A 56,336-nucleotide genomic window follows, 5' to 3' on the forward strand; every position below is an offset into this window, starting at 1 on the left:
CTGCACACGCGCGCAGCACTTCTGCGGCCGTGGGATTATCCAGCAGGGCCAGCAGCAGGTGTTCGACCGTGATGAACTCATGCCGTGCCTGGCGTGCTTCCATGAACGCCATGTGCAGGCTGACTTCCAGTTCCTGGGCAATCATGCTTCCTCCATCACACACTGCAGCGGATGCCCGGCCTGCCGTGCGTGGGTAACTACTTGCTCAACTTTGGTCGACGCAATGTCCCGCGTATAGACCCCACATACCCCCCGACCCTCACGATGGACCTTGAGCATGATCTGCGTCGCGGTCTCGCGATCCTTATTGAAATACTCCTGCACGATCATCACGACAAATTCCATTGGCGTGTAGTCGTCATTCAGCAGCACCACCTTATACATGGAAGGCGGTTTCAGCTTTTGTTCCTGCCGCTCCAGTACGGTGCCGTCCTGCTTGTCCGGGATAATCGCCATACACCCATTCTAAACAACTCGGGCAGGCCCGCAATCCTGCCGAAACCCGACCGGCCGGCCGGCGACCGATGCGCACGCACCCGGCATGCCAGGCCTCGCGCGCACCCTGTGACCAGACCGGCTGCGGCACCGGTCGTTCCGGGATACTCCCGCCCCTTGCCGCGGCACATCACCGCGCCGGGAGAGGTTCGAATCGAGTATCGCACAACCCGCGCCAGGGCGTGGGCCACAAAAAATGCCGCTGCGGCAGCCACTGAGGCGGCCCGCGCGACATAGTTGCGCGCCCATGAACATACCCATGCCATATGCGAGGATTATGCGGTTTTTCAAGTCAGGCACCTTGCGCCACCGCACATAAGAAAAGCCGTGGAAACCCTGGAAACCGATTCTTTTACAACGCTGTGGGCCACCCCACAAAATGTGCTTGACACTTGAATAAAGAGCCTCAACAATCAAGCTGGCACTTTTTTCACTGCCTCATATTTTCGAAAAAATGCCGTTGGTGAGCTTGTGAGGAGGGGACGGCCGCATATGTGGCCGTCGAGCTTTTCGAGCGTGCTCGTGGTAGTGACATGAGTTACAGGGGAAGTTGGTATGGCAACTGGTACGGTCAAGTGGTTTAACGACGCGAAAGGTTTCGGATTCATTACGCCCGACGAAGGCGGCGAGGATCTGTTTGCTCATTTCTCGGCTATCCAGATGAACGGTTTCAAGACCCTCAAGGAAGGCCAGAAGGTAAGCTTCGAGGTCGTGCAAGGCCCGAAGGGCAAACAGGCATCGAACATCCAGGCAGCTGCCTGAGACGGTTCGATCCCGCTCCTCGAAACCCGGCTTTGGCCGGGTTTCTTTTTTTGTGCGCCTGATCGGTGCACAGTGCGAGTCAAACGCACCGCGAAGTCCTGGTCGGTAGGGAACACTTCTCGTATCGACGGATGCAAACTGGCAGGGTTCCCTTCGAAAACGTTTTCATACCGTTCGCCTTCGTCATCGTGGCGAGCGCGGAAATGAAACACCTGGCATGCGCGGAACGCAGGCAGGGTGTAAATGATGACGTCGCTACAGTGCGGCCGGACGAAACGAAGTCGTGGTATCCGAAGGCCGCGCGGGCGCCAGAACACACCAGCCGGTCCATAGACAAAGGCAGCACGCGCCGACAAGGCGCCCAGATGTCACGGCGCAACTCTTCGCTCCGTGCTTGAGGCGGGCTCGGATGCTCGACTGCGTCCCGAACGCCAAACTTCAAGGATCAATCGTCAAGGTCCGATCCCGACTGCACATCCGCGCCCTCACCCGTCAAAACTACGGAACAGCTTGATCTTCCGGGTGCTGCCCGCGTCTGATCGACCAGGCGCCCGCGTGGACCGCAGATGCTCCGGCATTCTCCCGAGCCCGCTATTCGATGGGCCGCGAGTTGCTCGTGTGCAGCCAGCATCGCGCGGTCACATCATCCGACAGCCCCCTCCATCGGATGGTGTTTTCCCCTAGCCGAAATCGGTTGCAGCCGAAAATTGGCTGCCCTAGGATTCGATCAAATAAACATTCAATGTGAAATTTTATTTGAAAGACCGCGATCAAGAACTCCAGAGTTAGCGCCGCCGATGGAACGTTGCGACCTCACGCGTGGCGGTTTCGTACACGCGCTCCATTTGTTCGAGGCAGGCCGTGGCAGCGGCAGCCGCGGACTGGATGCCCGAGGTCGACTGGGCCATCTTGAGCAGCACGCTGCGGCGTAACGCTGCGTAGTCTTCGCATACGCGCGCGCCTTCCGATGTCGTGGAGTAGTACACGCCGGTGCGTGCCGTGCCGTTCTTTTCGATCAGGCCGGACTTGATTAGCTTACGTAGTTCGTACTGCATATTAGCGACGTCTTGCCGATTGGTCATATGCAGTAAATCGCGAATGGTCTTGGGCCGTTCGTGCATGTGAATGACGTGCATCAGTGCGTTTTCCTGCCCGCTCAGCGCGACGCCCAGGACGGCGCCCATGCATTCGGACTGCCAGCGTGAAAACGACTGATTGAGCCGCATGACGGCGTATTCGAGATCGGTGATCTCGACGCTGAAATCGTCCATCGCGAGATGCCAGCGATGTTCGGCAGTAGCAGCGTTTTTCGGGGTTCTGCGTGATCTTTCGGTCATTGCGGAATCGCGCGGTTGCGGCCTGTGCCGTCGACTGGGTTGGGACGGTGGGACCGCCGCGGGGCACCCGCCGTGTGGATAAATTTTACTGCGACAGGATGGATATGAGACGAATTCTGAACACCAGGGATTTCATTCTCGGCACATTCGCGACGAACTGCTCGGGCGGGATGTCGGTGACGAAGATCGGCGAGCGCTGGGACAACTCCTGGGAGAATAACGAGAAACTCGCAGTGATGCTGGACGAAGCCGGCATCGACTTTATGCTGCCCATCGCGCGCTGGATCGGCTACGGCGGCGAGACCGACTTCCACGGCTCCGTGCTGGAAACGATGACGTGGGCTGCGGGCCTGCTCGCGAAGACGCGCAACCTCACGGTCTTCGCGACCATTCACACGGCAGCCAACCATCCCGTGGTCGTGGCCAAACAGATCGCGACGCTCGACCAGATCGGCGCGGGCCGCGCCGGACTCAACATCGTCGCGGGCTGGAACCGCCCCGAATACGAAGCGCTCGGTCTGCCGCTCGCGACGGGTCACGACAAGCGCTACGCGTACGCCCAGGAGTGGTTCGATATCGTGCAGAAGATCTGGACCCACGAAGGCCCGTTCAACTGGGAAGGCGCGAACTTCCAGTTGAAGAACGTCTACGGCCTGCCGCGCCCGTCGAACGGCGAACGTCCGCCTATCCTGAACGCAGCGGGTTCCGGCGAGGGGCGCGACTTCGCCATCGGCAACGCGAATTTCCTGTTCACGCCGGCAATCGACCTGGAGCGGTCCCGCGCGGAAGTGGCCGACCTCAAGCAGAAGGCTGCCGCAGCGAACAAGGCGGTGAACGTGTTGACGTTCTCGCACGTGGTCTGCCGCCCGACAGAAGAGGAGGCGCGCCAGTATCTCCAGTACTTCGCACAGGACAACGCAGACTGGGGCGCGGTCGACAACCTCGTCGCGCTCCAGTTCGCCAATGCGCACTCGTTCCCCCACGACCTGCTCGCGCTGATCCGCGACCGCATGGCGGCCGGACATGGCGGCTTTCCGCTCGTCGGGACCCCGCAGCAGGTCGCCGCGGGTCTGATTTCGCTTGCAGAAGCCGGCTTCAAAGGCACGACGCTGTCGTTCGTGGATTACGTCAAGGAGTTCCCGTACTTCCGCGACACGGTACTGCCCATCCTGGAGGCACACGGGCTGCGCAGCCCGCGTGAAACGCGCCGTGCAGCCTGACGCCTTGAACGACACACCGGCACTGAGCAAACGCTTCGTGCAAGCCATGCGTGGTTTTGCGGGGGCGGTTTGCGTCGTGACGGTCGCGGACGGCGACGAGCGCAGCGGCTTCACGGCGACCTCGGTGACTTCGTTTTCAGCGGAGCCGCCCATGGTGGTGGCGTCGCTGAAAGCCACCAGTTCCTCTGCGGGACTGCTGTCGCGCACGCGGCGCTTCGGCGTGAACCTGCTGCGCACCGAGCATCGCGCGATTGCCGAGCGCTTCACGGGCTTTCGCGGCGAGCAGGGCGCCGCGCGCTACGGCAACGACGAGTGGGTGCAGATGACGCCAGACGGCGCGCCGCTCCTTGCGGACAGCGTCGTCGCCATGGACTGCGAGGCGGAGGAGTTACTCGTGCGCCACGGCCACATTCTCGTCATCGGCCGCGTACGTGCGCTCGCACGCGACGAGTCGGCGCCAGGCCCGCTGGTCTACTGGCAAGGGCAATACACGACGCTTGCCAGAACATTGGCAGCGGCAAACTGACGCGTCGGCTTGCATGGTGGGGAACTGTTGCCGCGCTACTGCTACGGCCTGGGCAACAAAAAACCCAGCTAGGCCAAGGACCTAGCTGGGTTTTTCCAACCTTCCGGGACGTTGCCGAACGTCCCGGCACCAACGCTTACATGTTTTCGATCAACACCTGACCGAAGCCCGAGCAGGAAACCTGCGTCGCGCCTTCCATCAGACGCGCGAAGTCGTACGTCACGCGCTTCTGCAGAATCGACTTTTCCATCGCCGAAATGATGACGTCGGCCGCTTCGGTCCAGCCGATGTGGCGCAGCATCATTTCAGCCGAGAGAATTTCCGAGCCCGGGTTCACGTAGTCCTTGCCCGCGTACTTCGGCGCCGTGCCGTGCGTGGCTTCGAACATGGCGACGGAGTCCGACAGGTTCGCGCCCGGCGCGATACCGATGCCGCCCACCTGTGCCGCCAGCGCGTCCGAGACGTAGTCGCCGTTCAGGTTCAGCGTGGCGATCACGTCGTATTCGGCCGGACGCAGCAGGATCTGTTGCAGGAACGCGTCGGCGATCACGTCCTTCACGACGATCTCGTTGCCCGTCTTCGGGTTCTTGAACTTCATCCACGGGCCGCCGTCGATGAGCTCCGCGCCGAATTCCTTCTGCGCCAGCGCGTAGCCGTAGTCACGGAAAGCGCCTTCCGTGAACTTCATGATGTTGCCCTTGTGCACGAGCGTGACCGAGCGGCGGTCGTTGTCGATCGCATACTGGATCGCCTTGCGCACCAGACGCTCCGTGCCTTCGCGCGAAACCGGCTTGATGCCGATGCCCGACGTTTCCGGGAAGCGGATCTTCTTCACGCCCATTTCTTCGCGCAGGAACTTGATGATCTTCTTCGCCTGCTCGGATTCGGCGGCCCATTCGATGCCGGCGTAAATGTCTTCCGAGTTCTCGCGGAAGATGACCATGTTGGTCTTTTCCGGCTCGCGCACCGGCGACGGCACACCCTTGAAGTACTGCACGGGGCGCAGGCAAACGTACAGGTCGAGTTCCTGGCGCAGCGCGACGTTGAGCGAGCGGATGCCACCGCCCACCGGCGTGGTCAGCGGGCCCTTGATCGACACCACGTATTCCTTGAGCACTTCGAAGGTCTCTTCCGGCAGCCAGACGTCCGGGCCGTAGACCTTGGTTGCCTTCTCGCCGGCATAGATTTCCATCCAGTGGATCTTCTTCTTGCCCGCGTACGCCTTTTCGACCGCCGCGTCGACCACCTTGATCATCACCGGCGTGATGTCGACACCCGTACCATCGCCTTCGATGTACGGAATGATCGGCTGGTCGGAAACATTGAGCGAGTAATCCGCGTTGACAGTGATCTTGTCACCGCCGGTCGGAACCTTGATGTGCTGATACGGCATGATCGACTCCAGTGATGGCTGTGCTGGTGGAAGCGGTTTGGGCCTGCGGAACCGGGGCGCGGCCTGCCGGCAACGGGCCGGCGGCGCGGGACTGCTGGCGGCCGGCAGCCTGAGCGCAACAGCTGCCTCTCACGTGGAGAGCGCCGGTCTGCCTCACGCGGCCAGGCCGCTATTCTAGCCCACGCTGGAGCGAGAACGCGGCGCCGGCACGCATGCCGCCATGCCACAACGCGACGGGACCGCAACCCACGAACACGATGCGCCATGCCACACGTATTGCCCGGTTCAGTCTTGAGTCTTATATAAGACAAAAGAGTTGGCGTTTCATATTATGCATTAATATCTCGTCATTTGCCATAGAACCCGCCCGCCGGCGGCTCCATCCCGGCGACCCTCGGTCGCGCCTCATCGCATGCGTCTCATCGCCCTCAACAAGCCGTTCGGCACCATCTGCCAGTTCTCGCCTCACGAAACCCGCCCGTCGCTCGCTGACTGGGTGAAGGTGCCGGGCGTGTATCCCGCAGGCCGGCTCGATGCCGACAGCGAAGGCCTGTTGCTGCTCACGGACGACGGCGCGCTGCAGACCCGCATCGCAGAACCCCGCCACAAACTCGTGAAACGCTACTGGGCCCAGGTGGAGGGCGCACCGGACGACGCCGCGCTCAAAGCGCTCGCGCGCGGCGTCGACCTGGGCGATTACGTGACGCGGCCGTGTCGCGCCGAATTCGTCGAACCGCCCGGCACGCTCTGGCCGCGCACGCCGCCTATCCGCTATCGCGCGGCCATTCCGACCACCTGGATCGAGCTCGCGATCACAGAAGGCAAGAACCGTCAGGTGCGGCGGATGACCGCGGCCGTGGGGTTCCCTACCTTGCGGCTCGTGCGCGTGGGCATCGGCGCCCTCGACATCTTCTCGCTCGGGTTGCAGCCCGGCGAAAGCATGGACCTGGCGCCCCGTGCACCGTGGGATGGCGTCTGATCCCTCGGATAACGGTGTCATGACGAGCAAACATTCGTTACAACAGCACGCGTCAACCGGCTCGCAACACGATGCGTTATTGCTCGCAGATGCCCCCGAAGCTATCCGGCATTCAGCCTTCAGGTCCTTCCCGCCTGCCTCATAAGGCGCACGGGACGGTTCCGACCGCTGGCAGCAGCAAGGACAAATTTGCGCCGGCTACTGTCAACCGAAAGGTGGATGGCACGTTTACCGTCGTGACTCAATGACCGGGTCACTTGGTTAATTAACTCAAGCTGAGGATTCAAAACATGAACAAACTGATCGCCGCTCTGGTCGCTGGCCTGTTCGCAACGGCTGCTTTCGCACAAGCTTCGGCTCCGGAAGCTGCTTCGGCTGCTCCGGCTGCTGCTGCTTCGTCGGCTCACAAGGCGAAGAAGACCCACAAGGCAAAGAAGTCGCACAAGAAGGCAGCGAAGGCTGAAGCCGCTTCGGCCGCTTCGGAATAAGTTGCTGTAAAAACGCAGTCAAGAACACGCAGTTCTGCCGTTCTTACGGCGTTGAAAGGCAGATCACCTTCGAGGCGATCTGCCTTTTGTTTTTGGAGCGACGCTTTGGCCACCCGCTTTGGCCACCCATCGGGCCACGCGATATCCGGCCGCACCGTCCGTCTTTTGACCCATCTTGACGCGCTCGCGTAACATGCGCGGGTTACTCTTTCTCGCCCAAGGAGCCCTCTCGTGCGAATCTTCCTGCGCTCGCTGATTGCGCGCCTCGCATTGGCCGTCGTTTTGCCCGTTGCCGTCGTGTCGTTTGCCCTCGCAGGCGCGGGTAACGTCGAGGCACAGCAGATGCCGCCCGGCGCGAAACAACCCAGCGAGTTCCCACGCGTGAAGCTCACGGTGGGCATGTTTGTCGTCGATGCCGCGGTCGCGGCCAACGACGCCGATCGCGAACAGGGCCTCATGTATCGCACGCAGCTCGCGCCGAACGAAGGCATGCTGTTCGTGTTCAACGAAAACGCGGTGCATTGCTTCTGGATGAAGAACACGCTGATCCCGTTGTCGATCGCGTTCATTCGCGCCGACGGCACGATCACCGACGTCGATGAAATGCAGGCGGAAACCACGAATAACCATTGCCCGCGCAACAACGGTGTCTATGCACTCGAAATGAGCAAAGGCTGGTTTCAGTCGAAGGGCATCAAGCCCGGCATGAAGATTCAGGGGCTGCCCCAGCCGCAATAGCGCGATGTAACTCGATGGGAGGCGGAGCGCTCGATTTGCGCCCGTCTCGCATCGTTCGGACGAATGGGCGTCGTCGAGTGCCGGCTACAGCGGACCATGCCAGGCCCGCCCTGCCGACGACGCCATCCAACCTTCAGCCAGGACAAGGCCGGTGACGTGAATGGCACCGGCTTTTTTACGCCGGCGCGTTCTCTATCCCCGGGCGCCAGTCGCGCACTCGTCGCGCACCGCTCGCATCAACAGACCACGCGACCCCGGGCAAGCCGTTTGCGATCATTTGCGACCTGGTCTGGCCGGCGCTGTCCGCCCGAACCGCTGCCCCGCTCGAAGCGCGCTCGCAGCGGGCGCGCCGGCCTGGCAAGAACCCTGCAAAAGCCCGCACCGCGCGCTATGCTAGTAGTCTCGGTTCGCGAGCCTGATCGGCTCGCGGCCCGCCGTGCAGACCGCAGCCCGCGCCGCGGCCTGCCAGAGAGACTCCACCGGCGCGCCATTCCAAGGAGATAAACGTGCCCCGCAAGACTCCCATCGAGCGCTATCGCAACATCGGGATCAGCGCTCACATCGATGCCGGCAAAACGACCACGACCGAACGCATCCTGTTCTACACCGGCGTGAATCACAAGATCGGCGAAGTGCACGACGGCGCCGCGACCATGGACTGGATGGAGCAGGAGCAGGAGCGCGGCATCACGATCACCTCGGCGGCCACCACGGCGTTCTGGCGCGGTATGGCGAACAACTATCCCGAGCACCGCATCAACATCATCGACACCCCGGGCCACGTCGACTTCACGATCGAAGTGGAGCGTTCGATGCGCGTGCTCGATGGCGCGTGCATGGTCTACGACTCCGTGGGCGGCGTGCAGCCGCAGTCGGAAACCGTGTGGCGCCAGGCGAACAAGTACAAGGTTCCGCGCATCGCGTTCGTCAACAAGATGGACCGCGTGGGCGCGGACTTCTTCCGCGTGCAGCGGCAGATCGGCGAGCGCCTCAAAGGCGTGGCCGTGCCCATCCAGATTCCGATCGGCGCCGAAGACCACTTCCAGGGCGTGGTCGATCTCGTGAAGATGAAGGCCATCCTGTGGGACGAGGAAAGCCAGGGCGTGAAGTTCGAGTATCAGGACATTCCGGCCAACCTCACCGACCTCGCCCACGAGTGGCGCGAGAAGATGGTGGAAGCGGCGGCGGAAGCAGACGAGGAGTTGCTCGAAAAGTATCTGACCGACCACGAGAGCCTGACCGAGGACGAGATCAAGGGCGCCTTGCGCAAACGCACCATCCGCAACGAGATCGTGCCGATGCTCTGCGGCAGCGCGTTCAAGAACAAGGGCGTGCAGGCGATGCTCGACGCCGTGATCGACTACCTGCCCTCGCCCGTCGACATCCCCGCGATTCTCGGCCACGACGTCAACGACAAGGAAGCGGAGCGTCACCCGAGCGACGACGAGCCGTTCTCGGCGCTCGCCTTCAAGATCATGACCGACCCGTTCGTCGGCCAGTTGATCTTCTTCCGCGTCTACTCCGGCGTCGTCGAATCGGGCGACACCGTGCTCAACGCCACGAAGGACAAGAAGGAACGCCTCGGCCGCATCCTGCAGATGCACGCGAACGAGCGCAAGGAAATCAAGGAAGTGCGCGCGGGCGACATCGCAGCGGCCGTGGGGCTCAAGGAAGCGACCACGGGCGATACGCTCTGCGATCCGAACAACATCATCATTCTCGAGAAGATGGTGTTCCCGGAGCCGGTGATTTCCCAGGCCGTGGAGCCGAAGACGAAGGCCGACCAGGAAAAGATGGGCATTGCGCTCAACCGCCTCGCCCAGGAAGACCCGTCGTTCCGCGTGCAGACCGACGAGGAATCCGGCCAGACCATCATCTCGGGCATGGGCGAGTTGCACCTCGAAATCATCGTGGACCGCATGCGCCGCGAGTTCGGCGTGGAAGCCACTGTCGGCAAGCCGCAGGTGGCGTACCGCGAAACGGTGCGCACCACGGCGAAAGACGTGGAAGGCAAGTTCGTCAAGCAGTCGGGCGGCCGCGGCCAGTACGGTCACGCCGTCATCACGCTCGAACCGCAGCCGGCGGGCAAGGGCTACGAATTCGTCGATGCCATCAAGGGCGGCGTGATTCCACGCGAATTCATCCCGGCCGTCGACAAGGGCATTCAGGAATCGCTCAAGGCCGGCGTACTGGCGGGCTACCCGGTGGTGGACGTGAAGGTCACGCTGACGTTCGGCTCGTACCACGACGTGGACTCGAATGAAAACGCCTTCCGCATGGCCGGTTCCATGGCGTTCAAGGAAGGCATGCGCCGCGCGAAGCCCGTGCTGCTCGAACCCACGATGGCCGTGGAAGTGGAAACGCCCGAGGACTTCATGGGCAACGTGATGGGCGACCTCTCCAGCCGGCGCGGCATCGTGCAGGGCATGGAGGACATCGCGGGAGGCGGCGGCAAGATCGTGCGCGCCGAAGTGCCGCTCGCGGAGATGTTCGGCTACTCCACGACGCTGCGTTCGCTCACGCAGGGCCGCGCCACCTACACGATGGAGTTCAAGCATTACGCCGAAACGCCGCAAAACATCGCGGAAGCCGTGATGAGCGCGAAGCGCTGAGCCGCGCCCGGTTGTTCATGCGGTTGTTCATGCGGGCCTTCATCCAAGACCTTCATGTAACGCCTTCAGCAGCACCTCGAGCCGGACGACGCCCGCAACCGTTACACACTGCGCGGCGCCGTCCGGCGTCTCTCCCGCATCCCATCCCAGCGAGCACAGCATGAGCCATGACCATGACGATCATCGCGACGATCACGACCATCACGACCATCGCGACACCCCGGCGCCGGACTGGCGCGACAACGGCGTCAAGGTGATTCGCGGCGACCAGCTCGACGTCAACACGGCGCAGACGCCTGGCATGGACCGCGCGGTCGCCATCAACGCCGCCCGCGTGGGCGCGCAGAAGATCTGGGCCGGCACGGTGAGAATTCATCCCGACGCGAAGACCGGAGCGCACCACCACGGTCCGCTCGAAAGCGTGATCTACGTGGTCCGCGGGCGCGCCCGCATGCGCTGGGGCGAACATCTCGAATTCACGGCTGAAGCCGGTCCCGGCGACTTCATCTTCGTGCCGCCGTTCGTGCCGCACCAGGAGATCAACGCGAGCACCGACGAGCCGCTCGAATGCGTGCTAGTACGCAGCGACAACGAGACGGTCGTGGTGAACCTCGACATCGACGCGGTCGAGCAACCCGAAGCCGTCTATTGGGTCGATCCGATCCACAAGCATCCGCACGAGCACTGAGCGCCGCTGCGGCATCGGTTTTTCCAGCGCGACGCGGCCCGTTCCGCATCGCGGGCCAATCGCTTACACTGAACCCGCATTCGTCATCGCAATACCGCTCTTCTGCTGTCGTTTCCTGACACAGGCTGCGCCGCACCCGGCGCAAGACGTGTGGCAGGCACCCTGCGCCATCCGCGCACGCACTCCGGCAAAACACGGAACAGAACGGAACCCTTATCGATGAAGACTCCCGCGGATCCCAGCGTCGCCCTCGAACTGCTCCGGCGCCACGCCGACAGCTTCGGCAACCACGCAATCGACGAATTCCTCGCAGGCCGGCTCAGCCGGCGCGAATTGCTGAGGCACGCCAGCGTGATCGGCCTCGCCTTCGTGGGCGGCGGTCTGCTCGCCACACCGCGCGCACGCGCCCAGGGCACCGCAAGCAATCAGACGATTCGCGTGGCCCATCTGATGCCCGCAGGCGCCGTGGACCCGCTCACCGTCACGGACGCAGGCGGCCTGTGCCTGCTGAACCAGACCGGCGAATTCCTCGTCAACGACGACGAGCACAGCACGCTGCAACCCGCGCTCGCGCTCTCGTGGCAGCCGAACGCGAAGGGCGACGTGTGGACCTTCAAGCTGCGCCAGAACGTGAAGTTCCACGACGGCGCACCGTTCACCGCGAAAGACGTAGTCGCCACCTTCGACCGCCTCGCCGATCCCGCAGCCGGATCGGCGGCGCTCTCGGTGCTGAAGGGTGTGCTCTCGAAGGGCGGCGCGAAAGCCGTGGACGACCACACGGTCGCCTTCCATCTCGACGCGCCGAACGGCAACTTCCCGTACTACGTTTCTTCGGACAACTACAACGCCGTGATCCTGCCCGCGAGCTATACGGGCAACTACGAGAAGACCTTCATCGGCACCGGGCCGTTCAAGCTCGAAAAATACCAGCCGAAAGTGGGCGCCTCGTTCGTACGCAATCCCGACTATTGGGGCGACAAGGCATTGCCGCAGCGCGTGCAGTTCTCGTTCTATGCAGACCAGCAGTCGCAGATTCTGGCGCTGCAGGGCCGCCAGGCCGACGTAATGGGCACGTTCACCGTGCAGGGCGGCACGGGCATTCTCAACAACCCGGAATTCAAGGTGGACGGCGTGCGCTCCAGCGCCCATCGCCAGATCCACATGCGCACCGACAGCCCGCAGTTCAAGGACAAGCGCGTGCGCCAGGCGCTGGCGCTCTCCATCGACCGCGAGGTGATGGTGCGCGGGCTCTTCCGCGGTCGCGCCGTGGTGGGCAACGACAGTCCGTTCGCGCCGGTGTTTCCTTCGTCGAATACCTCCGTGCCACAGCGCAAGCTCGACGTCGCGAAGGCGAAGGCGCTGCTCGCGCAGGCGGGCGCGGGACACGGCTTCGAGGCGCCGCTGACCACCGAAAAGTTCATGGAGCTTCCCGACCTCGCCGTGGTCGTGCAGAACGCGGCGAAAGCGATCGGCGTGCAGCTCGCGCTGAAGGTGGAGAGCCAGAATCAGTATTACGGCGCAGGCACCTTCGGTAAATCGGACTGGCTCGACTCGCCGCTCGGCATCACCGACTACGGCCATCGCGGCGTGCCCAACGTGTTCCTCAACGCGCCGCTCACGAGCGGTGGCACGTGGAATGCTGCGCACTTCAAGAACCCGCAGTACGACCAGTTGGTGGCGCAGTTCGTCGCCGCGCTGGATGTTGCCTCGCAGAAGAAGATCGCCGGGCAAATCCAGACGCTGCTGCTCGACGAAACGCCCGTGATCATTCCGTACTTCTACGATCAGCTGATCGCACGCCGCGCTGCATTGAACGGCGTGCATTTCACGGCCATCGCGCAACTGTATTTCGACCGCGCGGTGCTGGCCGCCTGAAGTGCCGGGCGTACAGCGCATGAGGCGCGCACAGCCCACCGCCGTCGCGAAGACACGCCCGCGGCGGGTTGTGCGCGGTGAGCCGCAGCCCGCATGAACGTGCCTCGAGAACTTCGATGTCGACCTCGGTCTTCTCTCCTACTCCTCGCGCCCGGCGCGCAGCCAGCGGCAACGCCGCGCGCATCGCGCGTTTTCTGGCGACGCGCCTCGTGCTGTCGGCCATCACGTTGTGGCTGCTCTCCGTGATCGTATTCGCGGGCGGCCAGTTGCTGCCGGGCGACATCGGACGCGCGATTCTGGGCCCGCTCGCCGATGCACGCGCGGTGGCCGCACTCGATCATCAACTCGGCGTGGACCGCCCGCTCGTCACGCAGTACGTCGAGTGGATCACGCATTTCGTGCGTGGCGACATGGGCCTCTCGTATGCCTACCGTGAACCGGTGGGGCCTTTCATCGGCGACGCGCTCGCGCATTCGGCGAAGCTCGGGCTGCTCGCCTTCGTCGTGGTCGTGCCGCTCGGCATTGCAGGCGGCGTCTGGGCCGCGATGCACGCCGGGCGCTGGCTCGACCGCGTCATCAGCATTACGGGGCTGTCGGCCACGGTGGTGCCCGAGTTCGTTTCGTCGATCGCGCTAATCCTGATCTTCGGCGTGTGGCTGCGGTGGCTGCCCATCGAAGCGTCATGGCCGCCCGATGCCGGCGTGCTCGAACAGTTGCGGCACCTCGTGCTGCCCGTGCTGCCGCTCGTCTTCGTGTTCTTCGGCTACATCGCACGCATGGCGCGCGTGGGCACGGTGGAAGCGCTCGACGCCGACTACACGCGCACCGCCGTGCTCAAAGGTCTGCCGCAGCGCGTGGTGATCTGGCGGCACGTGCTGCGCAACGCGCTCCTGCCCACCATCACCGTGGCCGCCACGCAGCTCGGCTACATGATCGGCGGCCTCGTCGTGGTGGAAACGCTGTTCCACTACCAGGGCATCGGCTCGCTCATCTATAACGCCGCGAAGGCGAAAGACTTTCCGATGCTCGAAGCCGGCGTGCTCACCATCGGCGTGGTCTACACCGTGGCCAATCTCGTGGCCGACGCGCTCAACGTGCTGCTCAATCCGCGCCTGCGCGTGAGGAGCGCGCAGTGAGCACACTCACGCCGTCTTCATCTTCCACAACGCGCGCCGCGGCCGAACCGCGTTTCGAGCGTCTGCGCGTGCTGCTGCGTTCACCGTCGTTCGTGGTGGGGCTCGCTATCGTGCTGTGGTGGATCGTCTGCGCCGTGGCGGGACCGTGGTTCGCGCCGCACGATCCCTATGCGTCAGACCCGCTCAACTCGCTCACTGCACCGGACGGCGTCCACTGGTTCGGCACCGACCAGCTGGGTCGCGACGTGTTCTCGCGCGTGATCGTCGGCGCGCGCGACATCCTCACGATCGCGCCGCTCGCCACGCTGGCGGGCACGCTCGCGGGCACCGCGCTCGGCCTCGTGGTGGGCTACTTCGACGGCTGGGTCGACAACGTGATTGGCCGCGTGATCGACGCCGTGCTCGCGCTGCCGCTCGTCATCGTCGCGCTGCTCGCGCTCGCGGCGGTGGGCGCATCGAACTTCACCGTGATCCTCGTGATTGGCATCACCTTCACGCCCATCACGGCTCGCACGGTGCGCGCCGCCGTGTTCGCGGAACGCCACCTCGACTACGTGGCCGCGGCGCAGCTGCGCGGCGAGCGCGCGCCCTACATTATGTTCGTGGAGATTCTGCCGAACGTGCTGCCGCCCATCGTCGTCGAGGCCACCGTGCGGCTCGGCTACGCGATCTTCGCCGTCGCCACGCTGTCGTTCCTCGGCTTCGGCATCCAGCCGCCTTCGGCCGACTGGGGCCTCGCACTCTCCGAGTCGTACACGTTGATGGCGGGCGGTGCCTGGTGGACTGTCGTATTCGACGCGCTCGCCATCGCCTCGCTCGTCGTCGGCGTGAACCTCATGGCGGACGGCGTGCAGGGAGTGCTAGACCGATGAATGGCCCGACGAGTGGCACGCCGGCTGGCTCGCGCGGTAGCTTGCAGAACGATGCGCAAGCCACGCCGCCGCCCGCGCCGTTCCCCACCCTCGGCGCCGCGAAAAACGATCGCGCCGATGCGCTCGCCATTGTTGGCCTGACCGTCACCTACCGTATTCGCGGACGCGATCGCGAAGTGCTGCACGACGTCTCGCTGCGCGTACGTCGCGGCGAAGCCTATGGGCTCGTGGGCGAGTCGGGCTGCGGCAAATCCACGGTCGCAATGGCAACGCTGCGCTATCTGCCGCGCAACGGCAAGGTGAAGGCGGGGCGCATCTCGATTGGCGGCGAAGACGTGCACGCGCTCGATGCCGACCGGCTGCGCGTCATGCGCGCCAATGCGATCTCGATGGTGTATCAGGACCCGGCACGCGCGCTGAACCCGTCGCTCACGGTCGCGCGCCAGGTGGCCGAAGCGTTCGAGGCCGCGGGCGCCTCGCGCACCGATGCGCTCGCGCGCACACCGGACCTGCTACGCCGCGTGCGCATTGCGGAGCCCGAGCGCGTGATGGAGAGCTTTCCACACCAGCTCTCGGGCGGCATGCAGCAACGCATCGTGATCGCGATGGCGCTGGCGTCGAACCCCGCGCTGCTGATTCTCGACGAGCCGACCACCGGGCTCGACGCCACCGTGGAAGCCGAAGTGCTCGACCTCATCGCGCAACTGCGCGCGGAACTCGACATGGCGGTACTCTTCATCAGCCACAACCTCGCGGTGATCGGCCAGATGTGCGAACGCGTGGGCGTGCTCTACGCGGGCCGGCTCGTCGAGGAAGGCGCCACACGCGACGTGTTCACACGCCCGCGGCATCCGTACACGGTGGGTCTGCTGCGTTGCCTGCCCGCTTCCGGCCGCAGCAAGGACCACGACCGGCTCGATACCATTGCGGGACAACTGCCTTCGCCAGGCGAAGCGCCGCCCGGCTGCATCTATGCGGACCGCTGCCGCCTCGCCGACGAGCGCTGCCGCCGCGAAGCCCCGCCGCCCTGGCGCGTGAACGCGCCGCACGGCGAGCAGATGGCGCGCTGCCACTATCACGAGCGGGCCATCGAGCTGCCTCGTGCGACCACGCGCGTGACGGACGCAAACGGAGCAGACGGCACGCGTGGCATGAACGGCACGAATGACACAAGCGGCACGGCGGCGAACGCAAACGGCGACGGCACGCTCGAGCGCCCACGCGACGACACGCTGATCCTGCGCGCCGAGCGCATCTCGAAGACGTTCCACGTGGGCGGCACGACGGTGCGCGCGGTGGACGCGGTCTCGCTCGACCTCGCGGCCGGCGAAACGCTGGGGCTCGTCGGCGAGTCGGGCAGCGGCAAGACGACGCTCGCGAAGCTGCTGCTCGGCCTCATCGCGCCCGACGAAGGCAGCGTCATCGAACTCGACGGCGCACCGCTGCCGCCGCGCGTCACCGCACGCAACGACGACCAGGTGAAATCGCTGCAGATCGTGTTTCAGAACCCCGATTCGGCACTGAACCGGGCGCATCCCGTGAAGCGGCTGATCGGCCGCGCGCTGTCGCGGCTCGGCTCGCTGCACGGTCCCGCGCGCGAGGCGCGGCTCAATGCACTCATCGAGGCGGTGCGCCTGCCGGATCGCTATCTCGACGCCCGCACGCGGCAGCTTTCGGGTGGGCTCAAGCAGCGTGTCGCCATTGCGCAAGCGTTCGCGGGCAATCCGCGCATCGTGGTCTGCGACGAACCCACCTCGGCGCTCGACGTCTCCGTGCAGGCCGCCATTCTCAACCTGCTCGCCGACCTCCAACGCGAGCACGGCGTGAGCTACGTCTTCATCTCTCACGACCTGCACGTGGTGCGCTATCTCTCCGATCGCATCGCGGTGCTCTACGTGGGCCGCCTGCTCGAAGTCGGTCCTGCCGCGGCCGTGTTCGACGGGCCGCATCATCCCTACACAGAAGCGCTGATCTCGTCGGTGCCCGCACTCGACGGTCGCTCCCAGGGCAAGCGCATCCGCCTTTCGGGCGACCCGCCCAGCGCTGCCTCGCCGCCGTCGGGCTGCGTGTTCCACACGCGCTGCCCGCGCAAGATCGGCGCCCTCTGCGAGCAAGAAGACCCGCCGTTCACCGATGCCGGCGACGGTCATCGCATTCGCTGCCACATCCCTGTCACCGAACTGCGCGCGCTTCAAAACGTTACGCGCGAGCGATAAAACCGCGCGCTTCGCGTTTCACCGCCGAAACGTTTTTCCGCAATTCACGTGCGGCGCTGAGCCGCTGCCGCGGCGGCTCCCATCTGCGACGCGCCTTCGCGGCCGGTGGCACATTTATCGCTAAACACGAGGCACATCCGGCCCGTGAGTCGCATCGTGGCAGAGACTGGCGAATGCCCTTCGCACGCGACGGATGAACCACAAGAAGCGGGTCTCATGCAGGTCGAGCCGCGCGACGGCGGAGCGCTGCGCGCGGCACGACACGGGGTCGGCAAAACCTGGAGATAACGGGCACGCCCTGCATGAGACAGTGAAGAGTTCCGGTGACGAGGCGTCGGGACTCCAGGGAGATAAGCGATGAATAACAAAGCAGTTGATCAGGACTGCCATACGTTGACGTGGCAGGTCGCGGTGGCGGTTGCCTCGATGGTCGGTCTGCTCGTTGCAGCGCCGGCCTGCGCGGCAGGCGCACGCGATGACGCGGACGCAGCGAAGTGGGCCGTGAGCGCGCACGTCCCACTTCCTGCGAGCGTCACGGCCGCCGCAATCTTCCTCGCGCAGGACACGGCCGCGGGAATGGGCGCGGCGACCAACGCCGAGGCATCCGCGGACGCCATTACCGCCGCCGAAGACGCGGCCACGGTGTTCCTGCCGCGCGAATGCGATCGCAACGTGAGCGGCGCGGGTAGCACGGCGGCCTGCAACCCCAGCAGCGCACACAGCGCGAACGGCGGGCGAGGCGCAGGTGGAGCAGGTGGCGCGAGCGGCGGCGTGGGCGGCTCCGCGGCGGGGTCGAGTGCCAGCGGGTCGTCTGGCGGGCTTGGCAGCGCAGCGGCGGCGGCAGGCGGGAAAGCTTCAGGGAGCGGGAGTAAACACATGATTAGTAAAAAAGATTGACACAGTAAAGATTTGAACATAATATAATTAATTCATATTGTATCTTGCAGCTTAAAAATACATGCAAATATACGGATGCAGTCTGGTGGGAAACCGCAGTGTAGAATGGTCTGTTTTTTTTTGAGAAATCATGGCGTCAATCGGCAGTTCGGGCGGCGGTTTCGGTGGAGGCTTCGGCGGGGGGTTGGGTGGAGGACCCGGCGGCGGCTTCGGAAAAGGTGGCGGCTTCGGCGGGGGCTATGGCGGCGGTCCCGGCGGCGGTCACGGTGGCGGTGGTAGCGGACGTTAGACCCGCGCGGCGGTGCCCCCGCACCGCACACTGCCCCGAAACGGCATGACATCCCAGTCACGCCTTTCTGTGGTGACGGCGGTGGCGCTCCGATCCCCCGGTCGGCGCGTCACCGCCGCGGCCCGGACCGCACTGCGGTCCGTTTGCCCTTCTGCGGATGTCGCGTACCGAGCGAGTCAGTTGACGCACATGAAGCGCATGGCCCGGCATTTGACGGCGACCAACAAACCGCGCGAAAGCCCTGCATCGACCGCAAGCGATCAGCCGAACCCAGGGAACCAATCGCGCGGCGCAGTCTCCTACAGTGCATTCGAAGCCCTTTCGACAAACTGGCAGGAGGACAACAACATGAAGCAATACTTCCCGCACGGCGCCGCGCGCCTCACGCTCGCAGCGGCATTCGCGTTTGGCCTTGCGTCGGCGGCCAGCGCGCAGACCCAGGCGTCCACGGCGCCTCCACCGGTCGACCCGTCATTCTCGGCTTACTGGCTCTCGCAGCTGTGTCAGCAGCCTTCGTCGGACAATGTCTCGCGCGGCCAGTGCGTGAGCGCCATTCGCGGCATCATTCACGGCTATCAGTACGGCGTGCTGTTCCTCGGCCAACGCGGAACGTTGCCCACCGGCGAGACGCAACGCGTGTCGCTCTGTCTGCGTAACACGCCGGTGCCGTCCATCGTGGACGAGTTCGTCGCCGACACGCGCCAGGTCGATGCCGACGCCCTCAAGCGCACGCCCGCCGAAGTCGCGGTGCTGGGCTCGGTGCACATGCACCACGCGTGCGAGTAAGAACCGGCGCGTCTCGCGGCAACGCGAGTCTCGCGCGACGCATTCAATCGCAACATCGAGCGGCGGCCTCGCGCATCACTGAAACGCAAGGCCGCCGCATCCGTCTCTCCTTCGTTCCCTTCCCCGCCGTTACAGCATTTCCAGCGACCGCTTGCCGCGCGGCGGCCTGAAGTACGCGTCCAGCGCGGCACATTCTTCGGTCGTGAGATTCAAGTCCAGCGCGCGGCGATTGTCGCGCACGTGTTCCACGCGCGCTGCCTTCGGAATGGCGAACACGCCAGGTTGCCGCAACACCCAGGCGAGCGCGACCTGAAACACGGACACGCCGCGCGCGTGCGCGATGTCGTCGAGCGCCGAGCGCTTCGGCAAGCGTGCGTGGTCCACGGGGCTGTAGGCCATCGCGGGCAAGCGCCGTTCGGCAAGCCACGGCAGCAAATCGAACTCCGGACCGCGGCGCGCAACGTTGTAGAGAATCTGGTTGGTCGCACACGCGTCGCCACCGGGAACGGAGAAAAGCTCTTCCATATCGTCGGTGTCGAAGTTGCTCACGCCCCAGTGGCGAATCTTGCCCGCCTCGCACAGCGCCTCGAAACCCGCCACGGTCTCTTCGAGCGGCACCGTGCCGCGCCAGTGCAGCAGATAGAGATCGATGCGATCGGTCTTCAGACGCTTGAGGCTCGCCTCGCAGGCTGCTTGCACGCCGCGCCGGCTCGCGTTGTGCGGATACACCTTGCTCACCAGGAACACCTCGTCGCGCAGCCCGTGCAGCGCCTCGGCGAGCAGCGTTTCGGTCGCGCCCTCGCCGTACATCTCCGCGGTATCGATCAACGTCATGCCGAGCGCGATGCCTTCGCGCAGCGCCGCGATCTCGTCGGCACGGCGCGCCGGCCGCTCGCCCATCTCCCACGTGCCCTGCCCCAGCTTCGGAATGCGCTCGCCGTCGGGCAGCGCGACACTTGCAATCTCGGTGACCATGAACGCTCCTCAAAGGCTTCGATTCCGGTTGCTTCGCGTGGGCCTCATGTTCCTTCAGGACTACCCTCGAGACCTCCCTCGCGGCGTGCACATCACGCGAGATCACGCGAGGCGCGAACCGGAGCGGGCCAGTTTAGCCCTTTGCGAGCCGCGTCACCGCCTGCCTCACGAAACCTCGCTATAACGGCCGCACGCGATGACTTAAAATCGACAATCGCCTTTCACGCCCGCTCCCTTATGAACGCTCCCTCGGAAGACCGCTGGCACGACCTGCGCCCGGACCCGGACAACGACACGCCGCTCTATCTGCAGCTCGCCCGCAAACTGGGCCACGCGATTCACGAGAATCGCTGGAACGCCGGCGAGGCGCTGCCCTCGGAACGCGTGCTCTCGGAAGCACTCGGCGTGTCGCGCATCACGGCGCGCAAGGCGATTGCGCTGCTGGTCGAACAGGGCTTGATTCGCCGCACGCAAGGCGCGGGCAGCTTCATCACGCCGCGCTACGAAGATCCGCTCTCGCGGCTCACGAGTTTCAGCGAGATGCTGCGGCGCCGCGGCTTCACGCCCAGCTCGAAGTGGCTCTCACGCGAGATTCAGCCCGCAAGCCGCGAAGAAGTGATCCAGTTGGGGCTCTCACCGGCGGCTGCCGTCACGCGTCTCAAGCGGCTGCGCCTTGCGGACGGCATCGTGATGGCCGTCGAGAATTCCACCTTTCCTGCCGCGCTGATTCCCGATCCGCAGGCGATCGGCGATTCGCTGTACAGCTTCCTAGAACAACGTGGGCTTGCGATCGTGCGCGCGCTTCAGCATTTCCGCGCGGTCAACGCGAGCGAAGAGATTGCGCGGCAAATGAGCATTGCGCCGAACGAAGCGCTGCTGCTCATCACGCGCGTGGGCTACACGGCGGATCAGCGCGCCATCGAACTCACCGACACGTATTGCCGCAACGACTATTACGACTTCGTCGCGGAGCTGCGCAAGTAGCCTCGCAAGCCGGCGTCGCAGTTGAGCGTGAATCAGCTCCAGCGCGGTTCGTCTGTCCCGATAGGCACAGGCGGGCGGGCATAGAACGGCGGTGTCTCCGACAACCGCTCGGCAGGCGCCGCCGCGCACACACGCCCGAACGGCGAGTCCGTCGTTTCGAGACAGTCGGCCACGTCGCTGAACGTCACGTCGGGCGTTCGCCAACCGCCTTCAATCTGCCCCAGCGACTGTAGCCAGCGCCCCGTCTGCGCAAGCGAAACGCGCACGTGCCAGCTGCCGCCCTCCTTCGCGCGCCGCGCGAGCGCAGCCATCGCGCCGAACGCCGCAAGATAGCCGGTGCCGTGATCCAAAGCCTGACACGGCAGATGCCGGGGCGCGTCGAACGGCTGGTTGCCGCCCGCACGATGCGAACTCACCGCGCCGCTTTCCGTCCACACGATGCCGCTCGCCGATTGCACGAGGCTGTCGAAGCCGCGCCGGTTGGCCCACGGCCCGGTGTGTCCGTAAGCGCAGATCGACACGTACACGATGCCGGGCCGCTGCTGCGCGAGCGCCTGCGGCCCGAAACCCCGCGCCGTGAGCGCGCCTGGGCGATAGGCATCAAGAAACACGTCGGCCTCCGAAGCGAGTGCGCGCAACGTATCGCGCGCCGCCGCTTCGCGCAGATCGAGCGTGGCCGAGCGCTTGCCGCGACCGTTGTCGATCACGAGCGGTTCGATGTTCGGCAGATGCGGACCGTTGACGAGCAGCACGTCCGCTCCGTGATGCGCGAGCGCGCGGCCCGCCACCGGCCCAGCAATGATCCGCGACAGGTCCAGCACGCGCACGCCTGCAAGCGGCCGGTCGGCGCCACCGCGGCCCGGCGGCTGCGGCGGCGCATCGCCAATGCGTTCGATCTCGATGAGCGGCAGGTCCGCGATGGCTCTCGCCTGCGGCAGCGCGGCCCATTCGCGCGGCGAGCGAACCAGCGCCGCGCAGAGGCCGGCGTCCGCCAGCGCGGTATCGAGCGCGGCGCCGTCCCAGCCGCGAATCGCTTCGGCCACCGCCTCGCGGCTGTTTTCGCAGCCCAGAACCGAGAGCACACCGTGCAAATGGTGCGGGAAGTTCGTGTGCAGCTGAATCCAGCGGCCATCGCGCGTGGCGTAAAAGCCGGTCACAGGGTGACGCAGCTCGCGTGGCAACTCATCGTTCACGCGCAGATAGCGCTCGCTGCGAAATGCGACGAGCGCGCGTCGCACGTCCACCTCCACGCGTTGGCGGCAACCTGTGCGCAGCCGGAAGCATTCCGCTGCGGCAAGCCCCGCGGCACCGATCGTGGAGGCGGCCAGCGTGCCCACGCGATAAACCGAAGGCAAGCCCGGGTCGTTGCCGTCCAGATGGATCGAATCGAGCGCAGCAGGATCGCATTCGGCAAGAGACCACAGATGTTCCAGAGCGAGACGAAGCGTCATGATCGGCAGCCGGGCGGGTCCGGCGGTGTGAGTGGGTCGAAAAAGGCGAGAACAAACAGGTGAGGCGAAACAACCGAAGTGAAACGAGTCTAGATTTCAAGGCCACACCGATCAATCTTGATTAAGATAATCAACATATATCGATTTCTCCGGTTTTTCCGCCCAGGCCGCCATGTCCAGCTATATGACCGCATCCGAAGCCGCCGACGCGCTCGGCGTGAGCCTTGCCACGCTCTATGCCTATGTGAGCCGCGGCATGCTGCAATCCGCGCCCGACCCGGCGAGCAAACGGCGCCGCTACGCCGCAACCGACGTGCGCCGTCTCGCGCGGCGCAAGGCCGACGGCAAGCGCGCCGGCAAGGTCGCGCAGAAGGTGCTGGACTGGGGCGTGCCGGTGCTCGAATCGTCGATCTCGCTGATCGCCGACGGCCGGCTCTTCTATCGCGGCCGCGACGCCACCGCGCTCGCGCGCACGGCGACGCTTGAAGACGTCGCCGCGCTGCTGTGGGAGTGCACGCCGCGCCGCATCACAGAAGCGCCCGCTGCACCGCTCGCCGCGGCGCAATGGGCCGCCTGGCTCAAGCTATGGGTCGACAGCACGCCGCTCGATCGCGCGCTCGTGCTGTTGCCGGCTGCAGCCGCGCAGATGCCGCGCGTCTGGGCACTCGGCCGCGACGCGCAGCTCGACACGGCGGCGCTCGTGCTGCGCTTCGTGGCGGCGGCAATGATCTCGGCGGCGCCGTCGGCCGATCCGCTGCATCGCCAGCTTGCCGCGGCCTGGGGCGTGCGCAATCGCCAGCAAGCCGATCTGCTGCGCGCAGCGCTCGTGCTCTGCGCCGATCACGAACTCAACGCGTCCACGTTCACCGTGCGATGCATTACGTCCACGGGCACGCATCTGTTCGGCGCCGTGGCGGGCGGGACTTGCCGCGCTCGGCGGCCCGAGCCACGGCGGCGAGACCACGCGCGTGGCGGCGCTCTTCGACGAAGCCGCCCATCGCCGCACATGAGCACGGCAGCGCGACGGCTGCGCCCGAGCGCCCCGCCGCGGTCCTGCCGGGCTTCGGGCACCCGCTCTATCCGGACGGCGACCCGCGTGCGCGGCTGCTGCTCGAACTGCTGGCCGAACGCGCGCCCGCGCGCTCATCGATGCGCGACGTGGACGCACTGGCGCGCGCCGTCCACGAGACGACAGGCGCCTTTCCTACGGTGGATTTCGCGCTTGCCGCTATCGAGCGCGTGTTGGGATTGCCGCACGGCGCCGCGTTCACGCTGTTCGCCGTGGGGCGCACGGTGGGCTGGATCGCGCATGCGATGGAGCAGGCGGCGGACGGCCGGCTCATCCGTCCGCGCGCACGGTATGTGGGGGAATACGAAACCGTCGCGGGTGAATGACGTTGAGTTGCGGGGCGCCGCCGATCACGCGAGGCGCGAGGCAAAGCGCGCAGCAAAGCGAGCCAGGCTCCACTTCGGCGCCCAATTCCGCAGCACGCGTCCGAGCGCAACACCTGGCGCGTGGGCCGCGCCGCCTCGCGGCGTCTGCACGCCGAATGCGAGCGCAAAACGCGCGCCGGCACGCCCCGAACTGACCCACGTACGGGCGCCGCGCGGCAGCGCAAACGACTCGCCGGCCGCGAGCCAGTAATCGCCGGCGTCGCCCTCCACCGTCAACCAGATCTGTCCGGCCCGCACTTCCAGGACGAGTGGCTGCGCGGCGTGCAGGGCGGCCGCGGGCTCGCCGTGTTCGAGTTCGAATGTACGGATTTCGCGCATTGCAGTGCTCCTTGAAGGGCATTGACGGTTCGAGCATTATTGCGAGGCGACGCTGCTGCGCCCATGCACAGTTCCGTACAGTTCGGTCTGAACTGTACAGTCGAAAAACCTGACAGTGAGTCCTCATGAAGCTACAACTCGACCGCGCGAGCGGCGTGCCGCTCACCGAACAGATCGTCACCGGCGTGCAGGACTGGATTCGTTCGCGCGCGGCGCACCCGGGCGCGAAGTTGCCGTCCATCCGCCAGCTTGCCGCCGACTACGGCATCAGCCGCTTTCCCGTGATCGAGGCATACGACCGGCTCGTGTCGCTCGGCTACGTCGATTCGCGTCACGGCTCGGGCTTCTACGTGTCCGAGCGCGGACTGCCCGGCACGTTCGGCATGAGCGGCATGGGGCTCTCGGACCCGCGGCGCGCCGAAGAGGAATCCATTCACATCCTGCGGCACCTGAACCGGCCGGACGAGACGCTGGAACTCGACAGCGGCTCCATTCCGCAGGCCTGGCGCGACATGGAGAGCCTCGGCCAGGCTATTCGCCTCGTATCGCGCACCGACGGTTCGAGCCTCGTCGATTACGCCACGCCGCTCGGCAACGTGAAGCTGCGCGAGCATCTGCAGACGCGCCTCGCGCCGCTCGGCATTGCCGTCGATCCGTCGCAGATCCTCATCACCGAAGGCGCAAGCGAGGCGCTCGACCTGCTGATGCGCTACATGCTCAAGGGCGGCGACACGGTGTTCGTCGAAGACCCGGGCTACTACAACCTCTACGGCCTGCTCAAGCTGCACGGCGTGAAGCTGGTGGGCATTGCGCGCACGGCCAACGGGCCGGATCTCGACATGCTCGAAGCCATGCTCATCGAGCACCGGCCACGCGCGTTCTTCATCAACTCCGTATTCCACAATCCGACCGGCACGACCGTGACGCCACCCGTCGCGTTCAGGCTGTTGCAGCTGGCGCGCGAGCACCGCTTCACCATCGTGGAAGACGACATCTACGGCGACTTCCAGACCGATCCCACCGACCGCCTCGCCACGCTCGACCAGCTCGAACACGTGGTCTACGTGGGTGGGCTTTCGAAGACGCTTTCGTCTTCGCTGCGCGTGGGCTACGTGGTGGCGAGCCCGCAGATCGTGAAAGACCTCGCCGATATCAAGGTGCTCACGAGCATCGGCGGCTCGCGTTTTGCCGAAGCCGTAGCCGTGGCGCTGCTCGAACGCGGCGCGTACCGCAAGTATCTGGAACGCCTGCGGCGGCGCATGCGCGATGCGCTCGGCAGCGCGACGCAGACGCTCGCGACGAGCGGCTGGGAGCTGTTCGCCCGTCCGCAGGGCGGCAAGTTCCTGTGGGCACGCGTGCCGCACATCGAAGACTCGGCGCGACTGGTTGCCTGCGGCGAGCCGCTCGGCGTAACGGTGACGCCGGGCAGTTACTTCCGCCCTGACGGCCAGCCGAGTCCGTGGATCCGTATCAATGCCGCATTCACGAACGATCCGCGGGCACGTGCGTTCTTCGAGGCGGCGGCGCGGCTGAGCGGCTGACCACCCGGGCGCGCCCGCTGCATCGGCAGGCGCGCAAACTGCGGGCACACGCTGTTTTCCCTACAATGGCGGCTGCCCCTTATTTGCCCGGTACGAGTCCTGTACTTGTCCGGTACTTGCCTTCCACCTGCCCGCGGCCCGCTCCTCCAGCACGCCCATGCCCGTCCCCACCACCGCTCCCGCTGCTCCGTCCGCTACGCCGTCTGCCCGTTCCCTCACTGTTATGTTGTGGCTCGTCGCAACGGGCTTCTTCATGCAGACGCTCGACTCCACCATCGTGAACACCGCGCTGCCCGCCATGGCGAACAGCCTCGGCGAGTTGCCGCTCAGAATGCAGTCGGTCGTGATCGCCTATTCGCTCACGATGGCAGTGATGATTCCGGTGTCGGGGTGGCTCGCGGACAAACTCGGCACGCGGCGCGTATTCTTCAGCGCGATTCTCGTGTTCACGCTCGGCTCACTGCTGTGTGCCAACGCGCATTCGCTGACGCAGCTCGTCGTGTGGCGCATCGTGCAAGGCGTGGGCGGCGCGATGCTGCTGCCCGTGGGGCGCCTCGCCGTGCTGCGCACGTTTCCTGCCGAGCGCTATCTGCCGGCGCTCTCGTTCGTCGCCGTTCCCGGGCTGATCGGACCGCTGATCGGCCCGACGCTGGGCGGCTGGCTCGTCAAGATCGCCTCGTGGCACTGGATCTTTCTGATCAACGTGCCAGTAGGCATCGTGGGCTGCATCGCGACCTTCATCTTCATGCACGACAGCCGCAATCCCGATACGCCGCGCTTCGATCTCGCCGGCTATCTGCTGCTCGTGGTCGGCATGATCGCGATCTCCGTTGCGCTCGACGGTCGCGCCGAACTGAGCCTCGAGCACGCCACGGTGCTCGTGCTGCTGATCCTGAGCCTTGCCTGTTTCGTCGCCTACGGGCTGCACGCGGTACGCGCCCCGCAGCCGCTCTTCCCGCTCGACCTCTTTCGCATCCACACCTTCAGCGTGGGGCTGCTCGGCAATCTGTTCGCGCGCATCGGCAGCGGCGCGATGCCGTATCTGATTCCGCTGCTGCTCCAGGTGGGTCTCGGCTACAGCGCATTCGAAGCGGGCCTCATGATGTTGCCCGTCGCCGCGGCCGGCATGTCGGCCAAGCGGCTCGTCACGCAACTCATCACGCGTTACGGCTATCGGCGCGTGCTGGTGACCAACACCGTGCTGGTCGGACTGGCGATGGCGAGCTTTTCACTCTCCAGCCCGAACGAGCCGCTGTGGCTGCGCCTCGTGCAGCTCGCGCTCTTCGGCTGCGTGAACTCCATGCAGTTCACCGCGATGAACACGCTCACGCTCAAGGACCTCGGCACGGGCGGCGCGAGTAGCGGCAACAGCCTCTTCTCGCTCGTGCAGATGCTCTCGATGAGCCTCGGCGTGACCGTGGCCGGCGCCATGCTCACCACGTTCACCGGCATCCTGCCGCGCGCCACCGCCACGCACGTGCTGCCGGCCTTCCACGCCACGTTCCTGTGCGTGGGCATCATCACGGCCGGGTCGTCGTGGATCTTCGCGCAGCTCTCGCCGGACGTGCGCGGCACGGGGAAGAAAACCGATCCTTCCGAGCGGGCCTGAGCCGGTTCATCGCACTCCTGCGTGCCTCTTTCGATTGACTCTCGCCTCGGCCCGAGCGCCCGCCGGGGCGCCGGCTGCACGCTTGCGACCCGCTGCGGGGCAGCCCGCGCACCGTTCGTGTGCAGATGCCACGAGACCGCGCCGCCCGGTCCTGCTCCACGTCAGAAAGGCGGCAAGAAGGCGGCGTCTTCGAACTGTGCATGCTTCTTGCTGACCTATCCTGTAAACTCGAAGCCTCTTCTCGTGCGGTTCGCGCAGTCCCGCACACACGCCGCCTCACTGACATGATGAGCATGCTCGACCTCGATCCCCCCGGCTTTCAGCCGCCGCGCCCTGTGGCCGGCGACGAAGGCTCCCGGCGCACCGTGCTGTACGGCGGTTACACCGTGTTCAGCGTGTTCCAGCCGGTGTTTTCTGTGGCGCACCGGCGTGCCATCGGTTATCACGCCTCGCTGCGCGCGCATGACGAACAGGGGCAGCAGGTTTCGTCGCACGAGGTGTTCACGCAGGCAGCCCGGCGCGGCGACCTGCTCGAACTGGGGCGGCTCACGGAGTCGCTGCATCTGGGCAACTTCAACGCCTTCGACAGCCACGACGAGTGGCTCTTCCTGAACCTGCACCCTGCGGCGCTCATGGATACGAGCTACGGCGACGCGCTGCTCGCGCGCCTGAAGGCGCTCGGTCTGCCGCCGCAACGCGTGGTGCTGGAGCTTTCGGAACAAACGGGCGGCGAGACGACGCGCTTTGCCGAGATCATCGACGGCCTGCGCAAGTCGGGCTTCCTGATCGCGCTGGACGGCTTCGGCGCAAAGCATTCGAACATCGACCGTGTGTGGCACCTGCGGCCCGACATCGTCACGCTGGACCGCGGCATCCTTGCGCAGGCCACGCGCCATTCGCACATCGAACGTGTGTTGCCCGGACTCGTTTCGATGCTCCACGAGTCCGGCCAGCTGGTGCTGATGGGCGGGCTCGCCACCGAGCGCGACGCGCTGATCGCGCTGGAATGCAACGTCGATTTCGTGCAGGGCGCTTATTTCGCCGGGCCGGATGTGGAGCCCGTGAAGCCGCAAGTCGCGGCGGAACTCATGGACGCGCTCTCGGCGCGGCTGCGCGAACGCGTGGCGGCCCGCGAACGCGACCAGACGGCGCGCCTCGCGCCCTACGTGCGTGCGCTGGAAGGCGCCGCGAAGCAGTTGGCGGCCGGCGTTTCGATGGCCGAAGCCACGGCGCCGCTGCTCAAGCTCGGCGAGACCGCGCGCTGCTTCCTGCTGGACGGCTCGGGCCGGCAGATCGGCGACAACGTGCTGCCCACAGGCCGCACGTCGCAGCGTGCCAAGCGCTTCAGTCCGCTGCTGCACTCCGAAGGCGCGAGCTGGGAGCGTCGCCCTTATTTCATCGAGGCCGTGCGCGCGCCCGGCCACGTGCATCTCACGCCGCCGTATCTCTCGATCAACGAGGCGCACCTGTGCGTGACGGCGTCCATCGCGGCGCACACGTCGCGCGGCATGCAGGTGCTGTGCGTCGATATCAACTGGGACATGGCGGCGCGGCGCAGCGCGTGATGGGCGCTTTTTTAATGCCCGCTTGATACCCGGCTCGATACGCGCTTATGTGTGGGCTTGCGTGAAGAGCCGTCACGTCATGCGACGATCGCTTCCTCCACACTGCAACGCACGGCGCCGCTGCGCGCCGGCTGCTCGAATATCCGCTGAAGCAGACGTTTGACCGCTCGCGCGCCGTACAGGCGATTGGCGGCGCGCAAGACGGCGGCGTCCGTGATGATCGCCATGCGCGCAATGGGCGCACCCTCGCTTTCTTCCAGCCCAACCGATACGGCGACAAGCGCGACGATCTCGCCCTCGGCATCGAGCAGCGCCACGCGCGGTTCGCCGTCGATTGCGACGCCAGGTTCGGCATGGAGAAGGCTGTGGCGCGTCTGCGTCCACGTCAGTGCGCTGCCGAACCGCTGTGAAGCGTGAGCGAGGGCGCTCACCTCATCGCGCTCCATGAGCGGCGCTGGGTCACACGCCTCATACCCCACCGCCGTAGTCGCCCCTACCAGCGCCATCACACCCGCCCGGTCCTGCAAGGCAATCGCCTCGCGCAGACGGTCGACCACCTGCCTGTGCCGCGCTGGATCGTCGGGTGCGCACGGCATGCCGGGCCGCTGCAGCCTCTCGCGGGCACGGTGCACGATCTGCCGGCAGTTCGCCGGCGTCTTGCCGATGATGCGCGCGATCTCGGCATAGTCGCAGTCGAAGCCTTCGTGCAGCACGAAGGCTGCTCGCTCGACGGGCGAGAGCCGTTCGAGCAGCAACAACAGGCCATGCGACATCTCGGCGGCCCGCAGCGCGAGGTCTTCCGCGGAGGGCGCCCAATCCGCGGAGTGGCCCGAGTGGCCCGAATCGCCCGCCTCGCCCGCATCACCCGGCCACGTCTGCGGCAGCGCGCCGTGCGCGCGCGGCATCCGCTCTCTTCGCAGCCGCCGCAGGCGATCAATGGCGAGGCGCGTCGTGATGGTTGCGAGCCACGCGGCGGGCTCGCGCAACGCGTTAGCGTCGGCGGCGTGCCACTTGAGCCAGGCGTCCTGCACCACGTCTTCGGCCTCCGCGCGGCTGCGCAGCAGGCGGTACGCGAGCGACTCCAGCCGCGAGCGCAATGCCTCGAAGGCCGTGATGCCGTTGTTGCTGGAAGACTGCGTCATTCGTCTCGCTCCTCGATGATCGCGCGGGCTTCTGCGCGCCGCCTCGATGACTTCTTGCTGCCCTTCTTTCCGATGACGTTCGGCGTGCCCTGCGTGTGACACCGTGTGGCGCCTTCACGCGAAAAATTTTTCTGTCACGCGGCGCGGCGCCGGGGCGTCAACAGGGCAGATCACGTCCCGTTCACGTCCCGTTTTGGCGAGGAATCCATGCACACGCGTTATCCCTTCGTTGCGTCGTCCGGGCTCGGACTCGTGCCCACCGTCATCGAGCAATCCGGCCGCGGCGAGCGCGCCTACGACATCTATTCGCGACTGCTGCGCGAGCGCATCGTGTTCCTCGTCGGGCCCGTGAACGAGCAGTCGGCCAGCCTGATCGTGGCGCAACTGCTCTTTCTCGAGTCCGAGAACCCCGACAAGGATATTTGCTTTTACATCAACTCGCCGGGCGGTTCGGTCTACGACGGCCTCGCCATCTACGACACGATGCAGTTCATCAAGCCCGACGTATCCACGCTCTGCACTGGCTTTGCCGCCAGCATGGGCACCTTTCTGCTCGCCGCGGGGCATCCGGGCAAGCGCTACGCGCTGCCGAACGCACGCATCATGATCCACCAGCCGTCGGGCGGCAGTCAGGGCACGGCCGCGGACGTGGAGATCCAGGCGAAGGAAGTGCTGTATCTGCGCGATCAGCTCGACGGCGTACTGGCGGCACGCACGGGGCAGACGCTCGAGCAGATCCGCAAAGACACCGACCGCGACAACTTCATGTCGGCGAGCGCGGCGAAAGCATATGGTCTCATCGACGATGTGCTGAGTTCGCGCGACGCAATGGGCACGATGGGCACAATCGGCGCGACTGGCCCGGCGAGAGACGATTCGCCTGTGTGAAGCGTGGCTCGGCTGAGACCGCCGGACGCCGTAAACGACAAAGCCCTCCGGAACCGGAGGGCTTTCTGCGACGCTACAGCAACGCTGCAACGGAACGGCAAACGCCTTATGCGAAGTTCTTCGCGGCGAAGTCCCAGTTCACGATGTTCCAGAACGCTTCCACGAACTTCGGACGCGCATTGCGGTAGTCGATGTAGTACGCGTGCTCCCACACGTCGATGGTGAGGAGCGGCTTGGCGTCCGTGGTGAGCGGCGTGGCGGCATTGCTCGTCGAAACGATGTCGAGCGAACCGTCGGCCTTCTTCACGAGCCACGTCCAGCCCGAACCGAAGTTCGCGACGGCTGCCTTCGAGAAGGCTTCCTTGAACGCGTCGTAGGAACCCCACTTCGCGTTGATTGCGTCGCCCAGCGCGCCGGCCGGCGCACCGCCGCCTTGCGGCGAAAGGCCGTTCCAGAAGAACGTGTGATTCCAGATTTGCGCGGCGTTGTTGAAGATACCGCCCGACGCCTTCTGGATGATTTCTTCCAGCGGCAGGTTCTCGAATTCGGTGCCCGGAATCAGGTTGTTCAGGTTCGTGACGTAGGCCTGGTGATGCTTGCCGTAGTGGAACTCGAGCGTCTCTTCGGACATGTGCGGAGCGAGCGCGTTCTTCGCGTACGGCAGCGGCGGGAGCGTATGTTGTGCCATGGTGCTGATCCTTCTGTCGTTTATGGGGGAGTCTGCGGATGACGCTGTGGAGCACTGGATTGTAGGCGACTTGGAATAACCCCGCAAACCACGCGCCTTTTTGTCGAACTTCATGCTGACAAACGGCGTGGCTGGCGTAAAAGCTGCCTTTACGCCAGCAAGGGCAAGGTTAAAAGTGCGTGCCGGACGGCGTCAGGCTGTCGCGACGCGGACTGTCATCGGGACGTCATTCAACAGCGCTGGATGGCGGGACGGCAGCGGGTATCGTCGCGTGAGCAATCCGCTTTGCACGGTGCCGCAAGAAGCGCGCCGCGATGGTTTGACGGGCGTTTCTCGGGTGGGGCGTTTGCGTCCAGCGTTTGCGTTGATTATTTGCGTTGATTTCTCGTCTCGACTTCTCATACGCCCTGCGCTTTCCTCGCTCGCCCCCGGCAATTCAAAAGCCTTCCGTCAAACGCGGCTGGACGTCGGCAAGCGCAATGTCCGCCGCGCCCTGGGCGAGATGTACGGTGAGCCGCTTGCCGGGCTTGAGTTGAGCGGGCGAGCGCAGTGCTTCGCCGCTTTGCACGTCGAGCAGCGCAGCGTATCCGCGCTCCAGCGTGCGCTGCGGGCTCAACACCTCGAGCCGCGCGGCAAGCGAGGCCACGCGCGCCGACGCGCGCTCGTGCCGGCGCGCGAGGGCGCCGTGAAGCCGCTGGGCCAGCGCGTCGAGCGCCAGCCGGTGCCGCGCGGGGTCAGGACGGCAACGCTGCCACCGCATCTGCACGAGCGCAAAGCGCGACTTCGCATCGCGCACCGGACGCGCGCCGGCCGACGCGAGCCGCACCGCCAGCTGCTGCAAATGCGTGCGCTGCCGCTCGAGCCGCTCCGCGGGCGACACGAGCCGCCGCGCCAGCCAGTCGAGCTGTTGCGCCCGTCGCTCCATCATGCGGCCGAAACCGCGCGCGAGCATCGCATGCCGATGATCGAGATCGCGCAGCAGCAGCACACGCTGCGGACTCACGAGTTCCGCCGCGCCGGTGGGCGTCGGCGCACGCACGTCGGCGGCGAAATCGGCAATCGTGAAGTCGGTTTCGTGACCCACGCCGCTCACCACGGGCAGCGCGCTGCCCGCAATCGCGCGGGCCAGCACCTCTTCGTTGAACGCCCACAAATCTTCAATCGAGCCACCTCCGCGGCAGACGATCAGCACATCCACTTCGTTGCGCACGTTCGCGGCGTCCACCATCGCGGCGAGCTTGTCGGCGGCGCCTGCGCCCTGCACCGGCGCGGGGTAGACGATCACCGGCACATGCGGCGCGCGCCGGCACAAGGTGGTGAGCACGTCGCGCAAGGCGGCCGCCTGCATTGACGTCACCACGCCGATGGCACGCGGATGCGCGGGCAGCGGCCGCTTGCGTTCGGCATCGAAGAGCCCTTCGGCTTCGAGCTTTGCCTTCAGCTTCAGAAAGGCCTCGTAGAGACGCCCCTGGCCGGTACGGCGTACCGCTTCCACGTTGAGCTGCAATTCGCCGCGCGGCTCGTACATCGTGACGAGCGCGCGCACTTCGATGCGATCGCCTTCGCGCGGCGTGAACTCGGCGTACTGGGCGCGTCCACGGAACATGACACAGCGCATCTGCGCCTGCGCGTCCTTGATCGAGAAGTACCAGTGGCCGCTCGCGGCGCGCGTGAAGTTCGACACCTCGCCCGACACCCACACCAGAGGAAACGACCGTTCCAGCAGCGTGCCGATGGCGCGGTTGAGCGCCGAAACCGGCACCACGGCCTCGCCACCCGCCGAAATCGACGAGGTGAATGAACGATCGGAGGAACGGTCGAAGCTGTCGGAGTTCATGCGATGAATGAGCGGTTTTGCAGCAGTTTGCGTTTGACTGGCCGCCCAGACAATAGACCGATCGGGCTTGCTGCGTCCAGCGGGCTGTATGCGAAGCGCAATGTGTCCACATTCCAGGCGGGCGCGCGCGAGTGCCGCGAAATACCGTTGCAACGCCAATGAATTCGGCGCAAGCCATTGATCTACAAGGATTTACGCCTGCTTCCATGTGCGAGGGCGCCGATGGAAGGCTTTTCGAACGGGCTTTCCGGGGCGATCGATGGCTGGTTCTCCACAAAGTTGTCCACAGGCGCTCGAAGCGCCTCGCGAGGTCCTGAGCACCGCGCTGGCAACCGTCCCCGACTTGCCGCACAAGGCCCTCGCGCGCTAGAGTGCCGGCTTTGCGGGGCCGGATGCAGAACGCCTTCGCACCTCGCCCGCATCACTGCACGCCCTAGCCGCCCGGAGAAATCTCGCCGATGCCAGCAGCCCAGCCCCTCCCGTCTCACCTCAGCGCGCCGGCCCTCTCCGAGCCGCAATCGTCTGACGGCGCGCTTTGCCTCGCACCTCGTGCGCTTCGTGCCCCTCGTTCGCTTCGTGCACCTCGTGCCATCCGCATCGCCTTGCCCCGATGATCGACGCCCTGCGTTCGCGCCTTGAAAGCCGCGTGAGCCGCGAATGGCAGCGCCGCGGTCCGTTCGCGTGGGCGTTGACCCCGTTCGCGTGTGTCTTCGGCGCCGTGGCGGCCCTGCGTCGCGCGGCCTTTTCCGCGGGCTGGCTGAAAAGCGTGCGCACGCCGGTGCCGGTCGTCGTGGTGGGCAACGTGACCGTGGGCGGCACGGGCAAGACGCCAACCGTGATCGCGCTCGTGGAAGCGCTGCGCGCGGCGGGCTTCTCGCCGGGCATCGTGTCGCGCGGTTATGGCGCGCGAATCGAACGGCCGACGGCCGTCACCTCCGCGAGCACACCGGACGTGGCCGGCGACGAGCCGCTCCTCATCGCGCGGCGCACCGGTGCGCCGGTCTGGGTTTGTCCGGACCGCGTGGCCGCCGCGCAGGCGCTGTGCGCGGCGCACCGCGACGTGGACGTGATCGTGAGCGACGACGGTCTCCAGCACTATCGCCTCGCGCGCGACGTGGAACTTGTCGTGTTCGATCATCGCCTGGGTGGTAACGGCTTTCTGCTGCCGGCCGGGCCGCTGCGTGAACCGCTTTCGCGGCACCGCGACGCAACGCTCGTCAACGATCCCTACGCGCGCTCGCTGCCGGCCTGGCCGAACACGTTCGCCCTCGACCTCGCGCCCGGCGACGCGTGGCATCTCGATAACCCTGCCCTGCGCCGGCCGCTCGCGCAGTTCGCCGGGCAGCGCGTGCTCGCCGCGGCAGGCATCGGCGCGCCCGAGCGCTTCTTCGCCACGCTGCGCGCGGCCGGGCTTTCGCCCGAGACGCGCGCGCTGCCCGATCACTACGCGTTCGCGACGAATCCGTTCGCGGAAGTGGAGGCCGACGCGATCCTGATCACCGAAAAGGATGCGGTAAAATTGGCGGCCTGGCACGACGCGCGCATCTGGGTGGTACCTGTCCAGGCTGCGCTCGATCACCGCCTCATCGCACTGGTTGTGGAGAAACTCCGTGGACGCCCGCCTGCTTGAAATCCTCGTCTGCCCGATCTGCAAGGGCCCGCTCAGCTACGACCGCGCCGCACAGGAGCTTATCTGCCACGCGGACAAGCTCGCCTACCCGATTCGCGACGGCATCCCCGTCATGCTCGTCGACGAAGCACGTCAGACGGTTGAAGGCACGCCCGTCGATCCCGCGGGTCCCGGCGCCTGACGCGCTGACGTTGCGTTGGGCTTTGTGCCGTTGGGTTTTGTCATCGTGATGCTGGGCGGTGCGCTTTCGACCTGCTGAAATCGGAATGAGCGCGCGGCAGCTGTCCGCAGGCAGGTTGATTGCGCGCTGACACGTCGCCCGCCGCGCAGGCATCGCCCGATGCAAACGTCTTCGCACAGCGTGCGGCGCACGCATCCCTCACCGTCCTTCTTTCACCGCCCGTTGCACCGATGACCGCTCCCGCCCATCCGTTCATTGCCGTCGTCCCGGCGCGCCTCGCGTCGACGCGTCTGCCCAACAAGCCGCTCGCCGACATCGGCGGCAAGCCCATGGTGGTGCGGGTGGCCGAGCGCGCACAGGCGTCGGGCGCAAACCAGGTGCTGATCGCCTCCGACGCGCAGGCCGTGCTCGATGCCGCGCGCAACCACGGCTTCGAAGCGGTGATGACGCGCGCCGATCATCCCTCGGGCACCGACCGCCTCGCGGAAGTCGCGACGACCTTCGGCTGGAGCGACGACACGATCGTCGTCAACGTACAGGGCGACGAGCCGTTGATCGACCCCGCGCTGGTGTGCGACGTTGCGTCGCACCTCGCGGCGAATCCGGACTGCGCCATCGCGACGGCGGCACACCGCATCACCGATCCCGCCGAGATCTTCAACCCGAACGTCGTGAAGGTCGTGCTCGATGCGCGCAGCCTCGCGCTCTACTTCTCGCGCGCACCCATTCCGTGGGCGCGCGATGCATGGCAGCCCCACTGGCCCAACGTCGCGGCCATGCCCGCGCCGCCTGCGCCGGCAACGGTGTATCGGCACATCGGCCTCTATGCGTATCGTGCGCGATTCCTGCGCGCCTACCCCACGCTCGCACGCTCGCCGATCGAAGAAGTCGAGGCGCTCGAACAACTGCGCGCGATGTGGCATGGCGAGCGCATCGCAGTGCTCGTGGCCGCCGATGCGCCGGCGCCCGGTGTCGATACACCCGCTGATCTTGCCCGCGTTCAGGCGCTTTTCGGGCTGACAACGCAGTAAGCCATGGCATAATCGGACGTTCGCGCGCGCCTTCCCAAGCCTTTGTGCGCCAGGGTTTCCCCGTGTTTCCCGATGCCAATGCCGACGCCCATGCGTGATGCGCCAGCCTTGCTGCGCCGTCTTCAAGACGTTGCTGCGCGAGGCGGCAGCACCGCCGGTGTCGCAGGTGTCGTAACGGAGCGCGAGACCCGCACGAAGGAACAGCAGAAAAACGAGGCAAATGCAGGAACGGCATGCGCAAGGCAGGCTGCCCGCATCGCGCCGCAAGAATTCACATAGATCTGGAGATATCTCATGCGTTTGATCCTGTTGGGCGCCCCCGGTGCGGGCAAGGGTACCCAGGCAAACTTCATCAAGGAAAAGTTCGGCATTCCGCAGATTTCGACGGGCGACATGCTGCGTGCCGCCGTCAAGGCAGGCTCGCCGCTCGGCCTCGAAGCGAAGCGCTTCATGGACGCGGGCGATCTGGTTCCTGACCAGCTCATCATCAACCTCGTGAAAGAACGCCTGCTCGACGCGGACTGCGCGAACGGCTATCTGTTCGACGGTTTTCCGCGCACGCTGCCGCAAGCCGAAGCCATGAAGCAGGCCGGCGTCGCGATCGACTACGTGCTCGAAATCGACGTGCCGTTCAACGAGATCATCGAGCGCATGAGCGGCCGCCGCGTCCACGCGGCATCGGGCCGTACCTATCACGTGAAGTTCAACCCGCCGAAGACCGCCAACGTCGACGACGTCACGGGCGAGCCGCTCATCCAGCGCGACGACGACAAGGAAGAAACGGTGCGTAAGCGCCTCGACGTGTACGTGGCGCAAACGAAGCCGCTCATCGACTACTACCAGGCGTGGGCGCAGCGCGGCGACGAAAACGGCCTCAAGGCGCCCGAATACCGGCGCATTTCAGGCCTCGGCTCCGTGGACGAAATCCGCGCGCGCGTGTTCGACGCGCTCAAGTAAGCCGCCACTCGCCGTTCACAAAACAAGCGCCCCGCCGCATCGGTATGGCGGCACCGCGGCACGGCGACTTTCCGGCTGCTTTCTCCGATTGTCCCCGGCCCCGCGCGCCGTGCCGCGAGGCCGGGGACAAAGAACCTGGACACATCCAGGAGAACCCAGGAGGAGCAGCAACGATGGAAATTCGCGACAACGTTTTTCTGATCACCGGCGCAGCATCGGGTCTGGGCGCAGCCACGGCGCGCCTGATCGCCAACGAGGGCGGCAAAACCGTTCTCGCCGATCTCAATGAAGAAGCCGGCGACGCGCTGGCGAAAGAGCTGGGCGGCGTGTTCGTCCGGTGCAATGTGGCGAGCGAGGAGGACGGCGAGCGCGCCGTTGCCGCCGCGCTCGCGCTGGGCTCGCTGCGCGGGCTCGTGAACTGCGCGGGCATTGCGCCGGCCGCGAAGACAGTCGGCAAGGAAGGTCCGCATCCGCTCGACATCTTCACGAAGACCATTTCGGTCAACCTTATCGGCACCTTCAACATGATTCGTCTCGCCGCCTCGGCGATGGCGAAGAACGAGCCGAATGCCGCGGGCGAACGCGGAGTAATCGTGAATACGGCCTCGGTGGCCGCGTACGACGGCCAGATCGGCCAGGCCGCCTATGCGGCATCGAAAGGCGGCGTGGTGGCCATGACGCTGCCCGTGGCGCGCGACCTGTCGCGCAATGCCATCCGCGTCATGACCATCGCACCAGGCATCTTCGAAACGCCGATGCTGCTGGGCATGCCCAAGGAAGTGCAGGACGCGCTCGGTGCGATGGTGCCGTTCCCCTCGCGACTCGGCAAACCCGCCGAGTACGCGATGCTCGTCAAGCAGATCTTCGACAATCCGATGCTCAACGGTGAAGTGATTCGCCTCGACGGCGCGATCCGGATGCAGCCGAAGTAAGCGCAGGGCGTAGCGCCGCCTTCGCTGCGGCATAAAAAATCCCTCGATGGGGCGCGCCCTTGTCGAGGGATTTTTTCTTGCTGCAAGCGCCTGCGGCTTGCAAGCGCGGCTCTGGCTTCGCTCAATTACCGCCGTGGTTCTCCGTACGCTGCCGCAATTCGTGCAGTTGCGATTCCACGACGGTGGCGTCCTCTGCATCGGGCCGCTCGCCCAGGTAGCGTTCGAGGTCTTCGAGCGCGGGCCGCAGGTAATCGAGCCGCGCGTAGGCAAAGCCACGGTCGCGCACTTCCTCGAGACTCTCCGGCAGCAGGATCACAAGCCGCTGCTGTATGCCGAGCAGGCGCTGCCAGCGCTCCGTCTGCAGATACGTCGACTTCAGGTTGTGCAGCATGCGCGCCACGATCTCGCGCCGCGTGGCCGGCTGCAGCAACATGCGCAGCGCGCGCCCCACGGACTCGCCGGCCTTCGCGACGTAAGGCTCCAGCATCTCGACCATCTCCGATTCGGACAGCGAGTGTCCGTTGGTCGGGTCCAGCATCACGTCGCCTTCGGGCGTGGAAACACGCAGCAGAAAGTGGCCGGGAAACGATACGCCGCGCACAGGCAGATCGAGCTGGGACGCCATCTCCAGATACAGAATGGCAAGCGAGATGGGAATGCCGCGCCGACGTTTGAGCACGACGTTCAGGTGGCTGTTATCGGGGTCGTAATAGTCGTTGAGATTGCAGGCGAAGCCGAGTTCGCGAAAGAAGAAGCGGCTCAGGATGCCCACTTTCTGCCGCACGTCGGCGCCCTCCGGCAGGCGGCGCTTCACGCGCAGGACGAGTTCGTCGATCTCCGCGAGCGTGCCTTGCAGGTCGACGTCCGGGTAGGCGTCCTGCGCGATCGCGAGTGCTGCCTCGGTGAGCGGCAGGCCGTCGTCCTCGGCAACGAGCGCGCTGAAATAATCGAGAACCCGCGTCATGGTGGTCACTTCGCCCGCCTCTTGAAGTACGCGTACTTGAAACCCATCAGCCAAAGCATACCGAAATATAGCGCCGCGAACAGCACGAGACAGGCACCCAGCAACGCGATGCGCATGAAGGGTTGGCGGTGCATGCCGATCCAGTCGAAGTTGATCGCGAACCAGTGCATGGTGCCTGCCAGCACGAGGCATGCCCCGAGCAGTTGCACGAAAAATGCCGTCCAACCCGGCAGCGGCGAATAGATGCCGCGTCGGCGCAAACCGATGAACAGCAGCAGCGCGTTCATGCAAGCGCCGAGCCCGACCGACAAGGTCAGCCCCGCATGCGCGAAGATCGGCACGAACACGTAGTTGCCCACCTGGGTCGCGACAAGCACCGCAACGCCGATCTTCACCGGCGTCTTGATGTCCTGGCGCGCGTAAAAACCGGGCGCGAGAATCTTGATGAGAATGAGCCCGACCAGCCCCACGCCGTAAGCCGAGAGCGCGCGGCCCACCATGACGACGGAGCGGCCGTTGAAGAGCCCGTAGTGGAACAGCGTGGCCGTGAGCGGCTCGGCGAAGAAGAAGAGCGCAATGGCGCTGGGCGCAGCGAGCAGGAACGTCACGCGCAGGCCCCAGTCGAGCAGCGCGGAATATTCGTGCGTGTCCGCGTCCACGTGCGCCTTCGAGAGGCTGGGCAGCAGAATCGTACCCAAGGCAACACCGAGCAGCGCGGTGGGGAACTCCATCAGGCGGTCCGCGTAGTTGATCCACGAAACCGCGCCGGCGCCCAGGCGCGATGCGATGTTGGTATTGATGATGAGGCTGATCTGTGCGACCGACACCGCGAACATCGCGGGCACCATCTTCGCAAGCACACGCTTCACGCCCCGGTGGGCGAGCGCCGCGACGGGCCGCATGGTGATGCGCGGCATCATGTCGATTTTCTTCAGCCCCGGCAGTTGCACGATGAACTGCAACACCCCGCCCACGATCACGGCCCATGCGAGTGCATAGACGGGCTGCTTCATATGCGGCGCCACGAATACTGCCGCGGCGATGAACGACACGTTGAGCAGCACCGGCGCGAAGGCGGGCAGCGAGAAGAGCTTGTAGGTGTTGAGCACGCCCGACGCAAGCGACGTGAGCGAGATGAACACGATGTACGGGAACATGATCCGCGTCATCACGACGGCCAGCCTGAACGCCTCGCCCTCGGCCTGCAGACCGGACGCAACCACCAGCACGACCCACGACGCGCCCACGATGCCGAGCAGCGAAAGAACGGCCAGCGTCCACGCGAGTACGGTGGACATCGCGTCCACGAGCGCGCGGGTTGCATCGTGGCCCTTCTGGTTCTTGAACTCGGCGAGGATGGGGACGAATGCCTGCGAAAACGCGCCTTCGGCGGAAATGCGTCGCAACAGGTTCGGAATGCGGAAAGCGACGTAGAAAGCGTCGGTGAACTGGCTCGCGCCGAACGCGCGGGCAATCAGCGTTTCGCGGGCCAGTCCGGTCACGCGCGACAGCAGCGTGAAGCCGCTGACCGTCAGCAGGGCTCGGAATAGATTCATGGGGCGCTTATTATACGGAAGCCGGGTGATGGGCTCGACAGCCCGATGGCCGGCCCGCGCAGCGGACGCTCGTGCACGCGGCGCAGCGCGCGGCAGCGAGGCCAGGGCACAAGCGAGATCGGACCGGCCGCGCGTACAAACGTTCGCTGATCGGCAACATCAGGCGGAAATGGCCTGTCAGCCGTCCCCTCTGCTCGCCCAAGCTTGGCCGCAGTCTTCATTTGCCACAGCCCTGATTTTGTTGCTATAATCGCCGGTTTCGAAGCTCGTCCGGCTTGCCGGGCAATGAAAGCAAGGGAACCGGCGGTAAATCTCCGGGCCTTTCGCCGCGATCACAGCAGGAAACAGGACAAGGGAACCGTCATGGCTAACACCGCACAAGCACGCAAGCGCGCCCGTCAGGCCGCCAAAGCCAATTCGCACAACTCGGCGCTGCGCTCGAAGTTCCGTACCGCCATCAAGGCCGTTCGCAAGGCAATCGAAGCCGGCGACAAGGCCAAGGCCGCCGAGATCTTCCAGGCATCGGCAAAGACGATGGACATCATTGCCGACAAGAAGATCGTTCACAAGAACAAGGCCGCTCGTCACAAGAGCCGCCTCGCTGCCGCCGTCAAGGCGCTGCAGGCAAGCGCGCAGTAAATCCGGCAGGCCCGCACAGCGGGCCGCCTCCTGTTTCCACTGCGCAACAAAAAAAGCCCGCTTCGGCGGGCTTTTTTTGTTGCCGCTTGCCCGTCTCGCAAACGGTGCAAGCAAGCGGTGCAAGCAAGGCACCGCGCCGAGATGGGCCGCGCGTAGAGCGTCGTTAGCGGTCTTTGGCTTTTTGCTGCGTGCCGTGTTCCGGCGGCAACTCGCAGGCCTCGGTCACAACCAGATCGTTGTCTTTCGCGAAATTCATGACGAAATCGAACGCCATGGGTTCGATGTCACGCAACCGGGAATCGAGAATCACGCACTTGAGATCGCCGATCATGGTGGGCCGCACGTAGCGCGAATACTGCAGACGGGCGTTCGGTCCCCGCAACTCCCGCGCACTAGGACCGAAACATGACATGACGCCGGCGAGGCGTTCGGACCAGTCGCTGGGTCGAAACTTTCTCCCGCTTTTGGTAATGCCCTGGATGAAATACTCGGTTGGGGGTGTTTCGGCCATGTAGGAATACCTGAGTGACTGCGCTGCGTTACACCTGGCGTGCCCGCCGTGACGCGTGGCCGGGCTGACGCCCCACCTTCGCGACCCTTCCATGCGCTGCCGGCGTAGCCGGCCCGATGCATCGAAGACCCGTGAGGCGTGCGGCGGGACATGCGGACAGGCCTGCCCGGCATCGTCCCGACCTTATTCTGCGGATAGCCCGCAACCGCACACCGCGGGGGCGTGCGCAGGGTTCACCCGCAAGCGCGAGACCTGCTCGCTGGGCCTGAAAAAACCGGAGCATTATAGCGCACGCCGCTTTTTTCCGCACTGCAACCAAGCCACCACGCGGCCGTTCGGGCAGGCTCCACCGGCCTTCCGGCCGACTCGTCAAACGCGGCAAAATCCTTTATGCTGCATCGACTTACCACCAATCACAGCGGCGTTTCCCGGTACACATCCACCGTGCCGGTCAGGCTAACCGCCGTATTCCTTTCATGACCTCCCGGAACATTCGCCACTACCTGCAGTTCAAGGATTTCTCGCTGGAAGACTACGAGTACGTGCTGGAGCGCGCCCGTATCCTCAAACGCAAATTCAAGAACTACGAGACGTACCATCCGCTGCACGACCGCACGCTCGCGATGATCTTCGAGAAGAACTCAACGCGCACGCGTCTGTCGTTCGAAGCCGGCATTTTCCAGCTTGGCGGCCACGCCGTCTTCATGAGCACGCGCGACACGCAGCTTGGGCGCGGCGAACCGATCGAAGACGCAGCGCAGGTCATTTCGCGCATGGTGGACATCATCATGATCCGCACGTTCGGCCAGGACATCATCCAGCGCTTCGCGGAAAACTCGCGCGTACCGGTCATCAACGGTCTCACGAACGAGTACCACCCGTGCCAGGTGCTCGCGGACGTGTTCACGTACTACGAACATCGCGGCCCGATTCGCGGCAAGACCGTGGCCTGGGTGGGCGACGCGAACAACATGCTCTACACGTGGATCCAGGCCGCGCAGATTCTGGGCTTCACGCTGCGGCTTTCCACGCCGCCCGGCTACCGGCTCGACCGCGCGCTCGTGGCGCCCGAAAGCGCGCCGTTCGTCGAAGAGTTCGACGACCCGAACGAAGCGTGCGCCGGCGCCGACCTCGTTACGACAGACGTCTGGACCAGCATGGGTTTCGAGGCGGAAAACGAAGCCCGCAAAAAGGCATTCGCGGACTGGTGCGTGGATGCCGACATGATGGCCCGCGCGAAGCCCGACGCCCTCTTCATGCACTGCCTGCCGGCGCACCGCGGCGAGGAAGTGAGCGCGGAAGTGATCGACGGACCGCAAAGCGTGGTCTGGGACGAAGCGGAAAACCGCCTGCACGTCCAGAAAGCGCTCATGGAATTTCTGCTGCTCGGCCGGCTGAATCACTGAGCGGCAAACGCTGGCGCGGGACCGTAGCAGACGCAGACCAACCGGTGGTGAAGACCGCCGGTTTTCGTTTCACGATCCCCTGGCGCCATGAAACGCGGGCTCGCAGAGCAGCACTCAGAGCACGACTGGCTCGGGTTCCAGTGCCACGCCAAAACGCAGCATCACATCCTGCTGAATGCGCTGCGCGAGCGCGAGCACCTCGGCCCCCGTCGCGCCGCCCCGATTGACAAGCACCAGCGCCTGGCGCTCGTGCACCGCGGCGTGCCCCAACGCGCGGCCCTTCCAGCCGCAACGGTCGATCAGCCAACCCGCCGCAAGCTTCACGCGTCCATCGGGCTGCGGATACGACACCACCTCCGGCTCGCGCGCCCGCAACGCCTCGAACTGCACCGCGTCGATCACGGGATTCTTGAAGAAGCTGCCTGCGTTGCCCAGTTCGCGCGGATCGGGCAGCTTCGCGCGCCGCACCGCTACCACCGCATCGAAGATCGCCTGGGCATCGGGATTGTCCGCTTTGCCCTGCGCCGTCAATTCGCGCGCGATATCGGCGTAATCGGCGTGCGACTGCCACGCCTTCGGCAACCTGAAGGTGACCGACGTAATCGCAAACCGGTCGCGCCCTTCGCGCTTGAAGAAGCTGTCTCGATAGCCGAACCGGCAGGCCGCGGCATCGAACTCGTGCGCCGTGCCCGTCGCCAGCTCGATGGCGCGCAGCGACGCGAAGCGCTCGCCCATCTCGAGCCCATACGCACCGATGTTCTGGATGGGCGCCGCGCCCACGGTGCCCGGAATCAGCGCGAGATTTTCGAGTCCCGGCATGCCCTGCGCGAGCGTCCAGGCCACGAACTCGTGCCAGGTCTCGCCTGCCGCCGCTTGCACATACCAGGCGTCGCGGTCTTCGCGCACCACTTCGCGTCCGCGCAAAGCGACGAACAGCACCAGTCCATCGAAATCGCGCGTCAGCACGACGTTGCTGCCGCCGCCCAACACCAGCGTACGCAGCCCCTTTGCGCGCGGATCGGCCAACGCAGCCGCGAACTGCGCTTCGCTTTCGATGCGGCACAGCAAGTGCGCACGCACGTCGAACCCGAAGGTGTTGTGCTCGCGCAAGGGATAGTCGGCGGCAAACCAGACGGGGTCGGCCAGGGAAACGGCGGGAACGGAGGGAACGGACATCGGGGGGCGGCGTGTCTTCACACATGCGGCCGCGCAGCGCGCGAGCCTTGGGCAAAAGGGGACGGCGTCGGTAAAATGACGGCCGGTCCGTGATTATAGCGAGTGCGAACAGCGGCTTTGCGCCGCCTCCACTGCACTACTGGGAGAAACCAATGCCATCGTTTGACGTGGTTTGCGAAGCCAACATGATCGAGGTGAAGAACGCGATCGAGCAATCCAACAAGGAGATTTCGACGCGCTTCGACTTCAAGGGCTCCGACGCGCGTGTCGAGCAGAAAGAGCACGAACTCACCGCCTATGCCGACGACGACTTCAAGCTCGGTCAGGTCAAAGACGTGCTGGTGTCGAAAATGGCGAAGCGCAACGTGGACGTGCGCTTCCTCGAGCACGGCAAGATCGAGAAGATCGGCGGCGACAAGGTGAAGCAGGTCATCACCGTGAAGAAGGGCGTGTCCGGAGATCTGGCCAAGAAGATCGTCAGGCTCGTGAAGGACAGCAAGATCAAGGTGCAGGCCAGCATTCAGGGCGACGCGGTGCGCGTTTCAGGCGCCAAGCGCGACGACCTGCAAAGCGTAATCGCAATGCTGCGCAAGGAAGTGAGCGACACGCCGCTCGATTTCAACAACTTCCGCGACTGATCGATTCAAGCGATCAAACGACCAAGCGACCAAGCGATCAAGCGATCAAACGGCACCCGGCCCAGCGCGGCCGGGCCCCGCCTCCTCACAACGGCAGCCGCAGCCGGCACCGCCCCACTCCAGCATCACTTCAATGCCGGCTACCCGCCGGCGGCGTCGCACCCTTCTTCTCGCCAATGCGGCTTTCCTTGCCCGCCATCAGCTTGGCAATGTTCGAGCGGTGCCGCCAGATGAGCAACGCGCTCATCGCGAAGACCGCCAGCGTGATCACGTTTGCACCGAACAGAAAACCGTCGAAGAGCGGGGCGAACACGGCAGCCACGAGCGCCGCCAGCGACGAATAGCGAAAGAAGAACGCAATGATGAGCCACGTGAGCGCCGTGGCGATGCCCAGCACCGGATTGATCGCGAGCAGCACGCCCGCCGCCGTCGCCACCCCCTTGCCGCCCTTGAAGCGAAAGAACACCGGGTACAGGTGGCCGAGAAACACGGCAATGGCGGCCAGCGCAATCGCATCGTCGTCCAGGCCGAAGCGCGATGCGAAATGCGCCGTGAGCCACACGGCAAGCCAGCCCTTGAACGCATCGCCGAGCAGCGTGAGGATCGCGGCGGTCTTGTTTCCGCTGCGCAGCACGTTGGTCGCCCCGGGGTTGCCTGAGCCGTACGAGCGCGGGTCGGCGAGACCCATTGCGGCGCTGACGACCACGGCAAACGACACCGAGCCGATCAGATAGGCCAGGACGGCAACGATCAGGTTGTACATGCAGGTAACTCTTCTTGTAATGAATCGGAAGACTGGATGAACGGCTGGGACGGCGCGAACAGCGGGACCATCGCCGGCATCCGCGCGCATGGTCAGGCAGCATCCGTGCAAGCGCGAGCCGGAAAAACCCTGACGCCGGACCCACGCGCCCCACGGCCGCGCCGCCCCGCAAAGGCGCTCATTCTACCGGAGCCCTTTCGTCGCGCGGCCCGCGCGGCACCGGTCAACTCAAACGCCCCTGTACACCACTTTAAGGAAAGCGCTACCGGGCAAAGGCCGCGCTGAGACCTCTACTCAATCGACGCTTGCGCACTGCACCGGTTTGGCCTCCAGCAGCGCAGTCAGCACCGACGGCTCGATACTCACCAGAAAGCCCCGCCGTCCGCCGTTCAGATAGATCCGCTCGAGTTCGAGGATGCTCGACTCCACATACACCGGCATGGCCTTGCGCGTGCCGAACGGCGACGTACCGCCCACCAGATACCCGGAATGCCGGTTCGCCACCTCGGGCTTGCAGGGCTCCACGCGCTTTGCGCCGATCTGCCGCGCCAGATTCTTGGTCGAGACCTTGCAGTCGCCATGCATGAGCACGATTAATGGCTTCGCGTGCTCGTCTTCCATAACGAGCGTCTTGATGACGAGATGCTCGTCGACGCCCAGCTGACGCGCCGATTCGGCCGTGCCGCCATGCTCGACGTACTCGTACGGATACTCGTCAAAGGGCACGCCATGACGCTTGAGGAACTGCGTGGCGGGGGTTTCGGAAACGTGTCGGTTCTTGCTCATCGGCGCATTGTAATGGCCGGTCCGAACGAAGGGTACGACGGGAGGCAAAGCGGGATGAACGCCCCCCGTTGTCCGTGCCCAGCAGTTATGGCACGATCGTTCGCAATCTGCCGGCGGCGCATCTGTCCGTCGCACATGTCGCACATGTCGCACAGGCCTCACCCGCCGTCCACGCTCCACATGCCGCACACAGCCAGCTTCGCGCCGCCGCGCCCGTACAATCGCGGCGAAGAACCGGAGGACACCGCTTTGACCGCCCGCCCGCATCCGCATGCCGCGCCTCACCATGGCGACGCACAGGCTCAGCCCTCGCACACCGCGCCTGCGTCCATCCATTCGTTCGACATCGCCGCGCTGCTCGCCACCCTGCCCGACCGCATCGCCGACATTCCCATTCGACTCGCCGCGCACGACCCGCACCGCGTCGCGCTGATCGAAGATGCGCACGATGCCGACGAAGCAGGCCGCGAGCGCCTGCGCGTCATCACGCGCGCGCAGCTCGCCGAGGCCGTGGACGCCACGGCCGCACGCTTGCGCGAGCATGGCGTGCGAGGCGGCGACCGCGTAATGATCGTCGCCGAAAACAGCGTCGCGCAAATCGTGCTGCTCTTCGCCGCGACCCGGCTCAATGCGTGGGCCCTCGTTTCGAACGCGCGGCTCTCGGCGGCCGAACTCGACGCCATTCGCGCACATGCGCGGCCTCGGCTCACGGCCTACGTCGTCGCCAGTTCGCCCGATGCGCGCGCCCATGCGCAACGACACGGCGCCACGCCCGCGCCCGCCGGACCGGTCGATATCGGCACGTGGCACTGGCAAACCGACAAGAGTGACGCAAGCGACACGCACAACACGCGCAACACCGAAAGCGCGCTCGCCGAACCCGTAGAAATGCAAGCAGACCGCCAATGCGCGGCCCTCATCTACACGACAGGCACCACGGGCACGCCGAAGGGCGTGATGCTCTCGCATCGCAACCTGCTGTTCATCGCTGCGGTCTCCAGCACGCTGCGCCGCGTGAACGCCGACGACGTCGTCTACGCCGTGCTGCCCATCTCGCACGTGTACGGTCTCGCGTCGGTGTGCCTCGGCAGCCTGTATGCGGGCGCCACGCTACGGCTTGCGCCGCGCTTCGTGCCCGAAGCGGTGCGCCGCGCGCTGGCCGACGAGCACGTCTCCATCTTTCAGGGCGTGCCCGCGATGCACGCGAAGCTGCTCGACTATCTGCAAACGAAGCATCTCGAATGGCGCGCGCCGCGGCTACGCTTCGCCTACTCGGGCGGCTCGCCGCTCGATGCGGCGCTGAAGGCGCGTGTGGAAAGCGCGTATGGCGTGACGCTCCACAACGGCTACGGCATGACCGAGAGCAGCCCGACCGTGGCGCAGACGCTGCTCGACGCACCCCGCGCGGACTGCTCCGTGGGCCACGCCATTCCAGGCGTCGAAGTGCGCTACGTGTCGCCCGAGGGCCGCGACGTGCCGCGCGGCGAGATCGGCGAACTGTGGGTGCGTGGACCGAACGTGATGCTCGGCTACTACCGCAGCCCGGAACTCACGCGCGCTGCGGTCACCGTAGACGGCTGGCTGAAGACCGGCGACCTCGCACGCGAAGACGCAGACGGCGCCATGCACATCGTGGGCCGCAGCAAGGAACTCATCATTCGCTCGGGCTTCAACGTGTATCCGTCCGAAGTTGAGCACGTGCTCAACGCGCACCCTGCGGTGATGCAGTCCGCCGTGATCGGACGGCCGGTGGAAGGCAACGAGGAAGTCATCGCCTTCGTGGAGCTCGCCGCGGGCGCCACCGTGACGACGCAGGCGCTCGACGAATGGTGCAGCGCGCGTCTTGCGCCCTACAAGCGGCCCGCGCACATCCGCGTCATGCCGGCGCTGCCGGCCGCGTCCACGGGCAAGATCCTCAAGCACAAGCTGCGCGAACTGGTCTGATGCACGCTTTGCTCAGCGTCTGCCGCACGCCGAGCAGGCGGCAAACGCCGAAGGAGCCGCGGGAGAAGCATGCGCGTAGCAGTGAGCTGCGCGTCAACCGCACTTCAACCGCACTTCAACCGTACGTCAACCGCAAAATCACCCGCGCGGATGATGCTGCGCGTGCAGCGACTTCAACCGCTCGCGGGCCACGTGGGTGTAGATCTGCGTCGTAGAGATGTCGCTGTGCCCGAGCAGCAGTTGCACGACGCGCAGGTCGGCGCCGTGATTGAGCAGATGCGTGGCGAACGCGTGCCGCAGCGTGTGCGGCGAGAGCGGCGCGTGCACATCGGCTGCGCGCGCGTGTCGTTTGATGATGTTCCAGAACTGCTGGCGCGTCATGCCTTCGGCCCGTGCCGTGACGAAGAGCGCGTCCGTCGTGCGTGCGCCGAGCAACGCGGGCCGCGCGTCGCGCAGATAGCGCGCGATCCACGCGTGCGCCTCTTCGCCGAACGGGATCAGCCGCTCTTTCGAGCCCTTGCCCATCACGCGCACCACGCCTTCGTTGAGGCCGACCTCCACTGTTTTTAGCGTCACGAGTTCCGTCACGCGCAGGCCGCTTGCGTACATCAATTCGAGCATCGTCCGGTCGCGCAGGCCGAGCGGCGTATCGATGTCGGGTGCGCCGAGCAGCGCCTCCACCTGCGCCTCGGAGAGCGTGGACGGAAACCGCGGCGGCTGCTTCGCCGAGCGGATGCGCACCGTGGGGTCGCCCTGCGCGCGGTGCTCGCGCACGGCCCAGCCGTAGTAGCGCCGGAACACCGAGAGCCGGCGGTTCGCCGAGGTCGATTTGCTCTCCTTGCGCGCCGCGCTGTAGGCGAGCAGATCGGTTTCGGTGGCGGTATCCAGCGAGCCGTTGCGCGCCTTCGCGAGCCATTCGGCAAAAAGACGCAGATCGCGCCGGTAGGCGTCGAGCGTGTTGCGCGACAGACCATGTTCGAGCCAGAGCGAATCGCAAAAGGCGTCGATCGAGGCAAGGCTTACGGTGAGCAGCGGCGAAGCGGCTATGGTTTTCTCGGCTGCGGGTTCCGTTGTCGCTGTTTCGGCCGTCACCGTTTCTGCGCCCGCGAGGTCGGCAGAAGCGGCGCCCGGCGTTGGCGCGATGTCGTCTGGTTGCGTGGCGGCGCGTTTGATGTCAGTCGTCATGCGTAGGGCACACCCTCGTGTGCGAGCAGCCACCGCTTCACTTTGCGGAAGTAGCCGTCGTCGTCGTGATTCGCGAATCCGCCGATGCCGCCCGAAGCCACCACGCGATGGCACGGAATGACGAGCGGAAAATAGTTGGCGCCGCAGGCCTGGCCGACCGCGCGCGGCGAGCCGCAGCTCACGGCCTTCGCGAGCTGGCCGTAGGTCAGCACGATGCCCGGCGGAATCTCGCTGATGGCCTGCCAGACGCGCCGCTGGAACGCGGTGCCCACTTCGGCGAGCGGCAGGTCGAAGGTGGCCGAGGCGCGCTCGAAATACCGCTCGATCTGCTGCACCGCGCGGCGCGTGAGCGCCGAATCGGGCGCCACGCTCTTCACCGACTCGGGCAGATAGACGATCTCGCGCACGGCATCGGCCTGAGTGCGAATGCCCACCTTGCCGAACGGCGCATCGATCACGGCGTTGAACATCATGTTGCGTTCTCCTCATCGCGGGCGCGGGCAGGGCCACGGCCGCGCCCCGCTACTCTACGCTGCCTCGAGCGCCCATTGCACGTGCTCGCGCACGAGCGGCGACGCGTCGCCGGCACGTCGGCGCAGCGCTTCTACGATGGCCTCGCGCGCTTCGGCTGGCAAAGCCGTTGAGCGTAGCGCGTTGCCCATGCCGACCGCGAGATTGCGCAACCAGCACGCGTAACCGATCCGGCGAATCGCGCTGCCTTGCAGGCGCGTGTCGAAGTCGCGCTCGGTCCATTCGAACAGCTCGACCAGCGACGCGCGGTCCAGCCCGTGCCGCACGTCGAAATCGTCGACGGGCGCGGCCTGCGCGAACTTGTTCCACGGACACACGAGCTGGCAATCGTCGCAGCCATACACACGATTGCCGATCAGCGGCCGCAAGTCCTGGGGAATGCTGCCCTTCAGCTCGATGGTGAGATACGAGATGCAGCGCCGGGCGTCCACTTGATAAGGCGCCACGATCGCCCCCGTGGGACAGGCACCGATGCAGCGCGTGCAACTGCCGCAATGCGCGCCCGCGGTTTCGGGCGCGTGTGCGGAATGCGGGGCAGCGGCTTCAGCGTCCAGCCGCGCGATCGTTGGTGCGTCGTACGTGCGTGAATCTGCGGTCGCATTGGCTACATTCGCTGTGTCGACGGCATCGCCCCCGTGCCACTCGGCATCGGAGGGCAACGGCAAGTCCACATAGATTTCACCGAGAAAGAAGAGCGACCCGGCGTCGCGCTGCAGCAGCAACGTGTGCTTGCCGCGCCAGCCGATGCCGGCCTTCTGCGCCAGCTCGACTTCGAGCACCGGCGCTGAATCCGTGAAGACGCGGTAGCCGCAGGCACCGATCTCGTCTTCGATACGCTGCGCGAGGTGCTGCAGCCGCTGGCGCAAAACCTTGTGATAGTCGCGGCCGCGCGCGTAGACGGAGACGACCGCCGCTGCAGGGTCAGCCAGCCGCGCGCGCTCGCGGTCCCGCCAGTCGTCATGTGCGGGCTGCGAGGGAGGCGTGCCTTGCGAAGCACTTTCATCGTGCTCACGAGTCGCTTCGACGGCGAGCGCCGAAGCCGGCAAATAGGCCATGCGCGCGGTGATCACGCGTCGCGTTCCGGCCACAAGCTCGGCCGGGCGTGCGCGTTTGAGCCCATGTTTGGCCATATAATCCATCTCGCCGTGGCAGCCCGCTTCGAGCCACGCGGCAAGGCCCGCTTCGGCATCGGAGAGGTCGGTATCGCTGATACCGATCGCACCGAAACCCAGTTCGCGCCCCCACGCCCGAATGCGCGCCGCAAGCGACGCCAGCGCCTCATTCGAGGGCGCGTCCCGGCCAGCATGCACACCATCACGACCGCTCGCGCTGTCGTGCTCTGGCAAGGGTGTGCAGGAAGAGAGATGCGAACTTCGGTTCATCACGCCATTTTACGAGAATGCCCAATACGCCCGGTACCGCCGGCACGTCAGGCCACGAAGCACTCACCAGCCTGGCTCACGCCACCGTCCTGCTCGAGCGCCACTTCGCGCTCGCGGACGACGCGGCCACCCAGGCGTTCGGCGCGCACGTGGCGCACGCGATTGCCGAGGTGCGCCATGCGATGGCCACCGGCAACGCAACGCAAGGCGGCGCGGCATTCGAGGGCCTGCAGGTGCAACTGACCGGCGACCTCGGCGCCGGCAAGACCACACTCGTGCGGGCCATGCTGCGCGGCTTCGGCCACACGGGCCGGGTGCGCAGCCCCACCTACACGCTCGTCGAACCCTATGCCGTGGACACGCCGGATGGGGAACTCGAGCTCTATCACTTCGATTTGTACCGCTTTGCCGATCCGGCCGAATGGGCCGATGCCGGCTTTCGCGAGTACTTCGACAGCGGCGCGATCTGCCTCGTCGAATGGCCTCAGCGGGCAGGCGCGCTGCTCGGCGTGCCGGATCTCGTTTTTTCGCTCGACGTCGTGAGCGAACTGCGGAACGGCAAAGAGCATGACGCGCGTGCCCTCACCGCGCGCGCGTACAGCGAAACAGGAAAGGCATGTCTGGAAAGATGTTAATCAAACCGTTCCGCTCCATCGAATCCGCCGCCACCGCGAGCCACAACTGGCGACGCCGGCAGATCCTGCGGGCGGGCGCGTCCACGCTCGTGCTCGGGCTCGTTGCACCGCGCCTCGCCTGGGCAACGTCGGTGGTCGGCGTGCGTGTGTGGCCCGCGCGCGACTACACGCGCGTCACCATCGAATCGGATCAGCCGCTGCAGAACACGCAGCAGCTTCTGCAAGGACCGGACCGGCTCGTGGTCGACCTCAACGGGCTCGACCTCGACCAGTCGCTGCGCGACCTGGTCTCCAAGATCACACCGAACGATCCGCAGATTCAGTCCGTGCGCGTGGGGCAATATCAGCCGCACGTGGTGCGCATGGTGTTCGACCTCAAAGGCCAGGTGAAGCCGCAGGTGTTCACGCTGCAGCCTGTGGGCTCGTACCGCTACCGGCTCGTCTTCGACCTCTACCCGGCCGTGGCACCTGACCCGTTGATGGACCTGCTCGCGCAGACCGAGCGCAAGGAGCAGCAGCTCAACGAGAACAGCGCCCCGCCCGCGGCAACGCTGGGCGGCCCCAACACGCCGCCCGGCTCAGCCGACAACAGCGAGGCGTTCTTCCAGCGCTACGCGCAGAACGGGGCTCCCGCGGGCGAAGTACCACGGCCGCCCTCGGCTGCGCATACGCCGCCGTCCGCGGGCACGAATGGCCCCACGGCGCCACGCGCCACGCCGAAGCCCACGCAGCCGCCTGCCGCCATCGCGCGGGACAAGAGCGGCGACAACACGGACGACGGCACCGACAGCGACACCTACGCGTTCACCACACCGAAGGGCGGCCGGGGCAACACGGTGCGCCTGCTCACCGTCGCAATCGACCCCGGCCATGGCGGCGAAGACCCGGGCGCGATCGGCAGCGGCGGTAGCTACGAGAAGCACATCGCACTCGACGTCGCGAAGAAACTGCGCGCGAAGATCGACGCCCAGCCCAACATGCGCGCCATGATGACGCGCGACGCCGACTTCTTCGTGCCGCTCAACGTGCGCGTGCAGAAGGCGCGGCGCGTGGGCGCGGACCTGTTCGTCTCGATCCACGCCGATGCGTTCACCACACCCGAAGCGCGCGGCTCCTCCGTGTTCGCGCTCTCGGAACACGGTGCGTCGAGCGCCGCGGCGCGCTGGATGGCGAACAAGGAAAACTCGTCGGACCTGATTGGCGGCATCAACATCAAGACTGCGGACGCCACCGTCAACCGCGCGCTCTTCGACATGTCCACCACCGCGCAGATTCGCGACTCGCTGCGCTACGGCAACTTCGTGCTCAAGGAGATTGGCGACATCAACAAGCTGCACAAGGGTGCGGTGGAACAGGCGGGCTTCGCCGTGCTGAAGGCGCCGGACATTCCGTCGATCCTCGTGGAGACCGCCTTCATCAGCAACCCGGACGAAGAGCGCAAGCTCAACGACGACAGCTATCGCGACCAGATGGCCGACGCCATCATGAAGGGCATCAAGCGGTACTTCGCAGCGAATCCGCCGCTGGCGAAAAGCCGGATGACGTAAGGGGCGCGGGGCGTTCGGGTCGTGCTCGGGTCGTGCCCGGGTCGTGCACCCCGCACGTGTCGAACGCTCCTGCCGTGTGCGCTCACCCGCTCCAGCGCCAACCACGTCGGCACCCTGCCGGTGCGCCGCTATGTGCACTCGCGGGCGCGAACCGTATCCACGCTGGCGTCTCACAGCCCGCGCCAAATCCTCAACGCGCAGCCGCAAAGCGCTGCGCCACCCAGCCGCCAAACACGTTCACGACCAGCCCGAGCATTACGAGCCCGGCGCCCGCGACCTGGACCGTCGACAGATGCTCGCCCAGCAGCAGCGCGGCCGATGCCAGCCCGACAATCGGCACGAGCAGCGAGAACGGCGCCACCTGCGAGGCCGGATAGCGCGAAAGCAGCCGGCTCCACAGCCCGTAGCCCAGAATGGTCGCCACGAAGGCGAGATAGACGATGGCGAGTATCGAGGTCACGCCGATGCCGCTCAGCGCCGCCGCCATGCGCGCCGGCCCTTCCATCACGTACGACAACGCCAGAAACGGCAGCGGCGGAATGAGGCTGCCCCACACGACGAGCGCCACAAGGTCCACCTTGCCCACTTTCTTCGTCACGATGTTGCCGAGCGCCCAGAGCACCGCCGCGCACAGCGTGAGGACGAAGCCCGCGAGCGTCATCGAATGGCCGCCCGACGAGCCCGCCGCGCTCACGGTGCCGATCACGGCCAGGCCCGCGGCCGCGATTGCGAGACCTGCGAGGTTCTGCACGCGAAAGCGCTCATGCAGAAACAGCACGGCGAACCCGAGCGTGAAAAACGCCTGCGCCTGAAGCACCAGCGAAGCGAGCCCCGCTGGCATGCCCACATACATCGCGTAGAACAGAAACGCGAACTGGCCGAAGGAAATGGTTGCGCCGTAGGCGAAGAGCCAGCGCAACGGCACGCGCGGACGCTTCACGAAAAAGACCGCCGGCACCGCGGCGAGCATGAACCGAAGCGCACCCAGCAGCATGGGCGGCACACCGTGCAGACCCACCTTGATCACCACGAAGTTGACGCCCCACGCCACCACGACGACAAGCGCGAGCAACAGGTCTTTCGGCGACATGGCCGGCTCCTCCTTTCTGTTTTACTGAAGTTTTTCCTGCGTTTCTGCTGGACGTGGCCGAGTTTAGCCTGGGGCTCCCGACACTCGCCGAGGCGCCCCCGGTGCGCCGATGGCCCTGCTGCACAGGCTCCAGGTACCGTCGCGCTGCATGAGGCTAGAATGGGCCCGTCGCTCGCCCAGGCCACCAAGGAATCCTCATGTCCCCTGCGATTAAAGCAGTCCTCAAGCCTCATGAACGCGACATCGGCAACCTCATGGTGCGCCGCGTCTTGCCGGCGCTCGCCGCGCGCCTCGTCGGGCCGTTCATCTTCTTCGACCACATGGGCCCCGCCACGCTCGCACCGGGCGCAGGCATCGACGTGCGTCCGCATCCGCATATCGGGCTCGCCACCGTCACGTATCTGTTCGACGGGGCCATCATGCATCGCGACAGCCTCGGCTCCGCGCAGAAGATCGTGCCCGGCGACGTGAACTGGATGACCGCGGGCCGCGGTATCGTCCACTCCGAACGCACGCCCGAAGAAGACCGCGCGCGCGGCATGACGGTGCACGGCATCCAGACCTGGGTCGCACTGCCCGTGGAGGACGAAGACATCGAGCCTTCGTTCGCACACCACCCGGGCGCCACGCTGCCGCAACTCGAGCGCAACGGCGTGACGCTGTGCGTCATTGCCGGCACGGCGTTCGGCCAGACGTCGCCGGTCGAAACCTTCTCGGGCACGCTCTATGTCGCCGCACACTTCGCGCCCGGCGCGGCCTTCGCGCTCGAACCGGAGCACGAAGAACGCGGCGTGTATCTCGTGGAGGGCGACCTCGCCATCGACGGCACGCCGCTCGACCCCTACCGCATGGCCGTGCTCGTGCCCGGCGAAACCGTGACGCTCGCGAGCACGAACGGCGCCACGGTCATGCTGCTGGGCGGCGAGAAACTTGCGGGTGAGCGGTTCATCGAATGGAATTTCGTGTCGAGTTCGCGCGACAAAATCGAGCACGCCAAGACGGCGTGGATGAACCAGCAGATGGGGCAGGTGCCCGGGGAAACGGACTGGATTCCGTTGCCGCAGAAGAAGTAGCTTGAAATGGCCCGCCG

The 56,336-nt window shown here is 65.7% G+C and carries 51 protein-coding genes and 1 pseudogene (1 of these 52 only partly in view); 32 read left to right on the forward strand and 20 right to left on the reverse strand.

Translation table 11 applies throughout. The features are described from left to right. Positions 1-145: the 5' portion of an ATP-dependent Clp protease ATP-binding subunit ClpA gene (clpA, locus tag PXJ20_RS08685; RefSeq protein WP_017776807.1), read on the reverse strand. It extends 2,153 nt beyond the left edge of the window; the window shows 145 of its 2,298 coding nt (coding positions 1-145); the start codon lies at positions 143-145; its stop codon lies off the left edge, out of view. After that, the gene (gene clpS, locus PXJ20_RS08690; protein WP_017776808.1) at positions 142-456 is read right to left on the reverse strand and encodes an ATP-dependent Clp protease adapter ClpS; all 315 of its coding nucleotides are present in this window, start codon (positions 454-456) and stop codon (positions 142-144) included. The genes clpA and clpS overlap by 4 nt, the downstream gene beginning before the upstream one ends. 594 nt (positions 457-1,050) lie before the next feature. Here clpS and cspD point away from each other — a divergent pair. Continuing rightward, complete coding sequence (cspD, locus tag PXJ20_RS08695; RefSeq protein ID WP_017776809.1) at positions 1,051-1,257, forward strand: cold shock domain-containing protein CspD; 207 nt, start codon at positions 1,051-1,053, stop codon at positions 1,255-1,257. A gap of 785 nt (positions 1,258-2,042) precedes the next feature. On the opposite strand, the gene PXJ20_RS08700 is transcribed toward cspD, so the two are convergent. Further along, positions 2,043-2,528 (reverse strand): winged helix DNA-binding protein, encoded by a 486-nt coding sequence (locus PXJ20_RS08700; RefSeq protein ID WP_199540244.1) that lies wholly within the window; start codon positions 2,526-2,528, stop codon positions 2,043-2,045. 170 nt (positions 2,529-2,698) lie between these two features. Here PXJ20_RS08700 and PXJ20_RS08705 point away from each other — a divergent pair, with 170 nt between their 5' ends. Then, entirely contained in the window at positions 2,699-3,814 is a 1,116-nt protein-coding gene (locus PXJ20_RS08705) for an LLM class flavin-dependent oxidoreductase (protein WP_421029777.1), read from the forward strand. Positions 3,815-3,818: 4 nt separating this feature from the next. Further along, complete coding sequence (locus PXJ20_RS08710) at positions 3,819-4,340, forward strand: flavin reductase family protein (protein ID WP_421029778.1); 522 nt, start codon at positions 3,819-3,821, stop codon at positions 4,338-4,340. A 136-nt stretch (positions 4,341-4,476) separates the two neighbouring features. Here the strand turns inward: PXJ20_RS08710 and icd are convergent, their stop codons facing one another. After that, entirely contained in the window at positions 4,477-5,733 is a 1,257-nt protein-coding gene (gene icd / locus PXJ20_RS08715) for an NADP-dependent isocitrate dehydrogenase (protein ID WP_421029779.1), read from the reverse strand. 412 nt (positions 5,734-6,145) lie between these two features. Here icd and PXJ20_RS08720 point away from each other — a divergent pair, with 412 nt between their 5' ends. The 11 genes from PXJ20_RS08720 (at position 6,146) to PXJ20_RS08770 (ending at position 19,309) form a co-directional block, all read left to right on the forward strand. Continuing rightward, entirely contained in the window at positions 6,146-6,712 is a 567-nt protein-coding gene (locus PXJ20_RS08720) for a pseudouridine synthase (RefSeq protein ID WP_421029780.1), read from the forward strand. Between the two features lie 290 nt (positions 6,713-7,002). After that, entirely contained in the window at positions 7,003-7,200 is a 198-nt protein-coding gene (locus tag PXJ20_RS08725) for a hypothetical protein (protein ID WP_042303276.1), read from the forward strand. A gap of 231 nt (positions 7,201-7,431) precedes the next feature. Next, entirely contained in the window at positions 7,432-7,938 is a 507-nt protein-coding gene (locus PXJ20_RS08730; RefSeq protein ID WP_421029781.1) for a DUF192 domain-containing protein, read from the forward strand. Positions 7,939-8,444: 506 nt separating this feature from the next. Continuing rightward, positions 8,445-10,550: an elongation factor G gene (gene fusA / locus PXJ20_RS08735; protein WP_017776882.1), complete on the forward strand. Its 2,106-nt coding sequence runs from the start codon at positions 8,445-8,447 to the stop codon at positions 10,548-10,550. A gap of 160 nt (positions 10,551-10,710) precedes the next feature. Beyond that, entirely contained in the window at positions 10,711-11,238 is a 528-nt protein-coding gene (locus PXJ20_RS08740; protein WP_413212442.1) for a cupin domain-containing protein, read from the forward strand. A 219-nt stretch (positions 11,239-11,457) separates the two neighbouring features. After that, positions 11,458-13,113, forward strand: coding sequence for an ABC transporter substrate-binding protein (locus tag PXJ20_RS08745; protein WP_017776884.1), 1,656 nt, complete (start codon positions 11,458-11,460; stop codon positions 13,111-13,113). Positions 13,114-13,229: 116 nt separating this feature from the next. Further along, positions 13,230-14,249 (forward strand): ABC transporter permease, encoded by a 1,020-nt coding sequence (locus tag PXJ20_RS08750; RefSeq protein WP_126877906.1) that lies wholly within the window; start codon positions 13,230-13,232, stop codon positions 14,247-14,249. Further along, the gene (locus tag PXJ20_RS08755) at positions 14,246-15,121 is read left to right on the forward strand and encodes an ABC transporter permease (RefSeq protein WP_017776886.1); all 876 of its coding nucleotides are present in this window, start codon (positions 14,246-14,248) and stop codon (positions 15,119-15,121) included. Before PXJ20_RS08750 ends, PXJ20_RS08755 begins: the two co-directional genes overlap by 4 nt. Further along, on the forward strand, positions 15,118-17,337 hold the full coding sequence (locus PXJ20_RS08760; RefSeq protein WP_421029782.1) for an ABC transporter ATP-binding protein: 2,220 nt from the start codon (positions 15,118-15,120) through the stop codon (positions 17,335-17,337). Before PXJ20_RS08755 ends, PXJ20_RS08760 begins: the two co-directional genes overlap by 4 nt. 357 nt (positions 17,338-17,694) lie before the next feature. After that, positions 17,695-18,234: a hypothetical protein gene (locus PXJ20_RS08765; protein ID WP_421057418.1), complete on the forward strand. Its 540-nt coding sequence runs from the start codon at positions 17,695-17,697 to the stop codon at positions 18,232-18,234. Positions 18,235-18,871: 637 nt separating this feature from the next. Then, a complete protein-coding gene (locus PXJ20_RS08770) occupies positions 18,872-19,309 on the forward strand; it encodes a hypothetical protein (protein ID WP_421029785.1) in 438 nt (145 codons plus the stop codon). 129 nt (positions 19,310-19,438) lie between these two features. On the opposite strand, the gene PXJ20_RS08775 is transcribed toward PXJ20_RS08770, so the two are convergent. Further along, positions 19,439-20,284 carry an aldo/keto reductase gene (locus PXJ20_RS08775; protein WP_421029786.1) on the reverse strand — a complete coding sequence of 282 codons (846 nt, stop codon included), beginning with the start codon at positions 20,282-20,284 and terminating at the stop codon, positions 19,439-19,441. 237 nt (positions 20,285-20,521) lie between these two features. Between PXJ20_RS08775 and PXJ20_RS08780 the strand changes: the two genes are divergently transcribed. Further along, complete coding sequence (locus tag PXJ20_RS08780; RefSeq protein ID WP_017776892.1) at positions 20,522-21,268, forward strand: GntR family transcriptional regulator; 747 nt, start codon at positions 20,522-20,524, stop codon at positions 21,266-21,268. A 32-nt stretch (positions 21,269-21,300) separates the two neighbouring features. On the opposite strand, the gene PXJ20_RS08785 is transcribed toward PXJ20_RS08780, so the two are convergent. Next, complete coding sequence (locus PXJ20_RS08785) at positions 21,301-22,719, reverse strand: CoA transferase (protein WP_421029787.1); 1,419 nt, start codon at positions 22,717-22,719, stop codon at positions 21,301-21,303. A 172-nt stretch (positions 22,720-22,891) separates the two neighbouring features. On the opposite strand from PXJ20_RS08785, the pseudogene PXJ20_RS08790 reads away from it, so the two are divergent. Continuing rightward, positions 22,892-24,114: pseudogene (locus PXJ20_RS08790) on the forward strand (citrate/2-methylcitrate synthase). A gap of 24 nt (positions 24,115-24,138) precedes the next feature. Here PXJ20_RS08790 and PXJ20_RS08795 read toward each other — a convergent pair. Further along, a complete protein-coding gene (locus PXJ20_RS08795) occupies positions 24,139-24,492 on the reverse strand; it encodes a DUF2917 domain-containing protein (RefSeq protein ID WP_421029789.1) in 354 nt (117 codons plus the stop codon). Positions 24,493-24,617: 125 nt separating this feature from the next. On the opposite strand from PXJ20_RS08795, the gene PXJ20_RS08800 reads away from it, so the two are divergent. From PXJ20_RS08800 to PXJ20_RS08810, 3 genes are all read left to right on the forward strand, one after another. Further along, positions 24,618-26,033, forward strand: coding sequence for a PLP-dependent aminotransferase family protein (locus PXJ20_RS08800; protein WP_421029790.1), 1,416 nt, complete (start codon positions 24,618-24,620; stop codon positions 26,031-26,033). Between the two features lie 157 nt (positions 26,034-26,190). Continuing rightward, positions 26,191-27,642 (forward strand): multidrug transporter subunit MdtD, encoded by a 1,452-nt coding sequence (gene mdtD, locus PXJ20_RS08805; protein ID WP_421029791.1) that lies wholly within the window; start codon positions 26,191-26,193, stop codon positions 27,640-27,642. Positions 27,643-27,929: 287 nt separating this feature from the next. Next, positions 27,930-29,207, forward strand: coding sequence for an EAL domain-containing protein (locus PXJ20_RS08810; RefSeq protein WP_026121868.1), 1,278 nt, complete (start codon positions 27,930-27,932; stop codon positions 29,205-29,207). A 77-nt stretch (positions 29,208-29,284) separates the two neighbouring features. Here the strand turns inward: PXJ20_RS08810 and PXJ20_RS08815 are convergent, their stop codons facing one another. Then, on the reverse strand, positions 29,285-30,349 hold the full coding sequence (locus tag PXJ20_RS08815) for a sigma-70 family RNA polymerase sigma factor (RefSeq protein ID WP_421029792.1): 1,065 nt from the start codon (positions 30,347-30,349) through the stop codon (positions 29,285-29,287). 207 nt (positions 30,350-30,556) lie between these two features. On the opposite strand from PXJ20_RS08815, the gene clpP reads away from it, so the two are divergent. Continuing rightward, on the forward strand, positions 30,557-31,237 hold the full coding sequence (clpP, locus tag PXJ20_RS08820; RefSeq protein WP_421029793.1) for an ATP-dependent Clp endopeptidase proteolytic subunit ClpP: 681 nt from the start codon (positions 30,557-30,559) through the stop codon (positions 31,235-31,237). A gap of 106 nt (positions 31,238-31,343) precedes the next feature. Here the strand turns inward: clpP and sodB are convergent, their stop codons facing one another. Together sodB and xseA are read right to left on the reverse strand one after the other, a co-directional pair. Further along, a complete protein-coding gene (gene sodB, locus PXJ20_RS08825; protein ID WP_421029794.1) occupies positions 31,344-31,925 on the reverse strand; it encodes a superoxide dismutase [Fe] in 582 nt (193 codons plus the stop codon). A gap of 436 nt (positions 31,926-32,361) precedes the next feature. Beyond that, entirely contained in the window at positions 32,362-33,762 is a 1,401-nt protein-coding gene (gene xseA, locus PXJ20_RS08830; protein WP_421029795.1) for an exodeoxyribonuclease VII large subunit, read from the reverse strand. A gap of 610 nt (positions 33,763-34,372) precedes the next feature. On the opposite strand from xseA, the gene lpxK reads away from it, so the two are divergent. The 5 genes from lpxK (at position 34,373) to PXJ20_RS08855 (ending at position 38,493) form a co-directional block, all read left to right on the forward strand. Beyond that, positions 34,373-35,392 (forward strand): tetraacyldisaccharide 4'-kinase, encoded by a 1,020-nt coding sequence (lpxK, locus tag PXJ20_RS08835; protein WP_421029796.1) that lies wholly within the window; start codon positions 34,373-34,375, stop codon positions 35,390-35,392. Beyond that, positions 35,373-35,573 carry a Trm112 family protein gene (locus PXJ20_RS08840; RefSeq protein WP_017776904.1) on the forward strand — a complete coding sequence of 67 codons (201 nt, stop codon included), beginning with the start codon at positions 35,373-35,375 and terminating at the stop codon, positions 35,571-35,573. Before lpxK ends, PXJ20_RS08840 begins: the two co-directional genes overlap by 20 nt. 230 nt (positions 35,574-35,803) lie before the next feature. Continuing rightward, positions 35,804-36,604 (forward strand): 3-deoxy-manno-octulosonate cytidylyltransferase, encoded by an 801-nt coding sequence (gene kdsB, locus PXJ20_RS08845; protein ID WP_421029797.1) that lies wholly within the window; start codon positions 35,804-35,806, stop codon positions 36,602-36,604. A 294-nt stretch (positions 36,605-36,898) separates the two neighbouring features. After that, on the forward strand, positions 36,899-37,561 hold the full coding sequence (adk, locus tag PXJ20_RS08850) for an adenylate kinase (RefSeq protein ID WP_421029798.1): 663 nt from the start codon (positions 36,899-36,901) through the stop codon (positions 37,559-37,561). 173 nt (positions 37,562-37,734) lie between these two features. Then, a complete protein-coding gene (locus PXJ20_RS08855) occupies positions 37,735-38,493 on the forward strand; it encodes a 3-hydroxyacyl-CoA dehydrogenase (protein WP_421029799.1) in 759 nt (252 codons plus the stop codon). Positions 38,494-38,614: 121 nt separating this feature from the next. Here the strand turns inward: PXJ20_RS08855 and PXJ20_RS08860 are convergent, their stop codons facing one another. Beyond that, on the reverse strand, positions 38,615-39,457 hold the full coding sequence (locus tag PXJ20_RS08860; RefSeq protein WP_421030946.1) for a SirB1 family protein: 843 nt from the start codon (positions 39,455-39,457) through the stop codon (positions 38,615-38,617). Between the two features lie 5 nt (positions 39,458-39,462). Beyond that, positions 39,463-41,013, reverse strand: coding sequence for a murein biosynthesis integral membrane protein MurJ (gene murJ / locus PXJ20_RS08865; protein WP_126877892.1), 1,551 nt, complete (start codon positions 41,011-41,013; stop codon positions 39,463-39,465). A 363-nt stretch (positions 41,014-41,376) separates the two neighbouring features. Here murJ and rpsT point away from each other — a divergent pair, with 363 nt between their 5' ends. Then, a complete protein-coding gene (gene rpsT / locus PXJ20_RS08870) occupies positions 41,377-41,652 on the forward strand; it encodes a 30S ribosomal protein S20 (protein WP_017776910.1) in 276 nt (91 codons plus the stop codon). A 163-nt stretch (positions 41,653-41,815) separates the two neighbouring features. On the opposite strand, the gene PXJ20_RS08875 is transcribed toward rpsT, so the two are convergent. Continuing rightward, the gene (locus tag PXJ20_RS08875; RefSeq protein ID WP_026121871.1) at positions 41,816-42,163 is read right to left on the reverse strand and encodes a DUF3579 domain-containing protein; all 348 of its coding nucleotides are present in this window, start codon (positions 42,161-42,163) and stop codon (positions 41,816-41,818) included. 476 nt (positions 42,164-42,639) lie between these two features. On the opposite strand from PXJ20_RS08875, the gene argF reads away from it, so the two are divergent. Beyond that, positions 42,640-43,569: an ornithine carbamoyltransferase gene (gene argF / locus PXJ20_RS08880; protein WP_017776912.1), complete on the forward strand. Its 930-nt coding sequence runs from the start codon at positions 42,640-42,642 to the stop codon at positions 43,567-43,569. 114 nt (positions 43,570-43,683) lie between these two features. Here argF and murB read toward each other — a convergent pair whose 3' ends face one another. Next, positions 43,684-44,745 carry a UDP-N-acetylmuramate dehydrogenase gene (murB, locus tag PXJ20_RS08885; RefSeq protein WP_421029800.1) on the reverse strand — a complete coding sequence of 354 codons (1,062 nt, stop codon included), beginning with the start codon at positions 44,743-44,745 and terminating at the stop codon, positions 43,684-43,686. A gap of 152 nt (positions 44,746-44,897) precedes the next feature. Here murB and PXJ20_RS08890 point away from each other — a divergent pair, with 152 nt between their 5' ends. Beyond that, positions 44,898-45,383, forward strand: coding sequence for a YajQ family cyclic di-GMP-binding protein (locus tag PXJ20_RS08890; RefSeq protein WP_017776914.1), 486 nt, complete (start codon positions 44,898-44,900; stop codon positions 45,381-45,383). 130 nt (positions 45,384-45,513) lie between these two features. On the opposite strand, the gene plsY is transcribed toward PXJ20_RS08890, so the two are convergent. Both plsY and ybaK read right to left on the reverse strand, forming a co-directional pair. Continuing rightward, positions 45,514-46,146 carry a glycerol-3-phosphate 1-O-acyltransferase PlsY gene (gene plsY / locus PXJ20_RS08895; RefSeq protein WP_017776915.1) on the reverse strand — a complete coding sequence of 211 codons (633 nt, stop codon included), beginning with the start codon at positions 46,144-46,146 and terminating at the stop codon, positions 45,514-45,516. Positions 46,147-46,440: 294 nt separating this feature from the next. Continuing rightward, positions 46,441-46,932: a Cys-tRNA(Pro) deacylase gene (gene ybaK, locus PXJ20_RS08900; RefSeq protein ID WP_277596800.1), complete on the reverse strand. Its 492-nt coding sequence runs from the start codon at positions 46,930-46,932 to the stop codon at positions 46,441-46,443. 87 nt (positions 46,933-47,019) lie between these two features. Between ybaK and PXJ20_RS08905 the strand changes: the two genes are divergently transcribed. Then, the gene (locus PXJ20_RS08905; protein WP_421029801.1) at positions 47,020-48,876 is read left to right on the forward strand and encodes a class I adenylate-forming enzyme family protein; all 1,857 of its coding nucleotides are present in this window, start codon (positions 47,020-47,022) and stop codon (positions 48,874-48,876) included. Positions 48,877-49,014: 138 nt separating this feature from the next. On the opposite strand, the gene xerD is transcribed toward PXJ20_RS08905, so the two are convergent. Genes xerD through queG form a run of 3 tightly spaced genes read right to left on the reverse strand, consistent with a single transcriptional unit; the run spans position 49,015 to position 51,902 of the window. Next, positions 49,015-50,061 carry a site-specific tyrosine recombinase XerD gene (gene xerD / locus PXJ20_RS08910; RefSeq protein WP_421029802.1) on the reverse strand — a complete coding sequence of 349 codons (1,047 nt, stop codon included), beginning with the start codon at positions 50,059-50,061 and terminating at the stop codon, positions 49,015-49,017. Next, positions 50,058-50,531 (reverse strand): methylated-DNA--[protein]-cysteine S-methyltransferase, encoded by a 474-nt coding sequence (locus PXJ20_RS08915; protein WP_421030947.1) that lies wholly within the window; start codon positions 50,529-50,531, stop codon positions 50,058-50,060. The genes xerD and PXJ20_RS08915 overlap by 4 nt, the downstream gene beginning before the upstream one ends. A gap of 57 nt (positions 50,532-50,588) precedes the next feature. After that, positions 50,589-51,902, reverse strand: coding sequence for a tRNA epoxyqueuosine(34) reductase QueG (gene queG, locus PXJ20_RS08920; RefSeq protein ID WP_421029803.1), 1,314 nt, complete (start codon positions 51,900-51,902; stop codon positions 50,589-50,591). 89 nt (positions 51,903-51,991) lie between these two features. Here queG and tsaE point away from each other — a divergent pair, with 89 nt between their 5' ends. Next, entirely contained in the window at positions 51,992-52,609 is a 618-nt protein-coding gene (gene tsaE, locus PXJ20_RS08925) for a tRNA (adenosine(37)-N6)-threonylcarbamoyltransferase complex ATPase subunit type 1 TsaE (protein WP_421029804.1), read from the forward strand. Continuing rightward, positions 52,591-54,156 (forward strand): N-acetylmuramoyl-L-alanine amidase, encoded by a 1,566-nt coding sequence (locus tag PXJ20_RS08930; RefSeq protein WP_421029805.1) that lies wholly within the window; start codon positions 52,591-52,593, stop codon positions 54,154-54,156. Before tsaE ends, PXJ20_RS08930 begins: the two co-directional genes overlap by 19 nt. Positions 54,157-54,346: 190 nt before the next feature. On the opposite strand, the gene PXJ20_RS08935 is transcribed toward PXJ20_RS08930, so the two are convergent. Beyond that, positions 54,347-55,246, reverse strand: a complete 900-nt coding sequence (locus PXJ20_RS08935) for an EamA family transporter (protein WP_199540224.1) — start codon at positions 55,244-55,246, stop codon at positions 54,347-54,349. Positions 55,247-55,443: 197 nt separating this feature from the next. Here PXJ20_RS08935 and PXJ20_RS08940 point away from each other — a divergent pair, with 197 nt between their 5' ends. Then, positions 55,444-56,319 carry a pirin family protein gene (locus PXJ20_RS08940; protein ID WP_421029806.1) on the forward strand — a complete coding sequence of 292 codons (876 nt, stop codon included), beginning with the start codon at positions 55,444-55,446 and terminating at the stop codon, positions 56,317-56,319. Positions 56,320-56,336: the final 17 nt, after the last annotated feature.

Source organism: Paraburkholderia sp. A1RI_3L (assembly GCF_048957895.1).
Taxonomy (GTDB): domain Bacteria; phylum Pseudomonadota; class Gammaproteobacteria; order Burkholderiales; family Burkholderiaceae; genus Paraburkholderia; species Paraburkholderia kururiensis.

What these genes read in the sequence shown, in the direction of transcription:
- clpS (WP_017776808.1), bottom strand. Translation starts at nt 456, where the DNA reads ATGGCGATTATCCCGGACAAGCAGGACGGCACCGTACTGGAGCGGCAG.
- cspD (WP_017776809.1), top strand. Translation starts at nt 1,051, where the DNA reads ATGGCAACTGGTACGGTCAAGTGGTTTAACGACGCGAAAGGTTTCGGA.
- PXJ20_RS08700 (WP_199540244.1), bottom strand. Translation starts at nt 2,528, where the DNA reads ATGGACGATTTCAGCGTCGAGATCACCGATCTCGAATACGCCGTCATG.
- PXJ20_RS08705 (WP_421029777.1), top strand. Translation starts at nt 2,699, where the DNA reads ATGAGACGAATTCTGAACACCAGGGATTTCATTCTCGGCACATTCGCG.
- icd (WP_421029779.1), bottom strand. Translation starts at nt 5,733, where the DNA reads ATGCCGTATCAGCACATCAAGGTTCCGACCGGCGGTGACAAGATCACT.
- PXJ20_RS08720 (WP_421029780.1), top strand. Translation starts at nt 6,146, where the DNA reads ATGCGTCTCATCGCCCTCAACAAGCCGTTCGGCACCATCTGCCAGTTC.
- PXJ20_RS08725 (WP_042303276.1), top strand. Translation starts at nt 7,003, where the DNA reads ATGAACAAACTGATCGCCGCTCTGGTCGCTGGCCTGTTCGCAACGGCT.
- PXJ20_RS08740 (WP_413212442.1), top strand. Translation starts at nt 10,711, where the DNA reads ATGAGCCATGACCATGACGATCATCGCGACGATCACGACCATCACGAC.
- PXJ20_RS08745 (WP_017776884.1), top strand. Translation starts at nt 11,458, where the DNA reads ATGAAGACTCCCGCGGATCCCAGCGTCGCCCTCGAACTGCTCCGGCGC.
- PXJ20_RS08750 (WP_126877906.1), top strand. Translation starts at nt 13,230, where the DNA reads ATGTCGACCTCGGTCTTCTCTCCTACTCCTCGCGCCCGGCGCGCAGCC.
- PXJ20_RS08760 (WP_421029782.1), top strand. Translation starts at nt 15,118, where the DNA reads ATGAATGGCCCGACGAGTGGCACGCCGGCTGGCTCGCGCGGTAGCTTG.
- PXJ20_RS08765 (WP_421057418.1), top strand. Translation starts at nt 17,695, where the DNA reads ATGAATAACAAAGCAGTTGATCAGGACTGCCATACGTTGACGTGGCAG.
- PXJ20_RS08770 (WP_421029785.1), top strand. Translation starts at nt 18,872, where the DNA reads ATGAAGCAATACTTCCCGCACGGCGCCGCGCGCCTCACGCTCGCAGCG.
- PXJ20_RS08775 (WP_421029786.1), bottom strand. Translation starts at nt 20,284, where the DNA reads ATGGTCACCGAGATTGCAAGTGTCGCGCTGCCCGACGGCGAGCGCATT.
- PXJ20_RS08780 (WP_017776892.1), top strand. Translation starts at nt 20,522, where the DNA reads ATGAACGCTCCCTCGGAAGACCGCTGGCACGACCTGCGCCCGGACCCG.
- PXJ20_RS08785 (WP_421029787.1), bottom strand. Translation starts at nt 22,719, where the DNA reads ATGACGCTTCGTCTCGCTCTGGAACATCTGTGGTCTCTTGCCGAATGC.
- PXJ20_RS08795 (WP_421029789.1), bottom strand. Translation starts at nt 24,492, where the DNA reads ATGCGCGAAATCCGTACATTCGAACTCGAACACGGCGAGCCCGCGGCC.
- PXJ20_RS08800 (WP_421029790.1), top strand. Translation starts at nt 24,618, where the DNA reads ATGAAGCTACAACTCGACCGCGCGAGCGGCGTGCCGCTCACCGAACAG.
- mdtD (WP_421029791.1), top strand. Translation starts at nt 26,191, where the DNA reads ATGCCCGTCCCCACCACCGCTCCCGCTGCTCCGTCCGCTACGCCGTCT.
- PXJ20_RS08810 (WP_026121868.1), top strand. Translation starts at nt 27,930, where the DNA reads ATGAGCATGCTCGACCTCGATCCCCCCGGCTTTCAGCCGCCGCGCCCT.
- PXJ20_RS08815 (WP_421029792.1), bottom strand. Translation starts at nt 30,349, where the DNA reads ATGACGCAGTCTTCCAGCAACAACGGCATCACGGCCTTCGAGGCATTG.
- clpP (WP_421029793.1), top strand. Translation starts at nt 30,557, where the DNA reads ATGCACACGCGTTATCCCTTCGTTGCGTCGTCCGGGCTCGGACTCGTG.
- sodB (WP_421029794.1), bottom strand. Translation starts at nt 31,925, where the DNA reads ATGGCACAACATACGCTCCCGCCGCTGCCGTACGCGAAGAACGCGCTC.
- xseA (WP_421029795.1), bottom strand. Translation starts at nt 33,762, where the DNA reads ATGAACTCCGACAGCTTCGACCGTTCCTCCGATCGTTCATTCACCTCG.
- lpxK (WP_421029796.1), top strand. Translation starts at nt 34,373, where the DNA reads ATGATCGACGCCCTGCGTTCGCGCCTTGAAAGCCGCGTGAGCCGCGAA.
- kdsB (WP_421029797.1), top strand. Translation starts at nt 35,804, where the DNA reads ATGACCGCTCCCGCCCATCCGTTCATTGCCGTCGTCCCGGCGCGCCTC.
- adk (WP_421029798.1), top strand. Translation starts at nt 36,899, where the DNA reads ATGCGTTTGATCCTGTTGGGCGCCCCCGGTGCGGGCAAGGGTACCCAG.
- PXJ20_RS08855 (WP_421029799.1), top strand. Translation starts at nt 37,735, where the DNA reads ATGGAAATTCGCGACAACGTTTTTCTGATCACCGGCGCAGCATCGGGT.
- PXJ20_RS08860 (WP_421030946.1), bottom strand. Translation starts at nt 39,457, where the DNA reads ATGACGCGGGTTCTCGATTATTTCAGCGCGCTCGTTGCCGAGGACGAC.
- murJ (WP_126877892.1), bottom strand. Translation starts at nt 41,013, where the DNA reads ATGAATCTATTCCGAGCCCTGCTGACGGTCAGCGGCTTCACGCTGCTG.
- rpsT (WP_017776910.1), top strand. Translation starts at nt 41,377, where the DNA reads ATGGCTAACACCGCACAAGCACGCAAGCGCGCCCGTCAGGCCGCCAAA.
- PXJ20_RS08875 (WP_026121871.1), bottom strand. Translation starts at nt 42,163, where the DNA reads ATGGCCGAAACACCCCCAACCGAGTATTTCATCCAGGGCATTACCAAA.
- argF (WP_017776912.1), top strand. Translation starts at nt 42,640, where the DNA reads ATGACCTCCCGGAACATTCGCCACTACCTGCAGTTCAAGGATTTCTCG.
- murB (WP_421029800.1), bottom strand. Translation starts at nt 44,745, where the DNA reads ATGTCCGTTCCCTCCGTTCCCGCCGTTTCCCTGGCCGACCCCGTCTGG.
- PXJ20_RS08890 (WP_017776914.1), top strand. Translation starts at nt 44,898, where the DNA reads ATGCCATCGTTTGACGTGGTTTGCGAAGCCAACATGATCGAGGTGAAG.
- plsY (WP_017776915.1), bottom strand. Translation starts at nt 46,146, where the DNA reads ATGTACAACCTGATCGTTGCCGTCCTGGCCTATCTGATCGGCTCGGTG.
- ybaK (WP_277596800.1), bottom strand. Translation starts at nt 46,932, where the DNA reads ATGAGCAAGAACCGACACGTTTCCGAAACCCCCGCCACGCAGTTCCTC.
- PXJ20_RS08905 (WP_421029801.1), top strand. Translation starts at nt 47,020, where the DNA reads ATGGCACGATCGTTCGCAATCTGCCGGCGGCGCATCTGTCCGTCGCAC.
- xerD (WP_421029802.1), bottom strand. Translation starts at nt 50,061, where the DNA reads ATGACGACTGACATCAAACGCGCCGCCACGCAACCAGACGACATCGCG.
- PXJ20_RS08915 (WP_421030947.1), bottom strand. Translation starts at nt 50,531, where the DNA reads ATGTTCAACGCCGTGATCGATGCGCCGTTCGGCAAGGTGGGCATTCGC.
- tsaE (WP_421029804.1), top strand. Translation starts at nt 51,992, where the DNA reads ATGCCCAATACGCCCGGTACCGCCGGCACGTCAGGCCACGAAGCACTC.
- PXJ20_RS08930 (WP_421029805.1), top strand. Translation starts at nt 52,591, where the DNA reads ATGTCTGGAAAGATGTTAATCAAACCGTTCCGCTCCATCGAATCCGCC.
- PXJ20_RS08935 (WP_199540224.1), bottom strand. Translation starts at nt 55,246, where the DNA reads ATGTCGCCGAAAGACCTGTTGCTCGCGCTTGTCGTCGTGGTGGCGTGG.
- PXJ20_RS08940 (WP_421029806.1), top strand. Translation starts at nt 55,444, where the DNA reads ATGTCCCCTGCGATTAAAGCAGTCCTCAAGCCTCATGAACGCGACATC.